54 protein-coding genes and 3 pseudogenes (2 of these 57 running past the window's edge) are annotated in these 57,671 nt (G+C 38.8%); 5 read left to right on the forward strand and 52 right to left on the reverse strand.

The genetic code is table 11. The features are described from left to right. From ACY8DX_RS11825 to ACY8DX_RS11855, 7 genes are all read right to left on the reverse strand, one after another. Nucleotides 1-617 carry the 5' portion of a tRNA dihydrouridine synthase gene (locus ACY8DX_RS11825; RefSeq protein ID WP_462405207.1) on the reverse strand. 349 nt of this gene lie to the left of the window's left edge, so 617 of the gene's 966 nt are visible here — the first part of the coding sequence; it begins with the start codon at nucleotides 615-617; its stop codon lies beyond the left edge, outside the window. Between the two features lie 368 nt (nucleotides 618-985). Beyond that, on the reverse strand, nucleotides 986-1,870 hold the full coding sequence (locus ACY8DX_RS11830; protein WP_049670739.1) for a DUF4300 family protein: 885 nt from the start codon (nucleotides 1,868-1,870) through the stop codon (nucleotides 986-988). Between the two features lie 433 nt (nucleotides 1,871-2,303). Continuing rightward, on the reverse strand, nucleotides 2,304-3,971 hold the full coding sequence (locus ACY8DX_RS11835) for a M14 family metallopeptidase (protein ID WP_462405208.1): 1,668 nt from the start codon (nucleotides 3,969-3,971) through the stop codon (nucleotides 2,304-2,306). A 489-nt stretch (nucleotides 3,972-4,460) separates the two neighbouring features. Next, nucleotides 4,461-5,732, reverse strand: coding sequence for an MFS transporter (locus ACY8DX_RS11840; protein WP_462405209.1), 1,272 nt, complete (start codon nucleotides 5,730-5,732; stop codon nucleotides 4,461-4,463). A gap of 1,010 nt (nucleotides 5,733-6,742) precedes the next feature. Continuing rightward, nucleotides 6,743-7,183, reverse strand: coding sequence for a hypothetical protein (locus tag ACY8DX_RS11845; RefSeq protein WP_462405210.1), 441 nt, complete (start codon nucleotides 7,181-7,183; stop codon nucleotides 6,743-6,745). A 1,539-nt stretch (nucleotides 7,184-8,722) separates the two neighbouring features. Then, nucleotides 8,723-9,160 carry a hypothetical protein gene (locus ACY8DX_RS11850; protein ID WP_462405211.1) on the reverse strand — a complete coding sequence of 146 codons (438 nt, stop codon included), beginning with the start codon at nucleotides 9,158-9,160 and terminating at the stop codon, nucleotides 8,723-8,725. A gap of 454 nt (nucleotides 9,161-9,614) precedes the next feature. Further along, a complete protein-coding gene (locus ACY8DX_RS11855; protein WP_462405212.1) occupies nucleotides 9,615-10,316 on the reverse strand; it encodes a DUF2711 family protein in 702 nt (233 codons plus the stop codon). Between the two features lie 299 nt (nucleotides 10,317-10,615). Between ACY8DX_RS11855 and ACY8DX_RS11860 the strand changes: the two genes are divergently transcribed. Next, a complete protein-coding gene (locus tag ACY8DX_RS11860) occupies nucleotides 10,616-11,851 on the forward strand; it encodes an IS110 family RNA-guided transposase (RefSeq protein WP_462405213.1) in 1,236 nt (411 codons plus the stop codon). 242 nt (nucleotides 11,852-12,093) lie between these two features. Here the strand turns inward: ACY8DX_RS11860 and ACY8DX_RS11865 are convergent, their stop codons facing one another. The 4 genes from ACY8DX_RS11865 to ACY8DX_RS11880 all read right to left on the reverse strand — a co-directional run bounded on the left by ACY8DX_RS11865 (nucleotide 12,094) and on the right by ACY8DX_RS11880 (nucleotide 15,240). Then, nucleotides 12,094-13,029 (reverse strand): IS30 family transposase, encoded by a 936-nt coding sequence (locus ACY8DX_RS11865; RefSeq protein WP_462405214.1) that lies wholly within the window; start codon nucleotides 13,027-13,029, stop codon nucleotides 12,094-12,096. Nucleotides 13,030-13,461: 432 nt separating this feature from the next. Beyond that, complete coding sequence (locus tag ACY8DX_RS11870; RefSeq protein WP_462405215.1) at nucleotides 13,462-13,866, reverse strand: SMI1/KNR4 family protein; 405 nt, start codon at nucleotides 13,864-13,866, stop codon at nucleotides 13,462-13,464. Between the two features lie 145 nt (nucleotides 13,867-14,011). After that, nucleotides 14,012-14,680, reverse strand: a complete 669-nt coding sequence (locus ACY8DX_RS11875) for a Type 1 glutamine amidotransferase-like domain-containing protein (protein WP_462405216.1) — start codon at nucleotides 14,678-14,680, stop codon at nucleotides 14,012-14,014. Between the two features lie 218 nt (nucleotides 14,681-14,898). Beyond that, nucleotides 14,899-15,240, reverse strand: a complete 342-nt coding sequence (locus tag ACY8DX_RS11880; RefSeq protein ID WP_462405217.1) for a winged helix-turn-helix transcriptional regulator — start codon at nucleotides 15,238-15,240, stop codon at nucleotides 14,899-14,901. 197 nt (nucleotides 15,241-15,437) lie between these two features. On the opposite strand from ACY8DX_RS11880, the gene ACY8DX_RS11885 reads away from it, so the two are divergent. Then, nucleotides 15,438-16,220 carry an SDR family NAD(P)-dependent oxidoreductase gene (locus ACY8DX_RS11885; RefSeq protein ID WP_462405218.1) on the forward strand — a complete coding sequence of 261 codons (783 nt, stop codon included), beginning with the start codon at nucleotides 15,438-15,440 and terminating at the stop codon, nucleotides 16,218-16,220. 365 nt (nucleotides 16,221-16,585) lie between these two features. After that, nucleotides 16,586-17,083 carry a hypothetical protein gene (locus tag ACY8DX_RS11890; protein ID WP_462405219.1) on the forward strand — a complete coding sequence of 166 codons (498 nt, stop codon included), beginning with the start codon at nucleotides 16,586-16,588 and terminating at the stop codon, nucleotides 17,081-17,083. 111 nt (nucleotides 17,084-17,194) lie between these two features. Here the strand turns inward: ACY8DX_RS11890 and ACY8DX_RS11895 are convergent, their stop codons facing one another. The 32 genes and pseudogenes from ACY8DX_RS11895 to ACY8DX_RS12050 all read right to left on the reverse strand — a co-directional run bounded on the left by ACY8DX_RS11895 (nucleotide 17,195) and on the right by ACY8DX_RS12050 (nucleotide 51,127). Beyond that, the gene (locus tag ACY8DX_RS11895; protein WP_462405220.1) at nucleotides 17,195-18,307 is read right to left on the reverse strand and encodes an ISL3 family transposase; all 1,113 of its coding nucleotides are present in this window, start codon (nucleotides 18,305-18,307) and stop codon (nucleotides 17,195-17,197) included. Further along, complete coding sequence (locus ACY8DX_RS11900; protein WP_462405221.1) at nucleotides 18,276-18,770, reverse strand: transposase family protein; 495 nt, start codon at nucleotides 18,768-18,770, stop codon at nucleotides 18,276-18,278. Before ACY8DX_RS11900 ends, ACY8DX_RS11895 begins: the two co-directional genes overlap by 32 nt. A 263-nt stretch (nucleotides 18,771-19,033) precedes the next feature. Beyond that, on the reverse strand, nucleotides 19,034-21,766 hold the full coding sequence (locus ACY8DX_RS11905) for a glycoside hydrolase family 2 protein (protein WP_462405222.1): 2,733 nt from the start codon (nucleotides 21,764-21,766) through the stop codon (nucleotides 19,034-19,036). Between the two features lie 14 nt (nucleotides 21,767-21,780). Further along, on the reverse strand, nucleotides 21,781-22,617 hold the full coding sequence (locus tag ACY8DX_RS11910; RefSeq protein ID WP_462405223.1) for a carbohydrate ABC transporter permease: 837 nt from the start codon (nucleotides 22,615-22,617) through the stop codon (nucleotides 21,781-21,783). Nucleotides 22,618-22,642: 25 nt separating this feature from the next. Beyond that, on the reverse strand, nucleotides 22,643-23,575 hold the full coding sequence (locus ACY8DX_RS11915) for a carbohydrate ABC transporter permease (protein ID WP_462405224.1): 933 nt from the start codon (nucleotides 23,573-23,575) through the stop codon (nucleotides 22,643-22,645). 104 nt (nucleotides 23,576-23,679) lie between these two features. Next, nucleotides 23,680-24,951, reverse strand: a complete 1,272-nt coding sequence (locus tag ACY8DX_RS11920) for an ABC transporter substrate-binding protein (RefSeq protein WP_462405225.1) — start codon at nucleotides 24,949-24,951, stop codon at nucleotides 23,680-23,682. 178 nt (nucleotides 24,952-25,129) lie between these two features. Continuing rightward, entirely contained in the window at nucleotides 25,130-26,041 is a 912-nt protein-coding gene (locus ACY8DX_RS11925; RefSeq protein WP_462405226.1) for an ArsR/SmtB family transcription factor, read from the reverse strand. Nucleotides 26,042-26,761: 720 nt separating this feature from the next. Next, entirely contained in the window at nucleotides 26,762-28,561 is a 1,800-nt protein-coding gene (locus tag ACY8DX_RS11930; protein WP_462405227.1) for a multicopper oxidase family protein, read from the reverse strand. Nucleotides 28,562-29,040: 479 nt separating this feature from the next. Beyond that, on the reverse strand, nucleotides 29,041-29,535 hold the full coding sequence (locus ACY8DX_RS11935; protein WP_462405228.1) for a DUF1572 family protein: 495 nt from the start codon (nucleotides 29,533-29,535) through the stop codon (nucleotides 29,041-29,043). A gap of 356 nt (nucleotides 29,536-29,891) precedes the next feature. Further along, nucleotides 29,892-30,368, reverse strand: a complete 477-nt coding sequence (locus tag ACY8DX_RS11940; protein WP_462405229.1) for a hypothetical protein — start codon at nucleotides 30,366-30,368, stop codon at nucleotides 29,892-29,894. 161 nt (nucleotides 30,369-30,529) lie between these two features. Then, complete coding sequence (gene ltrA / locus ACY8DX_RS11945) at nucleotides 30,530-31,858, reverse strand: group II intron reverse transcriptase/maturase (RefSeq protein ID WP_462405230.1); 1,329 nt, start codon at nucleotides 31,856-31,858, stop codon at nucleotides 30,530-30,532. A 993-nt stretch (nucleotides 31,859-32,851) separates the two neighbouring features. After that, nucleotides 32,852-33,853, reverse strand: coding sequence for an ABC transporter permease (locus tag ACY8DX_RS11950; protein ID WP_462405231.1), 1,002 nt, complete (start codon nucleotides 33,851-33,853; stop codon nucleotides 32,852-32,854). Continuing rightward, nucleotides 33,850-34,731 (reverse strand): ABC transporter permease subunit, encoded by an 882-nt coding sequence (locus ACY8DX_RS11955; protein WP_462405232.1) that lies wholly within the window; start codon nucleotides 34,729-34,731, stop codon nucleotides 33,850-33,852. The genes ACY8DX_RS11950 and ACY8DX_RS11955 overlap by 4 nt, the downstream gene beginning before the upstream one ends. Before the next feature lie 7 nt (nucleotides 34,732-34,738). Then, a complete protein-coding gene (locus tag ACY8DX_RS11960) occupies nucleotides 34,739-35,263 on the reverse strand; it encodes a hypothetical protein (protein ID WP_462405233.1) in 525 nt (174 codons plus the stop codon). Between the two features lie 381 nt (nucleotides 35,264-35,644). Next, nucleotides 35,645-36,277 carry a type 1 glutamine amidotransferase family protein gene (locus tag ACY8DX_RS11965; RefSeq protein ID WP_462405234.1) on the reverse strand — a complete coding sequence of 211 codons (633 nt, stop codon included), beginning with the start codon at nucleotides 36,275-36,277 and terminating at the stop codon, nucleotides 35,645-35,647. Nucleotides 36,278-36,491: 214 nt separating this feature from the next. Continuing rightward, nucleotides 36,492-36,944 (reverse strand): TIGR04104 family putative zinc finger protein, encoded by a 453-nt coding sequence (locus tag ACY8DX_RS11970; RefSeq protein ID WP_462405235.1) that lies wholly within the window; start codon nucleotides 36,942-36,944, stop codon nucleotides 36,492-36,494. A gap of 110 nt (nucleotides 36,945-37,054) precedes the next feature. Then, nucleotides 37,055-37,510 carry a hypothetical protein gene (locus ACY8DX_RS11975; RefSeq protein ID WP_462405236.1) on the reverse strand — a complete coding sequence of 152 codons (456 nt, stop codon included), beginning with the start codon at nucleotides 37,508-37,510 and terminating at the stop codon, nucleotides 37,055-37,057. A gap of 79 nt (nucleotides 37,511-37,589) precedes the next feature. Then, the gene (locus ACY8DX_RS11980; RefSeq protein ID WP_462405237.1) at nucleotides 37,590-37,970 is read right to left on the reverse strand and encodes a hypothetical protein; all 381 of its coding nucleotides are present in this window, start codon (nucleotides 37,968-37,970) and stop codon (nucleotides 37,590-37,592) included. A 489-nt stretch (nucleotides 37,971-38,459) separates the two neighbouring features. Next, nucleotides 38,460-39,396 (reverse strand): annotated as a pseudogene (locus ACY8DX_RS11985) (IS110 family transposase). 162 nt (nucleotides 39,397-39,558) lie between these two features. Continuing rightward, the gene (locus ACY8DX_RS11990; protein WP_462405238.1) at nucleotides 39,559-39,957 is read right to left on the reverse strand and encodes a hypothetical protein; all 399 of its coding nucleotides are present in this window, start codon (nucleotides 39,955-39,957) and stop codon (nucleotides 39,559-39,561) included. 440 nt (nucleotides 39,958-40,397) lie between these two features. Continuing rightward, nucleotides 40,398-40,853 (reverse strand): annotated as a pseudogene (locus ACY8DX_RS11995) (IS110 family transposase); the annotation flags it as partial. 390 nt (nucleotides 40,854-41,243) lie between these two features. Beyond that, nucleotides 41,244-42,518 (reverse strand): IS110 family RNA-guided transposase, encoded by a 1,275-nt coding sequence (locus tag ACY8DX_RS12000; RefSeq protein ID WP_462405239.1) that lies wholly within the window; start codon nucleotides 42,516-42,518, stop codon nucleotides 41,244-41,246. Nucleotides 42,519-42,850: 332 nt separating this feature from the next. Beyond that, nucleotides 42,851-43,096 (reverse strand): IS3 family transposase, encoded by a 246-nt coding sequence (locus ACY8DX_RS12005; protein WP_462405240.1) that lies wholly within the window; start codon nucleotides 43,094-43,096, stop codon nucleotides 42,851-42,853. Between the two features lie 43 nt (nucleotides 43,097-43,139). Continuing rightward, nucleotides 43,140-43,658: pseudogene (locus ACY8DX_RS12010) on the reverse strand (IS3 family transposase); the annotation flags it as partial. Next, entirely contained in the window at nucleotides 43,576-44,208 is a 633-nt protein-coding gene (locus ACY8DX_RS12015; RefSeq protein ID WP_462405241.1) for a transposase, read from the reverse strand. The pseudogene ACY8DX_RS12010 and the gene ACY8DX_RS12015, both read right to left, overlap by 83 nt. A gap of 71 nt (nucleotides 44,209-44,279) precedes the next feature. Next, nucleotides 44,280-45,185 carry an L-serine ammonia-lyase, iron-sulfur-dependent, subunit alpha gene (gene sdaAA / locus ACY8DX_RS12020; RefSeq protein ID WP_462405242.1) on the reverse strand — a complete coding sequence of 302 codons (906 nt, stop codon included), beginning with the start codon at nucleotides 45,183-45,185 and terminating at the stop codon, nucleotides 44,280-44,282. 27 nt (nucleotides 45,186-45,212) lie between these two features. Continuing rightward, entirely contained in the window at nucleotides 45,213-45,878 is a 666-nt protein-coding gene (gene sdaAB / locus ACY8DX_RS12025) for an L-serine ammonia-lyase, iron-sulfur-dependent subunit beta (protein ID WP_462405243.1), read from the reverse strand. Between the two features lie 24 nt (nucleotides 45,879-45,902). After that, nucleotides 45,903-46,964, reverse strand: coding sequence for a PTS sugar transporter subunit IIC (locus ACY8DX_RS12030; RefSeq protein ID WP_462405244.1), 1,062 nt, complete (start codon nucleotides 46,962-46,964; stop codon nucleotides 45,903-45,905). 54 nt (nucleotides 46,965-47,018) lie between these two features. After that, nucleotides 47,019-47,681 (reverse strand): helix-turn-helix transcriptional regulator, encoded by a 663-nt coding sequence (locus ACY8DX_RS12035; protein WP_462405245.1) that lies wholly within the window; start codon nucleotides 47,679-47,681, stop codon nucleotides 47,019-47,021. Between the two features lie 431 nt (nucleotides 47,682-48,112). Continuing rightward, nucleotides 48,113-48,265: a lmo0937 family membrane protein gene (locus ACY8DX_RS12040; protein ID WP_156185595.1), complete on the reverse strand. Its 153-nt coding sequence runs from the start codon at nucleotides 48,263-48,265 to the stop codon at nucleotides 48,113-48,115. Between the two features lie 86 nt (nucleotides 48,266-48,351). Further along, nucleotides 48,352-48,813: a dCTP deaminase/dUTPase family protein gene (locus ACY8DX_RS12045; protein ID WP_049672863.1), complete on the reverse strand. Its 462-nt coding sequence runs from the start codon at nucleotides 48,811-48,813 to the stop codon at nucleotides 48,352-48,354. Between the two features lie 16 nt (nucleotides 48,814-48,829). Then, on the reverse strand, nucleotides 48,830-51,127 hold the full coding sequence (locus tag ACY8DX_RS12050) for a helicase C-terminal domain-containing protein (protein WP_462405246.1): 2,298 nt from the start codon (nucleotides 51,125-51,127) through the stop codon (nucleotides 48,830-48,832). Between the two features lie 161 nt (nucleotides 51,128-51,288). Between ACY8DX_RS12050 and ACY8DX_RS12055 the strand changes: the two genes are divergently transcribed. Continuing rightward, on the forward strand, nucleotides 51,289-51,930 hold the full coding sequence (locus ACY8DX_RS12055; protein ID WP_462405247.1) for a hypothetical protein: 642 nt from the start codon (nucleotides 51,289-51,291) through the stop codon (nucleotides 51,928-51,930). A 210-nt stretch (nucleotides 51,931-52,140) separates the two neighbouring features. Here the strand turns inward: ACY8DX_RS12055 and ACY8DX_RS12060 are convergent, their stop codons facing one another. Together ACY8DX_RS12060 and ACY8DX_RS12065 are read right to left on the reverse strand one after the other, a co-directional pair. Next, complete coding sequence (locus ACY8DX_RS12060) at nucleotides 52,141-52,557, reverse strand: CBS domain-containing protein (protein WP_049670722.1); 417 nt, start codon at nucleotides 52,555-52,557, stop codon at nucleotides 52,141-52,143. An 85-nt stretch (nucleotides 52,558-52,642) separates the two neighbouring features. Next, the gene (locus ACY8DX_RS12065; RefSeq protein ID WP_049670721.1) at nucleotides 52,643-53,290 is read right to left on the reverse strand and encodes a GTP pyrophosphokinase; all 648 of its coding nucleotides are present in this window, start codon (nucleotides 53,288-53,290) and stop codon (nucleotides 52,643-52,645) included. A 169-nt stretch (nucleotides 53,291-53,459) separates the two neighbouring features. Between ACY8DX_RS12065 and ACY8DX_RS12070 the strand changes: the two genes are divergently transcribed. Next, nucleotides 53,460-53,903 carry a hypothetical protein gene (locus tag ACY8DX_RS12070; RefSeq protein WP_462405248.1) on the forward strand — a complete coding sequence of 148 codons (444 nt, stop codon included), beginning with the start codon at nucleotides 53,460-53,462 and terminating at the stop codon, nucleotides 53,901-53,903. 62 nt (nucleotides 53,904-53,965) lie between these two features. Here the strand turns inward: ACY8DX_RS12070 and ACY8DX_RS12075 are convergent, their stop codons facing one another. From ACY8DX_RS12075 to ACY8DX_RS12105, 7 genes are all read right to left on the reverse strand, one after another. Next, entirely contained in the window at nucleotides 53,966-54,178 is a 213-nt protein-coding gene (locus tag ACY8DX_RS12075; protein WP_462405249.1) for a hypothetical protein, read from the reverse strand. A 20-nt stretch (nucleotides 54,179-54,198) separates the two neighbouring features. Next, a complete protein-coding gene (locus ACY8DX_RS12080) occupies nucleotides 54,199-54,651 on the reverse strand; it encodes a hypothetical protein (RefSeq protein WP_462405250.1) in 453 nt (150 codons plus the stop codon). An 86-nt stretch (nucleotides 54,652-54,737) separates the two neighbouring features. Continuing rightward, entirely contained in the window at nucleotides 54,738-54,935 is a 198-nt protein-coding gene (locus ACY8DX_RS12085) for a cold-shock protein (protein WP_049670718.1), read from the reverse strand. 81 nt (nucleotides 54,936-55,016) lie between these two features. Continuing rightward, nucleotides 55,017-55,217, reverse strand: a complete 201-nt coding sequence (locus ACY8DX_RS12090) for a cold-shock protein (protein WP_049670717.1) — start codon at nucleotides 55,215-55,217, stop codon at nucleotides 55,017-55,019. 210 nt (nucleotides 55,218-55,427) lie between these two features. After that, nucleotides 55,428-55,991, reverse strand: a complete 564-nt coding sequence (locus tag ACY8DX_RS12095; protein ID WP_439802751.1) for a mismatch-specific DNA-glycosylase — start codon at nucleotides 55,989-55,991, stop codon at nucleotides 55,428-55,430. Between the two features lie 349 nt (nucleotides 55,992-56,340). Further along, the gene (locus tag ACY8DX_RS12100; protein WP_462405251.1) at nucleotides 56,341-57,426 is read right to left on the reverse strand and encodes a YecA family protein; all 1,086 of its coding nucleotides are present in this window, start codon (nucleotides 57,424-57,426) and stop codon (nucleotides 56,341-56,343) included. A 176-nt stretch (nucleotides 57,427-57,602) separates the two neighbouring features. Beyond that, nucleotides 57,603-57,671: the end of a 3D domain-containing protein gene (locus tag ACY8DX_RS12105; protein WP_462405252.1), read on the reverse strand. Its footprint extends 834 nt past the window's final position; only the last 69 of its 903 coding nucleotides appear in the window; its start codon lies off the right edge, out of view — the gene reads right to left on this strand; the stop codon is at nucleotides 57,603-57,605.

The raw sequence follows: 57,671 nt of genomic DNA on the forward strand, positions 1-57,671 counted from the left end.
GTTAAAAGCGTTTGAGGAGCCACCTCATCACGAAGCTTCTTAATCTCCGGTATGAGCTCCCAATGGGCATCAACCTTGCTCATTTCCTCCCTAGTCCGAAGATGGATGGACAGATTGGCAATGTCCTGCTTCAGGATATGGGTGAGCCAGCCTCGCCATTCATCGATCTCGGTGAAACCAAGTCTTGTTTTCACACTTACCGGCAGACCGCCTGCTTTAGCAGCCTCGATTAATTCTGCCGCCAATTCAGGACGGCAGATCAAGCCGCTCCCCTTCCCGTTATCCGCCACATTAGGGACTGGGCAGCCCATATTGAGGTCAATCCCCTTGAACCCCTGCTCCGCCATCCCGATACTCATTTGCCGGAAGAATTCAGGCTTATCTCCCCAAATATGAGCCACAATCGGCTGTTCATCTTCCGTAAAGGTCAAGCGCCCTCGAACACTGCGATTCCCCTCAGGATGACAATAGCTCTCGGAATTAGCGAACTCCGTAAAGAATACATCTGGTTTGGCAGCCTCACTTACAACATGACGAAAGACCACATCCGTCACATCCTCCATTGGTGCCAATATAAAAAATGGCCGTGGTAATTCAAGCCAAAAATTCTCTTTCATCTTTCCGTTCAAATCCTCTCATTAAAGCGATATCAGGCCTGCTTAAAAACAATTAAGGCCTTCTTTCTTATCTCCTTCTATTATGATTGACCAATTTTTATTAAACTTTCATCCGTCTTTTTGACTTTATTTATTTTAACGATTCCTGAAGAAAAGTGCAAAGAGAACATGCAATAGATGTTGCTGGATTAATTTCTTCAATGAATAGCAGGACCGTATGGACTTTTCTATAAGCATTATGGAAAATCGAAAACAAAAAGGCGAATGACCTGATCGACCACTCACCTTTTTTCTACCTTTATGTTGAGAACAGCTACCTCGAATACAACCAAAGCATGTGATGCTCCAATTGCTTTTGGACGGTTTCTTTAACGGTTAAGCAGTTTGTCATTCTCCATAATAATAGGCTTTGAAGCAATCTTCGCATAATCCCCTGTGTTGATATCGTAGCGTTGCATTAGAACATGGTATAGTTCTTCCTTAGTCTTGAACTTTGATACCTGGAAAGGCATTGATTGAGCCAGTTTTTCGATGAATAGATATCCATCCCCTTCTTCCAATAAAACCCCGCTATGTCCGATGAAGAGATTCTCTGTTTCAGGATAGTGCAAGAATACATTCACCCAAGAAATGGAATCATTATCGAAGGAAATGTCCCTCTTCGCCCATTCCTTGACAATGCTCTTAGCGTGCTCTTTCACATCCGTCGTTTCAGAAGCTGATATTGGATAAAAGATGTTTTCAAACTTCTGCTGATCCGCTTTACTCATCTTTGCATTTGGGTTATTCTCGATTGCATTCAAATCAAAGATCAACTCAGGGCTTTCCTCTGTTATGGTACCGCCAGAATCCACCAGATCTTTTATCAGCATAAATGAGGTGATACGACAGTTAAGGTCTATATAAGGAAGCTGCAACTCTTCCCACCTAGTAAAAAGCTGATTTTCATCGTACGGTGCATTCGCGGTATTTATCGAAACAAAGCCATGTGGGGCGATATCCTCCATCCCTTGTTTGCTATTGTAATCTTCGACCGTTTTCATAAACCAATCAATAGTTCCACCATCAAATCCTCTTGTTTTCATTAAATCAAGAACTCGATTCTGCGCGCTTCCATCTACGAGATTGGAATATTCATAAGAAAGCGCAGCTTCTTGGACAACACTTTCGTTTTCTTTTTCCATTGTCGAATTTGAACACCCTGTAAAGAGCAGCGTTGATGTAAGTAGTACGGGAAGTAATAGATTCTTCATGGTGATTCTCTCCTTAATATTTGATTAGTATTCTTAGATACATTTAATAGACGGACAAATCCGCCTAAAAGTTTTCCTCTCTTTTCATTTTTGTCAAGAAGAGATGAGGGACGACACAAACCTTCTTTTAGAATAATGAGGATTAGACAACTTAGAGAACAACTTATCGTTTATGTTGTTCTTTATTGTATAGATTTGATGTTCCTTGTGGAAAATCTCTTAATGACTTAGTTCATCTATCTAGATTCTCCAATCGCAGTCCGGAGAAAAGGATTTAAGAGAGTCAAGCTATATTTAGACCACAAAAATCTGTAAGGACATGAAAAAGGTACTTGCGTGAGAAGCCGGCATACACCTAGAATGAAACGTATGTTAAATAAAAAAGGAAGCTCCTTGTAAAAGAAGCTCCCTCATAATTAGTGATGGCATCGTTCTATTTCGTTTTTAATCCGCCCTCTTTCATGTACCGAAAAACAGGGATTTCATCCCCTTTTTCAACTGGAATGAAATTAAAGGTTACATAGCTGTCAACCCCTTCAGGCTCAAGTGCCAAGGCGATATAATTGGCATTCTGCTGGTCCATCTTGAACACATAGCTGCCGGCCGGGAAGGTTTTCTTCTTCGTAGTGACTTCTGTCGTCACCTTATTGGTGTAGTGTCCGCTTTCTTGCTGATTCGACACTTTATTGTCCGTTACTTTATAGCTCTCGACCGATAAGGAGGACGATTTCTTCAATTTCTCAACCTTCACACCAAGCACCTTTAGCTTATCGGCAATATGGTGATAAGCAGGAGGAAGGATATAAGCGGTCGGCCTTTCCCTCTCCAAGGTAGCGTAGGCATTAGTGGAGCTTTTCCAATCGATTGGGATATCGACCTTTGCTGCTTTAGCGAGATCTACGACAGTCAGCTCTTGGTCAGGAACAAGCTTATTTTCGCTTGTGATCACAATCTGATCATCATCATTCGCTTTCTTCCCTTTTGTCACGATCGTTTTGCGGGCCTCTTCAACTGTCCGTTTTACCTTGTCTGCATTTTTGACAGTCGACTTGATAAAGTTCGCTTGGGCGGTTACCTGAGCAAATACCCTTCGTTCAAAGTCCGCACGTCCGATATTGATCCCTCTTGTTTCAATCAGGTAGGTGAAGGTATTCTTCAACCCAAGCGCATTACGGCCTATGCGTGCCTCCGTGCTTCCCTCTTCTGCGACAAGCTTGCCGGATTGCGAAGAGGATAAGGTGTAATAATCATGGAACGATAGCTTTTCCTTCTTCAATGCCTTTTGAACATCCGGCAGCAGAAGCTTATCAGAAGTCTTCCGAAGCTTCTCCGGAATATTCAAGTTCTTCGCCGATGAAATTAAGACATCATAAGAGGCAATGGAGCCTTTGTCCCCGTATTTGTTTAAAAGCGAAGAATTCACCGTATATTCATGTGTATCCAGAACAACATCTGGCTGATATTCATTAATGGCCTTATAAACCGTACGAACCTCCGGATACTCCACCTTCATATAATCCCTGTTCGCATCCATATCCGTTGCAATGAAGCGTTTAAAATAATACGAACCATCAGGATTGATTCTCGGCACGATAATGATATTGGCCTTATCTAGGACATTGCCAAGCTTTCCTTCCGCTATCATTTGCGCTAGGACCAGATTCGATTCTCCGGCAGCGGGTTCATTGCCGTGAATTTGACCCTGCACCCAGATAAGCGGCTTTTTCTTGTCTTTCTTGATGTTATCTGGATTCTTGCTGAATATGATCATCGGAATCTCCCGTCCTTCAAGCGACTTGCCGATGATTTTATAGCTCATATGCTTATTCTTTTTGCTAAGTTTCTTTAGGAATGCGGTCATTTCTTCCTGGCTGGTGAAGGCCGTTTTGCCTTTAGCAAAGGCGGGTGTTTGAAAATCTATTTGGGGTTTAGGGAATAAATGTGAGATATTATCTGGCTGAATATAGCTTGGCCCCTTTCCATAGTAAGGTATGAAGTCATCAGCCTCCGCAGCAGACGTCGGCAGGCCTGGCAATAGCAAAGTACTTCCGATAGCAAGGGCAATGGCAGCATGAGCAGTTTTCTTCGTCAATTTATTCATATGTTCCTCCTCATATCCTCTTTACTGCCATTATTCGCCGAAATTCTTCCAAATTCCTTTTTATTTCCAGAAAACAGGAGAATAGAAAGCTAAACGATTTCAGGCAACCTAGAAAACAGGTACGAAGCCTCAGTGAAAACCTTCCTACTTCAAGCAAACTTGCCTCTTCTGCACATGAATAACCATTCTGATTATAGCCTGCCCATTTTGCATTATAGTTTAAACAGAACAAGCGCTAACCCTAATGGATTAACGCTTTCATAGAAAAACAAACCCCGACTAGCCTTCACTAATCAGGATTAAGATACTTGGTCTTCAACAAACGCCCCTGATTGTTTAAGTACGTTTCTTCACAAACTTTAAGTACAAATCAAGAATCTAAGGTATTGCAGATATTATATGGGTTGTATTATAAAATCAAAAAGTAGCTAAAAGAGTAACAGCTTTATTTATATGAAAATACACCCCCCGATATATACTGGGGAATTGCTAAATTAGTTCCTTTGTATGACTTTTCTCTCTTTTATTATATAAGTAAACTGCTGGTAACATTAATGCAACCAATCCCGTTAAGGTTTCTACAATTCCAGCAGTAATAAACAACGTATTTGGTCCTGTTGTATCTAGGAACCACCCTCCTGCTGCCTGTGCTAATGGCACCGCTCCTTGAGCAACAATCATATTAATACTTGATACACGCCCCATCACTTCTTCTGGGATAGTTTTCTGAAATATACTAGGGCCAATAGTGCTTACTACTGCTGTTGCTATACCAATGAAGCCCATAGCTGCAATTGCTTGCCAATAATTTGTCGTTAATCCCAACAGTAATAACCCTAACCCTTGGAAAGATATGGCTAACATATTAGCCTTTGGGCTTGGATTTTTAATCATAATAATAAAAGTTAAAATGAAAGAAACGACTAATCCCCCTGCTCCAAGAGCTGACTGCATCAATCCAAATTCCTTCTCATTTGCTTTTAATGATTCAGCTAAAAAAGGCAGTCCAACTTCCAGCATCCTAAAACTCATATTAGCAAAAAGCATAGTGATAATTAAGGTGAAAACCAAATGATTTTGTAGTACATATTTTACACCAAAAGCTAATTCCTCTTTGATAGAGTTTTTTTGTTCACGACTTTCTTTTTCCTTCATAATCGGCTTTAATTTTACAAAGTAAAGCGTTAATGCTGATGCAATAAATGCAATCCCTATAACAAACACACATATGATTCCCTTGTCTATATGGTATAGAAATGCTCCCGTTAAAGGTCCAATTAATGCAGTAATTTGCCACGTAGCCGCTAATAAGCTATTAGATCGCACATAATATTCTTTCGATACTACTCTCTGACGGATTGCAGTAACTGCGGGCCAATAAAAGGCATCTAGGACACCGAACACAAATCCTAATGCGAAAATAAAAAATATGTTCATACTATTTGTTACCATCAAGATAAATATGCCGAGCATTACCATAGCCCTTGATATATCTGAGATGAACATAATTTTTCTTCCATCGAAACGGTCGACAACTACTCCACCAAATAACATCAATATAATTCTTGGCACTCCAACTACTAATAAAAACATCCCCATCATAACTCCAGAACCAGTTATCTCTTTAATCATCCAAGGAATAACAAAAAAATATATAGCATCGCCTAAAGCTGAAAAAACGTAACTTAACCAATACATAAGAAAGTTTTTATTTTTGAATAGGCTTGCACTCTTATAATTTATAGTTTCCCCCAACTTCATAACTCCCCCTTAGTTACCACAATACCAATTACAATATACAAATTTTCTTCTTGAGCTAAACGTAGCAATAGGTAAGCGTTTGAAGTTATCTCCGGCTTTTCCCCTGCTCCACACGGAACGTGCCAGTTTCCAAGCATTCCGCGTTCCATCTGGCGATGGTTTTGATTATAAGTTTCAAGTTACTCTTGTAGAGCTTGCACTGTGGCATCATTCCTTTGTGAAGTGATGTTCCCACGTTCTTACCCGACCGGTGCAATGCACGTTTGAAAAATAATCGTTGCCAATCACTAGACTTGGGGCTATTCCTCCACTTCCATTACAGAAGATTCATCAGTCGTGCCCCTACCCTCATAAGGACAAATGCATTTCGTTCATCACTTATAGCAACCGTTTCGGGTGACAGCCCTTGAATCAACGTTCCTTACTTTCCAAGTCCCTTATAACCTAGCTATCTATTCTAAACGTAGGTGCTTCCTGTAAGCCTGTGAGCTGGATACCGCCATTGTTCGGTATAACGTGTTTCAGAGGGGCAATTTTTACTCCACATCACTCACACCACCGTAAGGGTGGTACAATAGTTTCCTATTGTTCGAAACTCTAGACCCGTACATTCGGAAGTTCGTCCGTTCTTTGTGTAAGAAAATTCTCACCTTATTTAGTTTTTCAGCCATCCGGCATATCCATTGGCATACCTTTATCCTGAAAGGAACGGCTTTAGCCTTTGTTCTGCCGACTTCACCTGAGCTTCACACCCCATAATCTGTCTATTATGACGCATGCAGGAGTATCAATGGGATAGTTTCAAAATACGTGGTTTTGTCATTCCTATCCTCGGTTATAAAGTTAGAAATTCTGTAGAAATTCCTCGTCCTTCGCACTATAGTGCTTATAACGAAACTTGTCGCACTGCCCCGTTTCTTCCATAAGTAGTTCAACATAAAAAGGCATTAATCCTGCTTGGATCAATGCCCCTGTAGTTTAAGTAAATTTTTCACAAGCTATTAATTTCACTATGATTGATTAATCCAAATTTTCCACTCTTCAATTCCTTCTATTTCAATAATATTTAAATCGCTAGTAACGGGAACATTATTCTCTATGTAGCCTACTTCATATCCAAAGTCTTCATTAGGAATTATTGTTTGAGTGTCGCCATTTCCTTCAAATGGTCCGTTCATTTGAGTTATTTCTTTAACTTTCCATTGACCCTCAGTTTTTCGAATGTCAGCAACCCAAATATCCTTATCATTCATTATCCCTCTAAAGACATATAACGCTAACTCTTCATTCACTTTATGGGTACCATATACAATTATTTCTCTCTCTTTGTTTCCATCTTCTATCGTTTTTAAAGCATCTTCTGGATAGTTAGCTGCATCTTTACTAATTTCATCACAACCAACCAGTAAAAAGGCCAATGATAAAATAACTAGGATTAAGTTTGACTTCATTTTTGTACCTCCTAATTTATTGTATATATGTTCGGATAAAGATAAATAAGTCAAACTATTGTACTACCCGTAGCAATAGGTAAGCGTTTGAAGTTATCTCCGGCTTTTCCCCTGCTCCACACGGAACGTGCCAGTTTCCAAGCATTCCGCGTTCCATCTGGCGATGGTTTTGATTATAAGTTTCAAGTTACTCTTGTAGAGCTTGCACTGTGGCATCATTCCTTTGTGAAGTGATGTTCCCACGTTCTTACCCGACCGGTGCAATGCACGTTTGAAAAATAATCGTTGCCAATCACTAGACTTGGGGCTATTCCTCCACTTCCATTACAGAAGATTCATCAGTCGTGCCCCTACCCTCATAAGGACAAATGCATTTCGTTCATCACTTATAGCAACCGTTTCGGGTGACAGCCCTTGAATCAACGTTCCTTACTTTCCAAGTCCCTTATAACCTAGCTATCTATTCTAAACGTAGGTGCTTCCTGTAAGCCTGTGAGCTGGATACCGCCATTGTTCGGTATAACGTGTTTCAGAGGGGCAATTTTTACTCCACATCACTCACACCACCGTAAGGGTGGTACAATAGTTTCCTATTGTTCGAAACTCTAGACCCGTACATTCGGAAGTTCGTCCGTTCTTTGTGTAAGAAAATTCTCACCTTATTTAGTTTTTCAGCCATCCGGCATATCCATTGGCATACCTTTATCCTGAAAGGAACGGCTTTAGCCTTTGTTCTGCCGACTTCACCTGAGCTTCACACCCCATAATCTGTCTATTATGACGCATGCAGGAGTATCAATGGGATAGTTTCAAAATACGTGGTTTTGTCATTCCTATCCTCGGTTATAAAGTTAGAAATTCTGTAGAAATTCCTCGTCCTTCGCACTATAGTGCTTATAACGAAACTTGTCGCACTGCCCCGTTTCTTCCATAAGTAGTTCAACATAAAAAGGCATTTATCCTGCTTGGATCAATGCCCCTGTAAATTTAAGTGCATTTTCTCACAATCTTACCTCTGACTTTTCGGATGCTACCCCTCTATCCTTTTTAAGAATAAAAACGATATATTATTACAATTTTTAGAAAATTAAGTTATCATATAATCTATAATCACCAATAAAATTTAGGAGGAATGAATTTGCTCTCAAATGAATCTTTTAGTTACATTAATTATATTTTTATCTTCTTTATCATTATTCAGGTAGGTTTGCTTACTTCAATACCCTTAATGAAAAGAAACGAAAAATTGATTAACTGGTTTACTGTTATTAGTGCATCTTGCATTTCTATTGTTGTTTCAGGCTTACTTCTAATCTTTTTAGGTTATGCTGCTGACGAGATAGATTTAGATGTAAATAACTATACTTATATGACCATTGCCATTATTGTATTATCAATGATCAATTCATTGAACTTATACAAAAGCAAGTAAGATATTACTAAAGAAGATTCTGATCTGAGACGGGATAAATCACTTTCTTTTTAATCCTCTTTGTTCAACTAACCTGTCCCCTCATTCAAGTATAATTAATCACATTCTTATTGTAGTTCTTTTAAATCTGCTTCTTCTATCGAATCACCAGTAATTTCAAAGAATATTTCCTTATTACTTTCTAATTCAATTGGAATTTTACTTCCTATTGGCATTCTAACCCCATTATTCTCAAAATTATTATCTCTTAATATAAAAACTTGCATTTCAACTTCACCATCTAACGCCATATCTGTTATTGAGATTTCAAACCCTAATACTTCTCCTTTTTCAATTTCAGAACCGTCAGCATACTCAAGTCCTTCAGCATACTCAAGTCCTGCTGAGTATTTCGCTATTTTCGCTTCAATTCCATAAAAATCAAAATTAGCATTGTTTTTTATGTTGATTATCATACTATCTTTATTTACAGGATAAACTGTGCTGCTAACTGACAATAAAGTAAATAACAAAAATGTCATTGGTAATAGTAATATTTTCTTCATTATTTCACCTCCTTTTTTATAATTCTCTACCTTTGAAACGTTTTTATCGGCTTAAGTTCATAAGATTTTTTTATTCTATCTCCGTATCTAAGCCTCCATCCATATACTTTTACTCACTATTCACTTTCACAGATAGAGAAAAAAACACCTGTAATTACAAATTTCATTAAATGTATATTTTTTACCATATATACAATATAATCCATCACCTATCTTGATATCAATAAGATTATAATTTTCATTTCCTGAAACAGACTTTCCTTTAATAAGAAAAGACCGTCCTTATAACAGTCTTGAAATAGCTCTATTGCCCCTATACTAAAAGAATGAGTTCTAGTATTCACCTTATACTAATTAGAAATCCTATGGTTTTTCTCCATCTCTAAGTAATTCGTTTCTACAATAAGGACCTCAACAAAAAAGGGCAATAAACCTCTTTGGATCAACACCTCATTTACTTTAACAAAACATAATCATCGCTTCCCTCCCATACTAGAGGAGTTTTTTCACCAAAAATAATACCCTCCAACCCATTTCTGACCAGTACCTCTCTGTAATCTTCTTTTGCAAAAAAAAGAGCTTGAACTTCATCAAAATAGCAAGTGAATACAAGTTCTTCGTTTTCATCACTAATCGTTATAATATCGTCGCAAAACAAATTGATGGTTTCTAAATTAAGATCCTTTATCTCGTGTGTGCCTTGTTCGCCATATAATGTTGCATATTTAATGCTCTTTGCACCTTTCGAAGCTAGAACAGACAGAATACGGTGTATTAAAAATACTGAAATTTGGTCCATCATAGGATATAAAATATTCTCGGTTAAACTTTCGTTCAACTTTTTAGCCAAATCAGGTCTTTGATATATCTTTCTACCAAAATATCCATCCGCCAAAACGGCTGCTGCTGTAACGGCTATTGACATTTCTGAGATATTATTTAATCCACTATCTTTCCTTATTTCCTCCCAAGATAAAGGCTTTCCGAATCTAAGTAAATCTTCATTGGTAGGATAGGTATCATCTTCTGATTTCCAATCATTTTGCATTTTGACGAAGGGATAGAAAATACAGGCTGCAAACTTGTATCCATTCGGTAACCCGTTTAAGAATGGGTCATTTTCAGGGTTTTCTCCAATCGGGTAAAAGAATTCCAATTGCTTTTTCCTCCTTAATTTAAATCATTTTCTTCAACTAAACTGCCCATTCGTATTATAAGGTTGACCAAGTTAATTGGTTGACCTTTTTCTTTGAGGTCTAGAATACTAGAGGTAGCTGGGGTAGAACGCACCTGCCCCTGGGGTTTAACCCCGTCAGTTAAACCGTTCGCCCCCTACTTATAGAAACATGATTGAAGCTGGTTGGGACGTTGATCCCGTATAACAAGCGAAGCTATGACACTATAAGGAGCCATATAGGGGTTACCAGCTAATTCAATGATAAGGAGGAGATAAACATGAATCCAGTCATTGGTCTGGATGTAGCGAAAGGAGAAAGTCAAGTTCAAGCCTTCTTGGAGAAAAAGAAACCATACAAAAAGAGCTTTAAAGTCGCCCATACACTGGATGGATTACAGGATCTTTATGCCTTTATCAAAGAAGTCGAAGAAGTTTCTGGGTCAAAGCCGCCTCTTGTTTTGGAATCCACAGGGCATTATCATACACCAGTTGTACAGTATTTCGAGAAAAGAGGATATCTGTTAATCGTTGTGAATCCACTCATTTCTTATAAGGCAAAAAGTTCAAATTTACGTAAAGTCAAAACAGACGTCATTGATGCCCACCATCTCTGCGAGTTGTATTATAAAGAGGATTTAGAGCCTTATAAAAAGCGTGGTATCCAGCTTTTGAACTTACGTAATCTGACGAGACAACATGAAAATTTGACAGGTATGTTCGTACAGGCGAAGTTACAGTTTCAATCCGTACTGGATCAAGTGTTTCCAGCGTATGTAGGGGTGTTTGGAGAATTATATTCAGATGTTTCTTTACGTACATTGTCGGCTTTCCCTACCTCTGAAGAGGTCTTAGAAGCTGGTGAAGAGATTTTATCTAAGAAGATTCATGAATTGTGTAAGAGCCGATCCCAACAATGGGCCTGTAATCAAGCGAATAAGCTGGTGAAAGCAGCTAGCCAGAACCCCTTTCAACAGACTCTGTACCAAAGTCATCTGATTAGTTTAGAGATGCTTATTAACATTCTTCTAGAATATAAAAAGCATCTATCCAAACTTGAGGAAGAGATAGATGCCCTAGCAAAAAACATAGAAGAATATAAGATTATCCAATCCATTCCCGGTATCGGTGGAAAAATCGCTGCCACGATTATTTCTGAAATTGGAGAAATAGATCGGTTTAATCACCCTAAGAAGTTGGTAGCCTTTGCGGGAATCGATCCCAGTGTATTCGAGTCTGGCACCTTCAAAGGTACCAAGAATCATATCACAAAAAGGGGTTCCAGCAGGCTAAGGCATGCCTTATTCACAGCTGTCCGTTGTGCCATACGAGACTCACGTAAGACGCGAAAGACTAAGGAACTAATCCCACGAAATAAGAGACTACGTGAGTTTTATGACAAAAAGCGTGAAGAAGGAAAGCCTTATCGAGTAGCCGTTATTGCCTGTGCTAATAAGCTTTTACATTGGATTTACGCTCTTTTGAAAAGCAAATCAGCCTTCCAAGATGTCGCTTAAAATAGATTTTCACACATCTTCAATAAACTTCCATAATCATTAAAGGAAGTTTATTTGTCATGCCTTATTTTTAGTATAACATGCCTAAATTATATGGTTGAGTGAAATGTTTGACAAACTATTAGCTGGTTTAGCTGCATAACCAAAAAAGAGCTGATCACAACTCTTGATATTGGAGTAATGCCCCTTTTTGTTTAAGTGAAGACACTCACACACCAGCATCATTATTATCTGATAGTTTGTCAAATTAAGTGCACCAGTTCTTCCTCAAACGCCTCGTATGCAGTTTTCCAGCCAAGGCATTTCCTTGGTCGATTGTTGATAAGTTGAAGAGCCTGTTTCATCTCCTCAGGTTTCACTTGATCAAAATTCGTTTGTTTGGGGAAGAACTCTCGCAGTAAGCCATTACTATTTTCATTACTCCCACGCTGCCATGAGGAATAAGCATCTGCAAAATAGACTTGAACGTTTAATTCCTTTTCAAGCACATTGTAGCAACTAAATTCTTTCCCACGATCGGTTGTAGCCGTTTGAATCGCACCTTCTGGTAATTGTCGATGTAATTGTTTGACAGCTGTTTCCATCGATGACGCAGAACGATCAGGGATTAGAATCCCCATATACCAACGTGTTTTACGCTCAATGAATGTGGCAACACAGCCTTTTGCCTGCCCGCGACCTGAAACAACGGTATCTAGTTCCCAATGCCCAAATGTTTCTCTTTTACGGACCTCTTTCGGTCGTTTCGAAATAGGAGTACCGATATTGAACCGTCCTCTTGTTTCACGAGGTTTCTGACGTTTTCCTTTTTGACGGAGGACCGTTAAAGGCACTTCTAACAAACCACTATAAATCCAACGATAGATGCTTTTATAGCTCAGTTTCCCTTGATATAAACGTCCTATAATCTGTTCTGGTGACCAGGTATCATTCAGCTTTTCTTGAACCATTTGTTTTAACTCTGGTGTTAATTTCGTCTTCGCACCACAGTTCGATTTATTCGCCTGATAACGGACATGCGCTTCCTCCACCGAGCAATTAGCATGGCGACGTAGTTCTCTTGAGATGGTTGATGGACTCCGGTTTAGGCGTACGGCAATCTCCCTAATGGTACAGCCTAAATCAACATACGTTTCTATTTTTGCCCGTTCAGTTATGGTAAGATGGGTATAGCTCATGACGATTCCTCCTCTGAATGTTTGTGTGGTAACTAACATTTTACACGAGGTCGTCATGGGCTTCTTTTATTTTGACTGAGAGGTGTTGCACTTAATATTACAATTCATCATCTTAAATCAATCTGATAAATTACCTAAGGGCTTCTTACTTTAATTTCACTATTTAAATATTTTTACTCTTCTTCACCTCTATATTATTCATCTTCATATGGGACTACTTCATAATCATCATCATCAAAAATTTGCTCCTCTTTTGCTTCTTCCATTTCTTTAATAAATTCGGTTATCAGAGTCGCATAATGGGCAACTTTAGGGTGTTTATTTAACTCATCTATTATCTTATTTACAATAGGAAGATCATATTTAATCCTTTGGAAGCTTATGTATTGGAATAAAGATGATCCTATCTTATCTTGAACCTTCTCATCGATTTCATTTAATAAATTTAGGACAGTTTTCTGTAATACTATTTTTGGGGTAATAGAATAAATTATCCAGTGCTTTTTTGATTTTAGTAAATTGCCCTGATTGCAATAAAGAAATTAATTCATCTTCTGGCATCGCATCTAATTTGTAATCCTCATCTTCGTCAGGATTAAAGCGGTAAAGACCCTCTTCCTCGATGTATAAATCCTTGATAAATTCGTCAAAATTATCAGCCAAAACAAAATCCAAATCTCCATCTGTATCAATGTATGAAACAGCAGGCTCAACTCTATTATTCCTATAGTCCAAAGCAAACCAAGTGTGACCATCTCCGTTTAATATGACAAGTTCTTCAGGTAAATTCCATTCTTTTAATAAAAGTGCCTGGCACTCCCCGAATTTTGTCGACATGTACAAGAAAAGGGAAGTTACAGGCGTTTTTTGTTTGTACTTATTTTGTAGACAATTCACTCAAGCTTTGCCACACAATCACATTGATAGAATGCGGCAACACATAAATCACTTGGGATTTCCAGCAGTTAGCAGCATACCAAAATTACTTCTCAAACAGTTTCCAATTCCCTTCACTAACAACTTCTACCTCTCCGTCAATCACTTTGATGGCGGTTTGGTCATCAATGGCATACGCCGGGCCTTGCATACCTGCAGCCCAACTCTCTGCAGCAGCCCTGGTATTTCCCGGTAGCATTTCATGTTCCAGATGCGGAAAAATAGCAAAATCAACCATCCCGAGCGCTTCATCAGTACCATTAGGTGGCTCCCATCCAACGAAGTCATCCCCTATATTAGATCCCATCACCATGCTGCCGGCACTCATTCCCACATAAACTGCTTGTAGTGACGGCAAGAGGTCGGCCAGCCCAGATTGCTGCATCCAGTAATGAAGATAAAGGGCATCGCCTCCTGATACCAGTAAGACGTCAGTCTCCCGTACGAGTGGCACCCAGCGATCTTCTCTAATACTCGGCAACGCTGTAAGCTCCAGTATGCCGACGGACTTCCAGCCCAGGTCGACCATAGGGTTATTTTCCTTGCCGCTGATGAATTCCCAAGCTTTGACGCCAGGGCCAACCCAGGGGTGTCCATACATCGCCGTAGGAATGCATAGAGCATTAGAGTCGGCAATCGGCTTGTTCAGCATGTCAACCAACGCGTGTTGTATACTTTTGTTCGTTATGCCACCAGATGTAAGCAAAAGTTTCATAACTCCCCTCCTTTTTCATTTTATAGACTCTCCTAAACCGTGTATATAAGTGGGCAAACGGTGCTACTACTTTTCCAGCCTAACTTTACTTATCTAAATTGTATTAAAAAGAGCTATCCAAAAACCAGTGAAAGATGACTTCCATGGATGACCCTTTTTTATATACTTTTAAAATAAAAGATGTAGATGAACTCGATATTTAATTAATAGCTAGTTAATCATCTTGCAATTCCCTTGCAATTCTGTATATATTCGCTTCCCCAATCTGTCAGCATATCAAGCGTAGGGTGTAGCTTTTTCCCTAAATCAGTTAAAGAATATTCCACTTTTGGCGGTACTTGATGATAAACCTCACGATGAATAATTTGAAAGCTTTCCAGTTGCTTTAGTTGTTTAGTCAGTGATGAATGAGTCAAACCTTCAAATTTCCGTAGCAATTCATTAAATCGTACTGGTCCGTCCTTTAGATGAAAAATAATCATCAGAGACCATTTACCTGACAATACTTTTTGAGCTGTCGTGAACGGGCAAGTTAAATCGGCACTGTTTAATTGAATCATGGTAATTCACCTCTCCCACTGTTCTAAATTCTTTTAATCTTAATCAGTATGCAAAAAAGCCTGCGTTTGAGCTGTTGGACTTCCTCATAAGTACACCATTAGATCGTAACGACACAAAAATATCGTACTATTCAGACTTATCATAATCTAATAATATGGATTATGCATTAAGTTTATTATAAAAGGAGCAGGATATCATGCCGACGAATAAAGGGAAATTCAATGGTAAGGTTGCATTGGTTACAGGGGCAAGTCGCGTGATAGGGGCTGAAATCGCCAAAAAATTAGCGGCTGGCGGAGCGGAATTTATAGGTGTTCATTTCGCCAGCAATAAGGATGCTGCGTTAAATGTTGTGGATGATATTAAGAAATTAGGCTCAAAGGCTGTTGCTTTGGAAGCAGATTTAACAACCGGCATTTCCGGTGTAAATAAGCTTTGGGCAGCATTTGAAGAGGCAGTCCGTTCGGAAATAGGAACTGTTCACCTGGATATCTTAATCAATAATGTAGGTATTGGACCTCCCGTTTCTTTTGAAGAAACATCAATTGAAATGTATGAGGATGTCATGAACGTTAATCTTAAAGCTCCGTTCTTTCTTACTCAAGCAGCCAGCCCATATATACGGAATGGCGGAAGAATCATTAACACTTCCACTGGCTTTACCCGTGTTGCCGCTCCAATGCAAAGCATTTATGCAGCTTCAAAGGGAGCCCTTGAGACACTGACTTTGGCCTTAGCCCCACATTTCGCATCAAAAAACGTTACCATTAATGCAGTAAGGCCAGGCATTACGGCGACTGATATGAACAAGGAAATGCGCTCCACCCCAGAAGGTCTCGCGCAAGCAGCTGCATTATCTGCCTTTAACAGAGTGGGTACAACGGAAGATGTTGCTGATATCGTTGCATTTCTAGCATCTGAGGAAGCGCGATGGATCACGGGGCATTTTATTGATGCCACTGGAGGAAGCAGGCTTTGAAATAAAACGACAGAGATTCTAAGGGAGGCTAGTAACGAAAAACAATCGAAAATATATAACTATTCCTATTAATCACTTTAATTAGAGATGAAGAGAAAATTATCGTATGGCTTGCTCTTCATCTCTGTTTTTTATTTAGGAAAACAGCTTTTGACGAAGCATTTATAAACAGAATTAGTACATAAGAAATAAATTTAGGGAAAAGCCAGCTCTTTTCTGCCAATTCAAAGAATACAATAGTGATGGTCTGCCAGCTCTAAAGGTTGTTTACACAAAAACATTGAAGCCGGCGACATAATCACTCTCCTATTTAAGTAACAATATTAAGTCACTCTTCATATAAAAAGTAAGAAGGAGTTGATTTTTTGGACGGTATAACACTTTATGATGCCATGTTATTTTATTCATTACTATTTTCACCGCTTTTAGCCATGATCTTAATATCATTCTGGATGTCTGCGAATAGTAAAAATAAAGCTAAGGTTCAATTACTCGGTATTGTCATTTTAGTCGTACTTGGTTTTTTTGCCATTAACTCACCATTCATTATTATCATTGAATTAACGGCGATTTTTTTATTTCTCGCTTGGATTTACACTCATAGAGAATTTTTCCTCGAAGAACGATTATCTGTCTTTTTATCCATTGTTTCATTACAGCTTGCCTATTACTCACTGTTCATCTTTCTCATGAGTCTAGATAATCTAGCAATCGCTCTACTATGCATCTTTCCGATTCTTTCGCTGGTCCTATTATATTCTTGGACATTTGGCCGTAAGAAAGCATCAAGGGGTCGGGTATATATCATTATGGTTTTCATTGTTCAAGTGATTCTGTTAATTTTAACGATTATCCTTTTGTAAACGATAAACTAGACTCAACAGTTTTCCACAAATAAGGCCGGTTCTTACGCCTTTTTGGTGAAATACACTAAGTACCCCTTCTCAATCATGCCGTTTACTTTTTTAGTATATCTAGTTTTTATATAGAAACCTCTTTTTAAGTAAATCAAAGTTTGCGCGACCATACATCAATCGTTTTATGTTCTTTAACCTGTTTACTTGTCCTTCCGTTACCCCATTACTCCATGGCTCTTGTACACCGTTCAGCACAGCAGCCAAATCCTCCTTCAACCCTGCAATAAAAGACTGAAAGAAAGAAAACTTGTTTGTTTGATATTTTTCCATCCACTCCAAGAGCTGAGAGGATTCCTTGTTTTTAAAAATCATTCGGAAGGAAGAGACCATCTGATCCAGTGATAGAATATCCGGAAAGACGTTGAGGAAATCAGGATGAATCTGTTCAAATTGGCTTTTATGGTCTTTCTTTTGAAAATCCCATATGATCTTTAAGATTCTTTGATGGAGAAATATCGGTCGTTCTCTCTTTTGATTTCTGCGTGCATGCGCAATCAGGGTATTCAAGGTAGAAACGGATCCTTTATACCCCTTTTCTCGACAAGACGCTTCTATTTTCTTGAAAGACTGTCCATCTTTGACTAAATTCAGTATAAGAGCTTGATACGCTTGATACTTGGATTCTCGTACATGAGAGGGTTTTTGGGTTGTCTTTAGGTCCTTATAGACCGTTTGGCGAGTAATGCCCACTTTTCTTGAGATAGCTGCTATTGAAAATCCTTCGGATTTTAATTGATGGACAAGTTTGATACGGTTCCAATGTTTCTCCTCGTTTTGAATCCTGGTATGATCCGATTTCCTCGGGGAGATTTTTATCGGCTCCGCATTTAATTCATCCTTTTGAGGAGGTACCCATTTTTTAGGGAGGAAGGTTCTGATTGTCTGTTTGACGGTTTCAAATAATTGTTTAAGGATATGCCAGCGATCCCCGACCTGCTTTATATCTGGGGATGCATCTTTTATAGCTTTTGCATAAGATTTAGATCCATCACGGCTCACCACCTTGATGTCAGGGTATCTCTTAAGCCAGGCTGTGACATCCGATGACTCCCTTGTGGGGAGGATATCCAATGGTTGATGGGTCAATAAATCGATGATGATTGTGCCATAAGTAAATCTTTTCTTAAAGGCGAAGTCATCAATCCCCACGAAAGGGAGAGCACCTTTCATCTGTGGGTTCCATCTTTCTGATTAGACGGAGCAGGGTATCATGGCTGACGGGATAAGAAAGGGTTCGGCAGAGCTTCTCTGCATTCAGGCAGCTCGTGGAGAGCGCTATTTCGGTTAAGACCTTGTCCATGCGATCCGTTCTTCGTCTGTAAGGTTTAAGCCAAGAAAGACGTTCGGTGAAAATCTTTCTAGGACAGTCGGGAGCATCACAAAACCATTTGTGCATAAAAACCTTCATGGTGACATTACGTCCCCCTTGGGGCATATCCTTTATCTCTCGGCTATATCGACTGTGTGACCTGGTTGAAAGAATATCGCATGAGGGGCATTTTGCAGAAGAGGAATGTACTTCAATAATATAAAATAGATTCTTCTCATCTAGTTGTTCACATAGAATTTCGATTGTGTCATCACCCGGGAAAAGCAGTGTAGTTTCAACCATAGCTTGACACCTCATTTCCATTCATTTCAATTGTGTTATACCCGAAAAAGAATGTACATAAGCCATCACCAACATGGCGTAAGAACCGTCCTATTTTTTGAAAACTGTTTAATTCTACTTGACGGTTACACCTTTCGTTCACGGCGTCTCAATAATAAACGGACGATTCATAAACAAACAGAAAAAGCAGGTAGTTTAGAGGTTCAATACAGTACCTCTAAATCGTCTGCTTTTTTAGTAAATATGATAGTTTATTTTTAAAACATGCGGAAGCCATTATCCGTTTAAAACGTTTTAAAAGCCCCTATAGTTTTACTAATCAAATAGTTCACAATTTGAGTTGCGATTGGATGGTCTCCATAGTTTTCTATCAACTTCCATGTTGTTAATGTCAGACTACCTTCAGCACTCTTTTGTACAATCATGCTTCCCCCTGCTTGTCCACCCCACCCCTGGAAGTAGCCAGATATAATCTCACTGTTATCAGGTATGCTATCATTACCAAACATATAGACTATGCGTCCGATTGTTCCGCCTAATTTATGATAATTGCTGAATGGGATAACATAGTCAGGGTATAATCCATCCATTTCCCATCCCATTTCTTTGTTTAAGGGAAGATTTTCAAAATAGTCGGTATCTACATAGTTAAACGAAGATGTACGGTTCCAGCTTTCTCCTCGATCTAACTCCCGAAAGGTGAATTGGCCTTTCTCCTCTACCTTGTCTCCATTCTCTGCTAAGAATAAAACATGGCCACCATCACGATAATAGTTAAGCACTTCCGAATTTAACGTACACGTAACAACTATTTCAGCTGTATCAAATGCATTAACAATTTTCAAGCCATTGTCAGTTAAGTTCCTAACAAAGGTATCATTCATATCGTATGGGAAGACTGTAACTGGGGAAATTGTTTTCCTCGGCGATATCGTTATCTCAACTTCATTCCACGCAATTATTTCCCCTTCTCTTTGGATGCGAAGCACTAGTTTATAAAAGTCCGCCTTCTCTACAGCAGGGACGGTAAACTGTATAACTTGAGGAAGCTTAACAAATAGGCTATCCCCCTCATCCAGTTTCATATTGCCCTGTATTTCTGTATTGGAAATTTCCCATTCTAGTGTCCCATAAAGTTCTTCCTGATTATGATTTGAGATGATAATATCCCATGTTTCTTTATCTCCAGACCATATATTTCGAGTTACTCCATCAGCCATTACCACTAGAGGGCCATTGAAAATCGCTGCCTTCTCAAAGCCTGCTTTCATATCTCTTGTATAATCAAGCCAACCATTAGTTTCCCATTCTATGTCGGAGAATTCCGTTACGACATACCCGTTAATTTTTGGCCGCTTTCTCATCTCTTCAATTAGCGATTGGCAAGCGCGAAACATTCGATGCTGAGAATGAAGCGCTAGGTTTTCTTTATCTCCAAAAATCCGATTTAATTGATAGCGTTCGAAATTTTCAAAGATCGTTAATGGTTTTTTAAAATCCTCACCATGCGTGTCATCTCCGAGATTCGCAAACCAAGATGGTGTCCCACCATAATAATCAACTAATTTTTTGATACTCGGCAGCCCCCATACACCGAACTCAGAGACAATGATTGGCTCTCCATTTGGCGAATAGCCATCTACATAGTTTTTTTCAGGGGTATTAATTATGTAATCATCCAGCTCTTGCTTCCATTCACCAAATTGCTCGGGTAAAGAAAAATAACTATGATAGTCATTTATATCCGTCTTAACATGAGTCCAGCCAGAGTTATCACAAATCAATCGTGTAGAGTCAAGCTCTCTTATATTTTCATACATCTCAATGATATATTTTTGTTTTTCAACATCATTGGCTAAATCCCATTCCAATCCCCATTCTTCATTATATAAAGACCAAATAATGATGGATGGATGATTATAATCCCGTTTAATCATGCCTACTAATTCATTATAAAAGCGGCGATTGCTCTGACTGGACCATTTCACAACATTTGGAGGTTCAGCCCATATAAGCATTCCCATTCGATCAGCCCAATACAGATAACGAGGGATTTCAACTTTTATATGTTTACGCAGCATATTAAAGCCCATACTTTTGGCTAATTTAATTTCATTCTGAATCCATTCATCGTTCGGGGCTGTATAAATGGTATCCGGATAAAAGGCTTGATCCAATGCGCCACGAATGTATAGCGGTTTTCCATTCAATAAAATTTGATCATGACTGTATTCAACTTTTCTCATTCCAAAATACGTTTCATACGAATCAACTACGACATCATCTTTTTTTAGGTTCACTTTAATATCGTATAAATATGGATTTTCAGGTGTCCATAATTGAACATCCTTAATTGGCAGATTGTATGGATTGGTTTTATCTGTATTTAATGAACCAAAATAATTAGCAAACACCCTATTATTATTTTGATGTTCCGACACAATAATTTCAGCTTCTAAATCAATTAGATCGCCTGCAACAGATATTGTGACATCTGCCTTTCCATCGTCCACATCAGGGATTACATGTACATAATCTATGAAGCTGTCCGAACGGAATTCCAGGTATACTTCCTGCCAGATACCACTGACTCTTGTGTACCAAGACCCTTGCTTACCAATAGGAATTTCCGCGTTATCACTTGGATCATACACTCGTACCGATAAGATATTTTCATCGCGATTTAACTTCTCAGTAACTTCTAATTCAAAAGGAGTAAACCCACCTTCATGTTCTCCAATATATTCACCGTTCAGCCAAACCCTTGCATGAAAATCAACTGCTCCAAAATATAGGAAGGCTCTATTATTCGAAGGGATTTCTTCCAGAGAAAATTGTTTTTCATACCAAGCTGCCCCACAATATTCAACATAATCTTCTTCTCTCTGCCAAATATGCGGAACTTCTATCTGTATGGAATCTGCTAACCTACTTTCATACCAGGCATTCTTTTCACCGACATCTTTTTTATCAATCTGAAAATCCCACATTCCATTTAAATCCTGTCTCTGTCTCATTATCTATCCTCCTACTACTTAATACCGGTCATGGAGATACCCTTAATAATATGTTTTTGGAACAAAAGGAATACAATTAGCGCTGGAATACTCGCTATAACATTAGAGGCCATCGGCACTGCCAAGTCTGTTGCAAAATTGCTCTGAAAGGTTGGGATTCCAACTGGCAAGGTCATCATACTTGTTTCCTGAGCGACTAATAATGGCCATAAGAGATTATTCCATGACTGAATGAAGATAAAAATACTAACTGCTGCCATGGAACTTCTAGATAGCGGAAATACGATTTTCCACCAGATTTGAAAATGTCCAGCACCATCAATTCTGGCAGCTTCTAATAATTCTGATGGAAGCTGGTCGATAAATTGCTTTAAAATCAGGAATGCTAATGGAAGCATCATTCCCGGCCAAATCAAGGCATGGTACGTATTTGTCCAATTGAGTTCAACAATCATTTCAAATAATGGAACTACGATTGATTCCATCGGAACCATCAATCCCGCTAATATCAAAGCGAAAATAATCGTTTTCCCCTTGAAATCTATTCGAGATACAGCATATGCTGCCCAGGAACTAAACAACACAGTAACAACCGTTTGCACACCCCCAACTACTACACTATTAAATGTCCAGCGCCACATCATTGCTGTACCATCTGGTTCTAACACTTCTTTAAAGCTATCTAAAGTATACGGAGGACGCATCAATTCAGTTATAACCGTAACCGTTGACCCAGGTGCCTTGAAAGCAGAAATAATCATCCAAAGCAAGGGAATAATCATGACAAATGCCATACAAAACGCGGCAATGTAAATCAAATATGTACGCATAGAATTTTTATTATTACTCATTATCATTCCACCTCCAACTGGCTTTTCAATGTTTCTCTTTCTTCATAAGTACCTTATATTGAATCAGGGAAATGAATGACACGGCTAAAAATAGTACAAATGAAACGGCAGAGGCATATCCCATATCCCATTGCCTAAAAGCTATTTGATAAATATAGTGAACGAGTGGAGTGGTGGATGTACCTGGCCCACCGTTTGTAATAAGAAATGTTTGTCCGAAAAGTTTAAATGAAGCAATCGTTTGGAGCAGAAGAACTATAGCTGTTACTCCTCTTAAAGAGGGAAATGTAATATAGCGGAATTTCTCCCAGCTGCTAGCCCCGTCAATATCAGCAGCTTCATATAATTCATCCGGAATTTCTTGAAGTCCTGCTAAGAATAAAATCATATTAAACCCAACTGTCCACCAGAGCGTTGCGAGCAAGATGGAAAGCCACCCCATCCCCCAACTGCCGAACCAGGAAACACTCATGTTTATCCCAATTAACTCTAACGTTTCTGCTAGAAGCCCTGTATTCGATTGCAAAATAAACACCCAAATACTCCCGACAACAGAAATAGATAACATATAGGGCATAAAGAAAGCACTTCTTAAAAACGTCGTACCTTTTAATTTCATGTTCACGAGGAGCGCTATAAGCAAACCAATAATGACAATCGAAGGTGTGGAGATTAATACAAAGTACAGTGTGTTACCGAATGACGACCAAAACTTATCATCTGACAGCATATATTTGTAATTGTCTAGACCAGCAAAGGTTTCACTAACCCCAAAAGCGCCAGTGGTCAAGCTCGTTAAAAATCCTTTAATAATTGGATAAATCCAAAACCATAAATATAAAACCATAAAAGGAGCTAGGAATAGAAATGCTGCTAAATAGCTATTTACCTTATTTCTTAAAGGTTTTCTTCTTTTCTTCGCTGGTTTACTCGTATGATCAATAGTAGAATCTCTCATTTTGTCAATCACTCCTTCGTAGAAAAAACTATTAGAATTCAATAGCCCTTATAGATAAACCATAATGCGGAATGCAAAACACTCCACATTATGGTTTGTGATTTTTACTTGCCAACAAGTTCTTCTACTTTTTGTTGAGCTTCCTTCAACCCTTTGTCCACGGAAATTTGTCCATAATTAACTTTCACAAGTGATTCTAAAATAGCATCGTTGATAGCCGTTAGCTGATTATTTTCCGGCATATAGTTGACATCATCCATTACCTTCGCATAATCAGAACGATACGGCATTTCCTTGTATTCTTCTGATTCAATAACGGATGGCTTAACTGGTACATGTCCTGCCTTTGCCCACATTTGTCCGTTTTCAGCTAACCAATCAGCAAACTTAACAGCTGCTACTTGTTTTTCTTTATCATCTTGTTTAGGTACGACAATAGTATGAGAATCACCCCAAGCACCTGGCTGGTCAAATAGTTGCGGGAATGGAACGGCTGCAAAATCCAATGATTCTTCAGTTTCAAAATTACCTGTTGCCCATACTCCAGAGAATGTTACAGCCGCATCCTGTGTTTTAAAAATATCGTAGCTATTATCACCGATATCAGCCTGTATCAGACCTTCATCCAACCAAGTTTTCAATAGATTCATTGCCTCTTTACCTTCAGGGGTATCAATTGTGACTTTTCCATCTTGTATATATGTAGATCCTTGTTGACTAATGAGTGCATGCCAAATCCAGAAGGAAAACACATTATTACTACCGATTACCATTGGAGATACACCTTTAGGGAGTTCGTCTTTTAAAGTTCTTAACATCTCAGTAAAGCCCTCAGCACCCTGCTCCATTTTAATAGTTCCATCTTCATTTAAAAGCCCAGCATCTTTTAATAGCGTTTTATTGTAAAACATAATGACAGCATGTGTATCAAGTGGTACAGCAACATGATTACCTTCTCGTGTCACTGCATCTAATTGATTCTCACCGAAGGTTGACCAGTCCAAATCAGCTTCTTTAGCTAAATCATCTAAAGATTCAAGTTTTCCGGTTGGAAGAAGTTCTCCTAATCTGGATACATGCGCAACAGCTACGTCTGGTGCAGTATTGGAAACGAGAGAGGTTTTGAATTTTGTATAATAATCCTCCCAATTGTTATTCATAAACTCAACTTCAATCTCATCTTGTGAGCTATTAAACTTCTTAACCATATCTTGCATAAATTCACCGTCTGAACCGCTAAAAGGTACCCAATAGCTAAGTTTAGTTACACCACCATTCGAACCTGATGTACTGTCAGATTCTCCAGGAGAACAACCAGCTAATATTAAAATTAAACCTAAAACAATAAATGAAAGCCTTTTCAAAGAACCGACCATTTATACCCACCTCCGATAATATTTTACATAATTAATCGTACAACAATTCATTTTTTATTTCAATAATTATTAAAATAATATATATAAGTTTGTAATAATGATAACGGTAGTGTATATCCACGAAAACAAAAAAAGGATTATGGCTCTTAAAAAGAGATAATCCCTGAAAATTATACCTTTATAAATAACGCAAATTCATAACAATACCTTGACTATAATTGCCGAAATTGGTGCCGAATAAATTAATTCCGCCTATATTGGTCGCTTCTTCTTTTATTCCAATTTTTAAAGAAATATATGGATTGTTATTGATTTGAAGATCTACAATTCTAATATCGGAAATTTTATTTCCATCTAAAAAAGTCCCTGCTTCAGTAACTTTCCAATTCTTTAATAATCCATATTGAGTAAAGTGAAGACTCCACCATTTTGGTGTATTGAAGCCTCTTTCCCCTCCAAAGTCACCAGGTGATGTCCACGTCCCAACCTCTATTCCATTAATCCACATCGTGATATCGGATGGCCAATCATTTTTGTGATAAGGAGCCTCTGAACACATCTCCAGAGTGAATTCCAGCTCCGAAACACTAGAACCATATGGTGTTCGATTTGGATAACGGTACTCCACATAACCCGCTTTAAAATAAAGAAGCTCAGCCTCTCTCCGATTCGTTTCATAAAAAGACCGTGGGTCGTCTTGCATCCCGATATAATCATTATCACCAACCAAACCACAGCTAGGTTCTGCTTTACAATCGACATATTCTCCAATCGGCATATCAATGGATATTAAGTTTTTCTCCAACTCAACCTCACTAGGTGATAAATCAATGATAATTCTATCAAAATTTTTGGAATTCACCTTTTGCGTCCCTCTACCCGGGACCAGCTCACTAATAATCAAATTCATATCCTCTAATTTCTTGACATTAACCGCCGTAGTCGAAAATGGAATACCGAGCTTTTCTGATAGCTCATTAACATTATGAGGACCTGTGCTTAAAATCTTCAATATATTCATTCTGTGTTCGTGTGATAAGGCCTTACATACCTCAAGAGCATTATCCACAGTTAAATGTAAATCCTTCATACTGACCTCCCCAGAAGCTGCTTTATTACAACTTTTCCTGTAATATAAATATATCAGACATATATTAATTAGAAAAGAACGGAGATTTATTAGTATTTCACTTGCATTATTTGTCATGTTCTATCAACCGTTATATCTTTTTACATAAAACGGTATTACAATAAAGGATCTATCTCTAGGTGCTAGAGGAAGTTCCTCCATGAATGGATATCGTACTCAGGTAGTAATCAGAGCGCCAAAATAAAAATCCTCCAAACAATCAGTTTAAGGAAAAATAAAACACACTAATTTCCAATAATCTCATAGTAGGAAAAAAGTTTGAACAAGCGTAAATTATTCTATCGATTATTTTAATTTTCCGGGCGAATCTTCTTACCAATATGTGCCGTTTCATTAAATAGATTGGGTATAACAACATCCTTTGCGATAATCTAGCAACCAAGCATATGTATAAACTCACATTTTTTCTCAGAAAAACTGTAAACCCATTGAAACATAGAACATCCTTGCTATTGTTAAAGATAACCGTTAATTAATTGTCCCTTGCATTCTGTGAACGCATAAATCCAATATATTGGTCTATATGACAAATAGGGCTATCTATAAGTCATTCAGTAATGACTTACAAGGATAGCCCACATTTTTTATATCCAATTTCATAATCTTATCTGCATCAATGCCTCATAAGGCCTTCGCCGTTCTGAATCAATTTATACATCTTTATTTACGCCATAGCCATTTCCATAGTTTTCTCCATATATTCATAAATGGTGTAGACCTCACTTTATAAGGTCTCATCATCTCATTATCCTCATGCTCCAAAATATGACAATGCCAAACATACCCTGGACCTTTGCTCGGATTAAATGAGAATGGTGTACCGTCTTGAGAAGCAAAACGGACTAAAATTCTAGTTACTTGTCCCGGATTCATTCTAATCGTATCCTTCCACCCAGCTTCATTTGGAGGAGGTTGGATAGGTGCCGCTTGTAAATATGGCTCCACATCCAATGTCTTAGGTTCCGTCATATAAGGCGGCGGTCCGCCGTTTAATGACTCCCAATCTACCAAATATTGCTCCGAGTTTATATCCTGTCGATTCTTGAGCAAAAATTGTATTAAGTGTAAATGAATTGGATGGGTGTCACCGGTTAGATTGATAATCTCCCATTCTTCTGTTGTACCTGCTTTTGGAAGCTCCGTTATGGCGCTATTATAAGGTTGGCCATTCAACAAAAGCTGAACCGGACCATCAGGACCATTAAGTTCGACTAAAGTTAAGGTTCTTGTTTTTTTAGGTTTTAAATCAGGTAACTTATTTAATTTTTGAGGGATTGGCTTTTTGGAAGAAGGTTTATCAGAAACAACGGTAAACATCATGACCTGCCCTGTAGTTTCAGGGTCCGGCGCGTCACCATTAGGAAACGGTGCATTGGCATCATTTCTCAAGATAAGCTTAGTGCCGCGTGCCAGCTTTGAGAAATCGATGATGACATCTGCTCGTTCTCCAGGCGCAAGGAGAAGTGATGTTAACTCAGCAGGATTCGGCAAATATCCCCCGTCACTTCCAATCTGTGTGAATGACTGGTTATTTGACAACGACAAATGATAGAAACGAGCGTTTGATCCATTGAGCATTCTGAACCGATATTTCCTAGGCTTCACATTGAGGTTAGGCCAAACCTTCCCATTAACCACAATAGTATCGCCAAAAAATTCTGGCACCCAGTAAGGATGAATATCAGGATTCACTCCCACCTGGTCATAGAAAAATGAACCATCAGTATTAAAGCTTCGATCTTGAATAGCCAGCGGAATCTCAAATTCACCACTCGGCAGATGTTTTGCCATTTTGTCTTTCGGGTCCCTTAGTAAATAAAAACCGGCCAATCCTGCCATCACATTTAATCTCGTTATCCCTAACGCATGATCGTGATACCAAAGAGTCGTCGGCTCCTGTTTATTTGGATACGTATAATGCTGCGTGACAAATTTCGGACCTTTTATTCCATTTGCCGTAAACCAAGCTTCGGGATGACCGTCAAAGGCTGAAGGGTTCTCCCCTCCATGCAAGTGCGTCACAATGGGAACTGGAAACTGTGCCTCAGGATATCCAGGTGGAAAGGGAATAAAGGGTGGACTTGGCGGCGGGAATCGATTAGGATTTGCCCAATCGATGGTTGGATCTACAGGAAATAGATGTGGCCCTTTTAGGTTATTAATCCATTCTACATTGACAGGGATTCCCCTAACCGCTTCAAATGTCGGACCAGGGTAATGCTGGAAGAAGACTTTTTCCCCTGTTTTCTTGTCCTTCACCTTTCCTCCATAGCCCCAGACGGTTGTTTGAGGAAATTCATCTGGAAGGACCTGCTGCTTGAATTCATTGACCTCCACCTTATATTTATGCGCTTTTACTTTCCCTTTGTGCTGATGTTTCACTATTTCTGGGCTAAAGGCAGGTGGGATAGGCAACTCATTAACATACTTCGGTATTGAAGCTGCATTAATTTTATCCATTTTTTCCTCCTTTCATTACTACATTAAATGCGACAGGTTGTCCAATTGATATATGGCATCTGTTTCATTTGTTGAAATTTAGGATATTTTCTCATGTAATAAAATAAACCATTTAAATGACTATCTAGAGCAACTATAGTTCTACGGAGACCCTATTAATGAACATATTTTCACTTTGACATATATTCCTTTCTACATTTATATTTCCAATACCGATCTCCGGACAAAATTGAAAAGAAGCAGGATATCCTTTTTTAGGAACCTGCTTCATTTTTAAATAATTCCGAGACGCACTCAACGGGTGGAATGTATTTGGCAACACACGGGATGTTGGTGGGTTTATCAACTTTTTTAACTGCTATCGTAAGGATTGCTCCGTTTGCCTAATTTATTCGAGATATGAAAACAGGTACCTTCAGAAAGAAAGTGCGTATACTTGCTCTTCAACAAATACCCTTGTTTGTTCAATAATTAATTGTTCATTTTTTTCGAGGAATAGTTAATGTCTTCCAATCACTTGATTTTAAAATTTTTGCGACATAAATGATTTGCCCAATATGATAAGAATAGTGGTACAGTTGACGTTCAATAGCTTCAATAACTGAATGGGGTTCATTTCGAATGTAAATTGTTTCTAAGAGTTGTTCTTCTTCAATACTTTTCAATGTGTTAAAAAAGGTATTCCACCCAAATTGCCACAGTTCCATCATCTGTTCTTTGGTTTGAATATCTCTCACAAATTCATCATCACGATTTCGGTATGGTTTTTCTCCATCTGTTGTAAGGAAATCAGTCCACCGAGATACCATATTACCACTCATATGCTTTACAATAATGGCGACACTATTAGATTCTTCATTCGGAGTCCAAAATAATTCTCTTTCACTTAATTGTTCTAAAGCTTTTTCGGCGGTTATTTTTGCATTCGATAAACGTTGAATAACTGTTTTTAAATATTCACTACCTATGTTCATACATTCACCTCACCGCAATATATTCTTTTGAAATTGCAGTAAACATCCCCGTCATTGTAATAGACTTCATACAGACTTTTTCGTTTCGTCCTATTTTATGCACAATGCTTCACACCCCATAATCTGTCTATTATGACGCATGCAGGAGTATCAATGGGATAGTTTCAAAATACGTGGTTTTGTCATTCCTATCCTCGGTTATAAAGTTAGAAATTCTGTAGAAATTCCTCGTCCTTCGCACTATAGTGCTTATAACGAAACTTGTCGCACTGCCCTGTTTCTACAATAAGGAATTCAACAAAAAAGAGCATTAATCCTCCTTTGGATCAATGCCCTGTAGTTCAATAAGTAATTTCTTACCTTTCCCATTCATCTGGTACAAAAATCCATAATGCTGGAACTAAGCATTCACTATATTTATCGTTTTTCTGAAATTCTTTAATTGAATTAACAACTTTAGCGTTTATTAACTCAATCTTCTCGCAGGTGCTATTTTCATTTATTTCTTTTAAGTCATTAGATGAAATTTCTAACATTGGAATATCTGTTTCGCTAAACCAACCATCAAAAAATTCACTTTCTGGACCACCTAATCCGTGTGGACAGCCTAATTTTCGTTGTGAATCTTCTGTGCAGTGACACCACCAAGATACACCTTCCACGACAAGACTATTTTTTGTTAATTCCTCTATAAAACCATCGACAAATTCATTTTGAATTATCAGATCAATATACCCATTTCCAACAGGTTGAACTTTATATTTAATAAAAAGTAAATCAAGAACATTTTTAATAGGTTTGTACTTTGCATTTAAACCCTCTATATAATTCATTTTCTTCTCCAATCTCAGACAAGTTATTGGAATGATTATATCGCTTCTTGTTAACTAGTCGAGTAGAAGAGAGCCTTTTTACCTTACGGTAAATTGTGCTTCTCCCCCCTCTCAGAACCGTGCTTGCGCTATTAACGCACACGGCTCCTCCTAGTTATCATTTACAGAATATAGCTAATTTCTTTCCTTAATTCATAAATATTGACCCTAATTCTTGGTTTGGGAAGTGGGAACATTTGAAGGAATAGCCTGAATTTATCCCATGTAAAGGACTTTCTTTGGCTCCTTCTATTCAGCCATTTAAATAGTAAAATTTCGATTTTCTCTTTAAAGTCATTAACCGTTCGAGAATTATCTGTAATGCAGTAATAGTTGTAGTATCCTACTAGAGAACGTCTAAATCTCTCCATAATTAAATGGATATTTTTATTTCTATTAGACTTCAACCATTCCTTAGATTCTTTAAGCTTGCCTTGGACTTTCTTTCTGCTCGATTTCCGTTTTACACGAAATTTTCCTTGTTTACTTTTTCCACAATAATGAGTAAATCCAAGGAAATCGAAGGTTGCAGGTTTACCATTCCCTGTTCGTTTCGCGTTATTTTCTGCAAATCTCCCGAAGGGAATAACCTTGGTCTTATCCTCAGCTATTTCCAAGTTAAATTTCTTCAATCTCAGTTTTAATGACTCGTAGAATTGTATAGCTTCCCTTTTGTGTTGAAAACAACAAACAAAATCATCCGCATATCTTACCATGTATGCCTGTCCTTCACATTGTTTCCTAACCACTTTCTCAAACCATAAGTCGAGTACATAATGAAGGTACACATTAGCCAAGATAGGAGATATTACTCCACCTTGCGGTGTCCCCTTATCTGTTTTGTATCTCCTGCTTTCCTCCATGTAACCACCTTTGAGGAACCTACTGATTATTCTCAGGAGGTTAGGATCCGTTATTCTATGTTTCAAGAACTCCATCATCCATTTGTGGTCAACATTATCGAAGAAGCCTTTGATATCTACATCTACTACATAGCTTACTAATCTCTTTTCTATATAAAAGTTTAGTATCTTTAACGCATCATGACAGTTTCTGTTTGGCCGGAACCCAAAAGAGCAGTCTAGAAAGTCATTCTCATAAATGGCATTTAGCACTTTCGCAATACCTTTTTGTACAATTTTATCCTCATGTTCCGGTATTCCTAATGGCCTCCTCTTATTAGAGTTAAGCTTTGGAATATACATTCTTCTAACTGGAATCGGACGATAACTTTTACTTCTAAGTCTGCTTGTTAAATCCATTATGTTTTCTTCGAGACTTTCGGCGTACTGCTCTTTCGTTGTACCGTTTACACCAGTTGCCTTATTGTTTGGCAGCTCATGATGACATTGAATGAGTGATTGCACATTTAATAAATGTGCAAGAGATGTAAATTTCATCTTAGGGTCAGATTTAGCTAATTCTGCTATCCTTAGTAGTTTTGTTTCCATTTATTATCCCTACCTCTGTGTGTAGTAAATGTGTCCCTAATAAGGGCAATAACTGGTAGCTAGCCTTTCCTCCATCGGCATTACCCAACTTCATTGGTACTACGCTGCTATCCGACTCCCTACCCGGCATTTGGTTTCCTTACTTGTTATCGCTTGTACACCATACTCTTCTAATAAACAGAAGAGACCGGTAGGGTCTCCCGAGTTGCCGTATCATATCTATGTATGACGTGCCAAGGTCTCTGACTCCAGAGAGGTTTTATCTTTCTCGCCTATAACAAAAGATAAAATATTGCTTTCTACACGCAGTTAAGGCATCAGCCCTCTCGGTTTACAAACGTTTATGGAGCTCAATCCCTTCAACCATTTGGCTTTCGGCCCGCCACCTAACTGTCTACGCTTAAAGACCAAAGTTACCTTTGCCCCTCCAAGACTCGCTACGAGCGAATGGCTAGTTCTTACTCGGCGGGAATCCCACCCGCTATATGATACGACCTAGGCTCGGCCGCACAACTGCCCGTTTCTATAATAAGGAATTCAGCATAATTCCTCTTGGGTCAGAGCCCCAAGAATAAATAGAACAGAATAAGTAACGCTAATCCGAGACAAATTATCGCTGCGGTTTTTGACTGTTTTGTAATACGTTTATCATCCATATGAAGGTTTTCAATAAATGAAAGAGTGAAGTAAAAACATAAAATAGTGAGTACAATTGAAAAAATACCTAACCAACTATATATATCCAATTCCTAAATACCCCCTTGGAATCTTGCTCAACTAACTCTGTTCCTTTTGTGGAATAAGAAAAAAGAGCTGATCATACAGCCCTTGATATTGAGTAATGCCCCTGTTAGTTCATTAATGAATCCAACAGAAAAGGACATTAGTCCTTCCTGGAACGATGCCCTCGATAGTTCAATATATAAAATATTATCTCATTAGTTTCAACACTAAAGTTTTAATTAACCTAATAAAATAAAGCTTAGACCATTTCTAGCGTGCTCTTTTATCTTTAATTAGTTCAAAATCTTCATTATTTCTAATGATATTCTGTGTCGCCTCGTTATTCTTTTTTTCGTATACCGGTCGTTCTTCAAATACTTTCTGAAGACCATAGATAATCATATTAAAAGAAAGAATAGTTAAGACAAATCCGATACACGGTCCAACCACTATCCAGGGGTCTATCTGTAACTCCCTATAGGAAAGTCCAATCATTCCCGTCCACTCGTTGGATAAAGATGAAGCTACTTCCCTAGATTGCTCTCCAACTTGTGCTAAATCAATAAATTTCACTCCTCCAATCACAAAATTTAAAACGCCTAGATGGATGAGAAGCAATAAAGCTTGGTTTATTTGTTGAATAATTAAGACATACATTCTTGGCCGAAGATAGAGTAATATATGCTTTTTAAGCATCCAATACTTCGAACCGCCCAAAGTCTCAGAGGCTTTAATGAATTCATATTTTAAATAATGATTCACTTCCGCCCCTATCACAGAGGTAATTGGCAAAAAAGCAATGAACGTTAAAATCAAACACTGCTTTACTAATGCCATTGGACCTGTTTCCCCAAGGAAAGGTTGTAAGAACAGGATAGCAATCAAAACTGCCGGTACAAAACGAAAGGCCCGTGTTAGCGGCTCCACAACCCAAGCTAACCATCTATAATAAAGTCCATAAATAATTCCCCCAATCATCCCAAAGAAGATTCTAAGGACTCCAACACCCACTGCAATCAGGATGGTATATTTAGCCCCATCTATAACCATCCAGAATACATCATCGCCGAATCGATCTACACCAAAGAAATGAGAAAAGCTTGGCGAATAGGGAGGAACATCCACTAATTTCCCATCTTCATATAGCATCTTTGGAGGTTGATTTAAGTATGGTTCAATAAAGATTGGATAAGCAAAACTCACAGAAAATAAAAGGAATATAAATATTAAACCAGTCATAAACCATTTATTTTTTGAAAGGTCTTTAATCATAGTGTGTCCCCGTTCATTTTCTTAACGACTACTTTTCCCAGAACATCCAATAGGTAGAATGGAAGGAAAAGACAAGTTAGAGTGACAGCAAAAGTACCTGGTTCAAAGATAATTTCACGGACCAGTTTCATAAATCCATTCACGTTGAACAAAATCTCCAATAACAACAGATTTGATATCATTAACCAAAATAGTAATTGTAAATTTGCAAAAAGAGTCAGGACCGTATTTCGTAAAATGTGAACAAAAAAGATATATTTCTTAGAGAAACCTTTAGCATAAGCATAATTTACGTACAATTGATTTTCTTCTTCACTGACAGACAAATCAATCATCTGAAAAAGCATTACAACTGGAAGAATCGATAATGTAAGGATTGGCATTAAATAAACGTTATCAAACCCGGCAATTGGGTCTATGACTAATACACCCGTTTGTTTATAAATCCATATAGCAAATAGCTGCAAAGAAAAGATCAAGATAACATCCGGTATAGATTGGATTACAAATGCTGTCCCTCTCATTACCTTCTTCAATAAAGGCGGCAAAAAATAATGAATAAATTCAAAGCTCAGTGCAGCAATAAAAGTAAGACTTAGTCCTCCAGCTAAAATAGTTAGAGAATAAAGAAGAGGTCCGCTGATAATCTCCAATAGCGTTAGACTACCAAAACCGGAAGTCTCCACATTGATATAATCCATAAACAAGAAAGCATACCCAATGTCTTTCAATACATCCCAAAGGGCAGTCCAAAAACCAGGTTGAAAAAACAAAGTATATACTTGAGAAAAAGCAACAATAAGAATAATAGCAGTCAATGTCAGTATGAAGTCGAAGATAATGGAGAGAAAGATGCGGAGCTTCTCATTGAATATCATTTCTGCCTTACTCCATTTCAATTACTTCAAACGAAGAATTTAATTCAGAATTCTGTCCAAGTTGTCTTGTTTCCCCCTTTGTAACCATCTTAAAGATTTGGTCATATTTCACAATCCCTGAGACATCTGTGTCCTCCATATTTTCGACAAACCCTTCACTATCATCTTTGATATATTGACCTTTATCTCCAAATGTCTCTTTAATCTGTTCTTCTTGATCTTCTGGATTAAAACTTACTTGTAGCTTGTATTCCTGTTCGAGTTCAGGACGCTTCATTTCAATTGTAAAATTACCGTCTTTATCTGTGCTTACCTTTTTTTCCTCGTAAACCTTTTCCCCCTCAAGCTCAATTAGCTGTCCTTTTACAACTGCATTTTCCGGAAGACTACTCTTCCCGTATACAAATATTCCACCACTAGTTAATGTTTTCACTGCTCCGTCTAAATTCACTGTTTGTCTAGCTGGCCCACGGCTACAAGCAATTAAGCTAAGTATACACAAGACCATAATAACCGTTCTGAATCTTTTCATCTCTTCTTCCCCTTTACCAATCCAAATTTCTGATTATTCAGTATGAAATAATTATAGAACAAGTGTAAAAATATAACAATAATGGGAATATAGAGGCCTGGAGTGTTCGGCATTAAAATACCGGCTCAAAGGATTCGGATACCACTTGAATAATGAATTCATACAGTGTTTTTATTGAACTAAGCTGCCCCGTTATTTCCATAAGGAATTCAACATAAAAAGGCATTAATCCTTCTTGGATCAACACCCTGATAGTTTACAATTATTAACAACCTCTGTTAACTTATCTAAAGACTTTGATTATGTATAAAAATCATACTTTGACATCGCACAAAGTACGGAGATTATTTCGAAAAATAAATTGCCATTTGATATTATTACTCATTTATTCATAGAGTTCATTAACTGGAAGAAGTATTCAGGTTTATGAGTCTTATTTAGGCTATACCAAGAATTTAATGTTTCTTGTGCAAATACATCTAATTTTTTCAGTACCTCCATCGCAAATTCCAGTGGAGCTATTCCTGATGCAGTAACTAAATTTGCATCAGATACCACAGATGCCACCTCATAGAACTTTTCTCCTTTATAGTTAGGACATACCATTTTAGTGTATTCTAAATTATTACTTGTATGCTTTCTAGTATCTAAGTATCCCATATTCGCAAGTGCCTCAATTGCACCACAAATTGCAGCAACAATAGTGCCAATCTTTAAAGCTTGGCCAATCCTTTCCAAGATAGGTTGATGAATTTCTTCATTCCATGTAGTCCCTCCTGGTAAAATTAAAAGATCTTTACTCTCAAGAGTACATTCATCAAGGGAAATATCTGGTTTTATGCTCAGTCCTCCCATAGTAGTAATCATTTCTTTATTAGCTCCTACTGTAATTACTTTTAAAGGTAATAAATCTTTTTTAAAATATCTTCCTGAGTTTAGTTCAGCAATTAAATATCCATATTCCCAGTCCGACATTGTATTAAATACATATAGAAAAACATTTTTTGTTTGCACTAATAACACTCCAATCTTAAATTTTTTTGCACAACAAAAACAACACCTTCAAAAGAACATACGTTCCCTTAAAATGATTTTATACCATATTTAACCAAGAGTCTATTTCTTATTTCACTAGAATAGCCAAAAGAATAACTCGATATCGGTCTTGTATCTAAGATATAGCCCTCTGTTGCTTACATACACTATTCACATAGCAGAATATATTTTATTAAAACTCTTCCTTATTTGATAGTTCCACCCAAAAAGGATAAAGGATAACTGACAATGGAACGAAACTTGTCGAGATAAATATAAAAGCAAATGAAGAGCCAAAAAAGAGACTCCAAAACGTTATTACGCTCATTGCTATAAATGTAATCAAAAAGTTTTTTTCTCTTGTACTCTTAGTGGTATATTGTTTGTTCTCGCAATATGGGCAAATCATACCTGTATCCAGAGTGAAAGATATTCTTAGCGTTTGATTCCAACCCCATTTTTGATCACAATTTTGACAAGTTGGCATTTTATCAATCCCCTCTTTACTTTTGCTCATCATAAATAATAAGTTCAACATAAAGAGACATAATCCTTTTTTCGCTAAACTGCCCGTTTCTACAAAAAGGAGTTCTACTGAAAAGGCCCTTAATCCTTCTGGATCAATAAACTTATTAGCTGAATGCACATTTCTGTCTCAACTCTATAACTACTACTATACTGACTCTTCAAGTTAGTTATTCTTTACTTGTTTCCTATTATCCTTCTTAAGCTAACCTGCCCTTTGTTGAAGAAGAATCACCTGTTAACCCAATTTTTCTTTAGACGTTTATAAATGAAAAAAACAACTAAAATGCCTACTAACAGAGATATAAAAACTTTAAGATTTTCTTGTGGTTCTTCAAAGAACGTTCCTTCGTATTCATATTTCTTTTTTCTTTCGGCTTTCACATAGTTTCCATTAACTTCTTCTATGGCGATGGCAACCTCTGTATCAACCCCTTTAATGGCATAGTATCTAGTGCCTTTTTCGTAAGCATTAGAGAAATTCCCTGAATACTGTTCCATATCGGAATACTTGGTGACTTGACCAATTTCACCCCCAATGTCGGTTACACGCTCTTCTGTGACTGCATAGATGTACCCGTCCCACACGACAAAGGCATATGACCAAGATGTTGCTGTTACCATTGTTGGTAAAAAGGAGAGGTATGCCAATGCAAGTGCAATCAAGAGATAATGTTGATTTTTCAATTTAATTCCCCCTTTTACAGAATGGGCTCAATTATTTGTATAAGTTATATACTTCTTCCCTATATTCTCGGACTATACGTTACCCTTCTTCTGTCTCTACTTTGATAATTTCATCTGGATTTTCGTCCAAATACTTAACCAATTCATCTACTGAAGGGATAGTATCCCCACTGCGTAAATGTTCCTCTGATAAAAATTTAATTATTGAAGAAATCATTGAATACTCTAATTCCACTTTAATTCTTCCATCATCATCACATTCAAAACTAGTCAAGACCTGACAAAATTGTGGTTCAATGTTTCCGATACTACAGTCATCATCAATGAAATCTTCTGTAGCATAGGCAGTACCTTCACCATTCACTCTGCAAATATACATTTTCCCTTCTTTTTTTCTGTACCATTTTCTTAATTCTGCTTTATCTGTATTAATCACCTTTATTACAAAGAATTGTTCCATTTTACCCTCCTATTACCGCACCGTATTAATCTACTATGTATTAAGAATGATGACTTAATTCTACAACTAAACTCCCTCAATAAACATAGTGGAATCTCTCGATTTCTCCTGTTTTCTTAGATTTTCATCATCGTTTGATATCAATAGACTATCTTCCTATATGGTTGAAGCTATCTCATAAGGGGATTTTTGGACATCTTGAGGAAAAAGACTCATAACCACCTAACCAACCCTATACAGAAATTGGATAATGATTGTTTTATGATCGCACTTAAGGATGTCCACATGTCTCATGGAGGTCAACCCTCCCATGTCTCAAAGTCTTCGCTCTCAAATTCCTTCTTCCAACCTTTCCATGAGGTGGATGTCAGTTATGCTGCCCCACAGGGTCCATGCCCGAAGTTTAGTTGCGTGACTGACTAATCCGTGCTTCAATTGTCCAACAGCCTTAGATATCATCACGACTCTTCTATCCTATCTAAACAAGAGTTAGGCGACTGCCTCAGTTTTATGATAGCCCGCCATATGAGGGATATCCCTTAACATCTTTTCTTCCTGAAATTCAAATGGTTTTTGCCGATGGCAAATAAAATCCGAATAAGTTTATTACACAAAGCAATGATGGCATGCATTTTTTCAAAGGATTGTCAGATCACTGCGTATAATAAGTATGAAGTGCCTTGAAGGCCGAATTCTTCGCAACGAGTATCATACAAACCCTAAATAATAAAGCTCTCAGTTTCTTTCTTCCACGCTTCGTTATCCTCGTTTGTCCCTTGTGTTTGCCAGATGTATTTTCTTTTAAACTTAGACCAGCGAGTTTCATGATTTGCCTAGGATGGGAGTACTCATTTAGATCCCCGACTTCCGCAAAGAAACCTGCGACAGTATCTCTACCAATCACTTTAATGGCTATCATTTGTGGTACACCTGGTATCTGGTCAATCAGGCCATCCATTCTGGCATCTAATTCTTCGAGTTTAGATTGAAGAAACTCATATTTTTCAATTAATGTGGCCAGCTCTAATTTCGCCATATCTGACCTTGGCTCTCTCGCATCTTTCATGTGATTCTTTGTTGGTGAGTTATCATCTAATTCTTTAGTTTTCTTTACGTACAGTGGATTAACGGCCAAAAATTTAATGCCTTTTTCCTTTAGAATATGAGCTAAGTTAAACCAATAATGCCCTGTCGGTTCCATCCCGACAATGACTTGATGCATCTCATGTTTCTGTTTAAGTTGATAGATCCAATCTAGAAAATATTGAAATTTTTCTTTTGTATTTTCAAAATAACAAGGTGATCCAAACTCAATTCCTCTAAAGTTTTGAGCTCTGGCAACGTGTTTGAATTTTGCGATATCTACACCGATAATAAGTGTTTCAGGCGTGATTTGAGCAATCTTCCTATTTTGGTTATAATTCATGATGGACCTCCTGATTTTGATTGTTTTGTCCCTTAAGCTGGCCAGCATTTAGGACACTTTCATCGTATCAAGAGGTCTTTTTATGCTCAAATCTCATTTTCATTCATTACAGGAATGCTGCCTCGTTTCTACAATAAAGAATTCAACATAAAAGAGCATTTATCATTTTGAAATAATGAGAATGCTCATTTTTTGTTTGATTAGTAATATGAGATGACTCATCCCTCTTATAAATCCTCTTATAATTAACTGTCCTAAGATATAAACAACCGAAACGAATATAATGGCAAAGTCTCTTGTAACAGGTTTAAACCAAGATACATCATTAACGATAAAAAAATAGCCAAGCAGCAGGGAAATAACTGTTATTATAAAATTAACTCCAAAAAACAAAGGTAATTTTATGTTTCTCGATGTTACGCCTACTACAATTATGAATATTATAAATACTGGAAATAACAAAGCGGAATCATATCCCTTAAGATGACAGTAGTTATATTCGTAAAAATGGAATAAGAATGGAACTGGAATTAGTGATAAAATGATTTTAATAAATTTCATCTTATATATGCCCCCATATTTTTAAGTATTACTACTTTTTCAACTCCCTCAGTTTAATATGATTTTCTCACGAATGCTCGCTAATTCGCAGGATTTCAATCCCATTGAATTTAGTTTCATGACTTGGTGGAGTGAACTAAGGACGTTTTGGCTACGTGAAGGCATAGTTAAATAAAGGAGCGGATTCTCTTCTCCATATTCTACCATATAATGTACATCTCCACGCCGCCCCTGGAGGCTTTCCCTCCCATGTCTCAACGGGTCATTTGCCCTATCATTCCTTCGTCATGCCTATCCAAGGGGTGGAGGCCAGTTATGCTAACCTGATGGGTCAGTGCCCTTTTGTTGAAGAAACCTGGTACTCCGTACATATTTGAAATCCTGCGAATAAGCCAACACTCGCTCTTAGAGTCTCTTAGAGAATGGTGTAAAAAGTATATCTACGCTGCCAACACCGTTAAGGGTTGAACTTTCTTGGCACAATACTGTTCGTTTTTACGTGCTATTCCTACGAATATTCTTGCTAACTTTCCAATTAACTTCATAATCGATTTCATCTTTTTCATCTTTTTGACTTTGACGTTATTGGCATGGATGGCTTGAAATTCAGGGTTGTTCATCACCAGACTCATTGTTGCCAAGTAAAGAAAACGCCTAAGTCTTGATCGCCCACGCTTGGAAATGATAATTTGCCCTTTCCACTTACCGGAACTAGCTTCAGCTAGATGCAGTCCTGCGTGCCTAAGTAGTGAATTACCGTGTGAAAACCCGCTTAAATCCCCTGCTTCCCCCAAAATGCCCGCTAACGAAATTTCACTAATTCCCTTGATCATAAGCAGTTTTCTTGCGAATGGGATTTTAGCAAGTTCAGCCTTGACGGCCAGCTCAACTCCCTCAGTTTAATATGATTTTCTCACGAATGCTCGCTAATTCGCAGGATTTCAATCCCATTGAATTTAGTTTCATGACTTGGTGGAGTGAACTAAGGACGTTTTGGCTACGTGAAGGCATAGTTAAATAAAGGAGCGGATTCTCTTCTCCATATTCTACCATATAATGTACATCTCCACGCCGCCCCTGGAGGCTTTCCCTCCCATGTCTCAACGGGTCATTTGCCCTATCATTCCTTCGTCATGCCTATCCAAGGGGTGGAGGCCAGTTATGCTAACCTGATGGGTCAGTGCCCTTTTGTTGAAGAAACCTGGTACTCCGTACATATTTGAAATCCTGCGAATAAGCCAACACTCGCTCTTAGAGTCTCTTAGAGAATGGTGTAAAAAGTATATCTACGCTGCCAACACCGTTAAGGGTTGAACTTTCTTGGCACAATACTGTTCGTTTTTACGTGCTATTCCTACGAATATTCTTGCTAACTTTCCAATTAACTTCATAATCGATTTCATCTTTTTCATCTTTTTGACTTTGACGTTATTGGCATGGATGGCTTGAAATTCAGGGTTGTTCATCACCAGACTCATTGTTGCCAAGTAAAGAAAACGCCTAAGTCTTGATCGCCCACGCTTGGAAATGATAATTTGCCCTTTCCACTTACCGGAACTAGCTTCAGCTAGATGCAGTCCTGCGTGCCTAAGTAGTGAATTACCGTGTGAAAACCCGCTTAAATCCCCTGCTTCCCCCAAAATGCCCGCTAACGAAATTTCACTAATTCCCTTGATCATAAGCAGTTTTCTTGCGAATGGGATTTTAGCAAGTTCAGCCTTGACGGCCAGCTCAACTCTTTCTAATTGTTGAACCGCAAGGTCATACTCTTCGAGTAATTGCTCTAAATGAAATTTGTATGCCTCCATTGCTTGTCTCGTACCAACCGACTTTCTGGCTACTTGGAGAAGTAAATAAGCCTTCTTTAACCCAGGCTGCCTCTTCATGACTGACCTCCAACCAGTTACTACTTCTTCTGGCACCATGGAACCCAGTTCCATTGGAGAAGGGAATAGCCTTAGTGTAGCGATTGCCCCTTTAGCAGTGATGTCTTTAAACACTTGCCTTAGTTCTGGAAAAACAATGTCCACCCAACGATTTAATTGATTAATAGAACTTACAAGTCTTTTAACAATTACATCCCGGTTAGACATGAGGACCCTAAGTTTCTCAAACGACTCAGAAGTGTTCCTGACAAATGAATAGTAACCGTTCTTCACCATATCAGCTATTACCAGGGCGTCTTTTTTATCACTTTTTGATTGAGTATTATCGCGGTTTTCTTTGTTTCTTTTAACTAAGTGCGGATTTACTGTTACTACCTCAATATCTTGTTTTATCAGCCATTTTGAAAGGTTCATCCAGTAATGTCCCGTAGGTTCCATTCCCACTATGGATACCTCAAGTTTATGTATTCTTTTAAGCTTGATTATCCAGTTTAATAGATTTAGAAATCCATCTTCATTATTTTCAAATATAAGAGGATCTCCTACAACTATTCCCCGAAAATTAACAGCTCTTGCGACATGTAACTGTTGGGCGATATCCACACCAACAACTAAATGTTTATCAGAAATTCTTTCAATCAATTGATTTTGTTTGTCCTGCATTTTAAACTTCATAGTAAGGGTTCCTCCTAAAGGTTGAGTTAGAGTCGTGTCTTACTCATATCTTACTGAGGAGCCCTATTTTTATCAAAGCTCAAATTTAGTGATCTACAGGAATGCTAACCTGCTCTTTACTTCAATAAGAAGTTCAACATAAAAAGGCATTAATCCTTCTTAGATTAATGCCCTTACTTGTATCAGAAAAATTTTTTATATAACTCACGTCGTAGTGCCCCACCAATAAGCGTAAATTTTAGTCATTTCGCTCTTCTCGTGGACTTTTTTTTGCAAAATCTTTCTTCCACTTCCAGAATTAATGATGTAACCCTCAAAAGTTAGAGTTATGATTAAGCTGCTAGTTGAATGGTATGAAGACAGAATTCAAACGGACTCATGCCAGCCAATTTTTGCTTTATGGGTTTGGTATTGTAGTAGGTAATGTAGATTCCAATCTTATTTTTCAATTCCTCATAAGTGTATAGAGTTTCCCCATAATACATTTCCTCTTTCAGTAGGCCGAAGAAGTTTTCCATCGGTGAATTGTCTAGGCAGTCCCCCTTACGGGACATGCTCTGGAACACGTTGTTTTCCATAAGTGTTTTAACCCAATTATTATGCTGATAATGCCATCCTTGATCAGAGTAAATGTGTACGGTTAGGTGTATCCTTCACAATTTTCAGGGTTTCTTGAATCACCAGATTTAGAGTTGGGCGTGTATGGATTCCATATGAAATGATTTCACCATTATACAAATCCATGATGGGACTCAAATATAATTTGGTACCATTCAAACACTTGAAATCGGTGATATCGGTGGTCAATTTCCGATGACACCTATCCGTATAGAAACGACGTCGAACCAGGTTCTTCGCAATCGTCCAGATATATCCTTTATAAGTGCTGTATCGACGCGACTTTCGCATGAATTTACTTCCCTTGATTCCAAGTTTCCTCATGATGCGCTGGACCTTCTTGTGATTCACGAGAATCCCTTGGTTCTTCAACTCTAGCTGGATTCGACGATAGCCATAGTTTCCGTCGTGTACATTAAAAATCGATTGAATAGTTCCCTCAAGTTCCACATCGCGATGAGCTCCCTTTAGTTTGTTTACATGATAGTGATAGGAGGATTCGGGAATGCCTACTACCTGTAGAACATCTTTTAATTGGAATCTTTCTTTGAGTTCGAATGATAAGGCTGCTTGTGCTTTTCGAGATAGCCTTCCGGATCCATCTGAAAACGCGTAACTTTTTTAGGCACTCTACCTCTAGTCGGAGAAGTTCGTTTTCCCGTTCCAGTTCCTGTTCCCGTGTGGGCTCGCTATTCGGTTTCCGCGGTTTGCTCTTCTTATTTTTCGCTTTATCAGACATAGATGGACGACCTTTCGGTCTTTCCAGGGCTTCAGTGCCAAAAGTGATGATGGGTGGATTTGTCAATCCGAACTCTAAGGCGGTTTCCGTCACTGAGGCGCCTGTCCTTTTCATAAAGCTTAGTACATCCAGCTTGAATTGATCAGAATAAACTTCCTTGTTTTTCTTTGGAGATAGGCCTTCCAAACCAAATTTCTTGAATGCGGCCACCCAATGTTGAAGCTGTGTTTTAGATTTAATCCCATATTTATGTGCCAGTAATGCGTATTCTAATGTTCCAGAAAGATACTCCTGCACAATCATGTACTTAAAGGCCTCACTGTATTTAGCCATAATAAAACACCCCAAAAGTTAGATTTTGACACTAACTTTTGGGGTCACTTAATTATGCAGACAGCCGTTTTTTATTTTGCCAATAAATAATCGACTAACTTCGTTTTGGGTTTACCAAATATCTCTTCTTCCAGTCTCCTGCCTGTTGGTGTAGCAGCAAGTCCGCCTTCCGCAGTTTCACGTAAAGCAGATGGCATCGTTTTACCGATTTCATACATGGCACTGATTACCTCATCACATGGAATACGGCTTGTCACACCTGCCAATGCCATGTCAGCAGCTGTGATGGCATTGGAAGCTCCCATGGCATTCCGTTTGACACAAGGAACTTCGACCAACCCTGCAACGGGATCGCACACCAATCCAAGCATATTTTTCATGGTAATAGCGAATGCCTCTGAGGATTGTTGAGGTGATCCCCCTGCCATCTCAACGATGGCAGCTGCAGCCATCGCACTGGCAGAACCCACCTCTGCCTGACATCCCCCTGCAGCGCCTGAGATGGAAGCATTATTCGCTACTACATTTCCGAATGCCGCTGTTGTGAATAGGAATTCAATCATCTCCATTCGAGTGGGATTAAGTTTTTCTTTTACAGCAAATAAAGTTCCTGGAACAACACCAGCCGAACCTGCTGTAGGTGTCGCACAGATGACCCCCATCGCTGCATTTACTTCATTCGTTGCCACAGCTTTACTGACGGCATCTAATAACAGATTTCCGGATAATGATTTTCCTGATTGTATATATTGTTGTATTAATACAGCATCTCCCCCGGTTAATCCTGAATGAGATTTAACCCCATTAAGACCTCTCTCCACCGCTTGTTCCATAACGGTCAGATTTCGATCCATTTGAGCGATAATCTCTTCTCTTGATCGTTCAGTCACCTTTATTTCCTGCCGAATCATAATCTCGGCAATCTTAACCTTATTGGATTGTGCCAGCTCGACAAGCTCGGCCACATTTCGAAACATATCTGCAATTCCTCCTATTGTCTCTATTTAATTCTCCATACGGATGACTTGATTTACATCAGGTAGGGCGCTGATTTCTTCCATAACATCATGTTCGAGTTTTTGATCCATTTCAATCACCATTATCGCGGTGTCTCCACGCTCTTTACGAGAAACTTCCATATGGCTGATGTTAATCTTATATTTTGCTAATACGCTTGTAACGGAGGAAATCATCCCAAATAGGTCCCTATGAATAACCAGGATAGCCGGCTGTCCACCCGTAAGTTTTAATTTAAATGAGTTAATTTCCGTAATTTCAATGGTTCCGCCACCAATAGAGATGCCGACTATTTCCAACCTTTTATCTCCATCATCAAACAGATTGATTTTCACCGTATTGGGATGATCAACTACAGCTTCTTCAACCAAAAATTCTACTTCCATCTCGGCCAGTTTCGCCCATTTATAAACATCAGGGATACGTTCATCAAAGGTATCAAAGTCTAGCAGACCAGCAATTAACGCTAAGTCAGTTCCGTGGCCCTTGTATGTTTTAGCGAAAGAACCATACAGTGAAATAACTGCTCTCTTCGGTTGTTTGCCAAAAATAGTCCTGGCAGTTCGTCCAATCTTTGCGGCACCTGCTGTATGTGAACTCGATGGTCCTATCATAACCGGGCCAATTATATCAAATGCTGAGCGATACTTCATTGTTTTATACTCCTCTACAACTTTTTAGATTGCTAGCTGTCCTTCTGTCTCATTCAGTTTTTCTTTATTATCTTCCTGATTTATTTGGTCGACCGTTTTAATCTTGAAGTTTCTAAATAATAAAGATCCAATATAACCGCTCACTAAACCTGCGGCCGCGCATCCGAGTGCAACAAAAGTTACTTTTAACGGATCATTGAAACCATACATAACAGCCAGTCCGGCTATTGGAGTAGCTGTCCCCGTTGCATTATTAATTAATCCTGATAAGGCAACGATGACACCGGCACTTGCTCCTCCTATAAAATTGGTGATATAAATAGGAATTGGATTAGCTGAAATGATATGTGCCTGTGTTAACGGCTCGATCGCCACTGCAATTGTCGTCTTACGATCTCCAAACTTCATTCGTTTAAATAAAATGAAATTCATAAAAGATGAACCGAATACGGCCAAAGCTCCAATCGCCATTGGCACACCAGTCAGTCCGAGCATTGCTGTTAATGCCATAGAGCTAAGTGGTGCTGTTGCTACAGTAGTGATGACTCCACCAAGGATGATTCCCATAAGAATTGGACTGCTGTTGGCTGTTTCGGTGATGATACCGCCAATATTTAACAAGGTTGCATCCACTACAGGCTGCATCCACTCAGCAACCAATCGAACTAGCGGAGCGGCCACAATGATTGTCACGATTAAATCCAATCCACCTGGTATTTTTCTCTCAATCCATTTCACTAGAAAAGCAACCAAATAACCTGCAATGAAACCAGGCAACAAACCAAGACCTGCCACAGATATACCCATCATTATTGCGTAAACAGGTGAAACACCCATCGCCAAGGAAACTAGGGCTGCTGCTGCCACACCTCCCATACTTCCCGCTGCATCTCCTACTTCACCAAGAAATTCTATTTTCAGCAGATCTCCTCCGACAAATCGCTGAAAGGCTTCAACCAGAAAAGCGGCTACAGCCGCACTTGCAAGTGCCCCCATCACCTTCATCCCTCTAGGTGCTTTATAGCTAAATAAAGAAAATAGTCCTAAAACAATCAGTAATAATAAAGTCCCTTTGATAATTTCCATGATGCTTTCTCCCTCTTTGCGTATATTTTATATGTATTAATTACTTCATTTCATTTAATATTCTAGTTCGTACTCCATTTGTGTTCGTATTTTTTGCAGATAATTATAGATTGTAAATTTCGATACACCTAAAACTGATGCTAAATATTCAGTTGACCCTTTGATTAAAAATGCACCCTTATTCTGTAATTGGCGAACACATTCTATCTTCTCTTCTAAAGTCAGGGTTGAAGGTGCTTTCTTAAAATTTGATAAAACTTGCTCGACCATGTCTTGAATCACTTCTTGTACGGTAGAATAAAAGGCCTCTGATTTTTCAACTGTCCCATTAAAGGCAAGGAATTCCTTCACTTCAGACTCGTAGTGCATCATCATAGATATATCATAGTTAATGCAAAGGGCTCCAACTACCTGATTCTCTTCACCCCTCAAAAAAATAGTGGAAGACTTCATTGTAATTCCGTTTGGTAATCTCGTTTTATAATTCGGAATATCCTCTATATCAGATACAGGTTTTGTTAATTTATTTAAAACTAAATCAGTACTTGGGCTGCCCATTTCTCTTCCCGTAACATTACCAGCTAAATAGACCAGAGACTTTTGTAAATCTGAAAAATCATGTACCGCCACCTCACATCTTGATCCAAACATTTTAACGAGCATATCTGCTGTGCGCATAGCCAAATTAAAAACAGGTGCAGTAGAGTCCTCCCTCATATTTCCTCTCCTTTTTTGTAAACGATTTCATTTTACTCAAAAATAAAAACCCATTAAACTGAGTAGGGAATTTTTGGAAACAAAAATCATCATATCATAAATTTGGTAGAATTCAAATAAATTTGTAACTACTACAAAAATATTGTTATAGAAAGTAACTAGTTTATTGCACTCTATTAGATGGTTTGCTAGTATTTTTGGTACTTTCAATGATTATGACGAATGAAAGCCAAATGCCAAATAACCCCATTATCTTTCGAGCTTCCTTAATAACTTCTTTTTGGGTTTATCATCTTCTATTAACCGCTCCCCTTCACTATGCAGCCTCATAGTAGATACTTTTTGATCATTATTTTTTGGCCCACATATAAAAAAAGCTGCCCAACAGCCCCAACCCTGGGACTATCAGGCAACTCTTTTTCTCAATTTATTCAAACTCTCGATGATCCTCTACCTTTAATAAGATTGATTACCAGCATAATCGCGGCAACCGCCAATAGGATATGAATCAAGTTCCCTGCTATATCGAACAGGAAGCCAAGTAGCCATACAGCGATGATTATTCCAATAATTGTCCAAAGCATCTAATTCACTCACTTTCATTGTTTATTTGATAACTGACTTATTGAATTAGTACCCTTATTAAGACAATTTGAAACAATTGGGTTATTTAGCGATTGCTGGAACCAAATCCACCTTCACGTTGTTGATGAAGAACTTGATCATCATCGGCGATTAAGTATTTTTTGAAGATGCCTTGGGCAATTCTTTCTTCCTTCTCAATGACGACCGGCTCACTCCCCCAGTTGACGAGGCAAATGCCGATATTGCCGTCATTGCCTGGATTGCCATAATAGGAGGAGTCGATGATTCCTGTTCCGTTAGCCATGGCAAGTAAGTATTTCACCCCAAGACTGCTTCTTATGTATACTTCGAGAACTTCATCCTCCAGCATATAGGCTTTGACATCTGTCCAGAAGAGATGCTTGGCACTCGGCTCTATCGTTACCGTTTCATTGGAGAAGAAATCATATCCGGCAGACCCGGCATCTCCTCTGATTGGCAGTTGAATACTTGCGTCTTCATGCTTTCTGAATTCATTTCCTACTACTTCAAATCCTCTTGTTTTCATCATTCATTCTTTCCTCTCACTGTTCACTTCTTTTCAAGCATTTTGTCCATAAGGCTGGAAATAATGCTTGATACTTCTTCGTTAGAAAACGGTCATCTATCAAGATGAGCTTACCCCTGTCCTGTTCAGTGCGGATTAATCTTCCCCCGGCCTGCATGACCTTATTCATCCCTGGGTAGACATAGGCATAATCAAATCCATTTACACCGAGTGATTGGTAATAATCCTTGATCAGATTACGGTCCTCATTGACCTGGGGCATGCCTGTTCCAATGATAATGACCCCGCATAGCGCCTCTCCAATCAGGTCAATGCCCTCGGAGAAGACACCGCCCATCACGGCAAAACCAATGACTGATTTTTCACTCTCTTGCTCGAATGCGGCAAGAAAGGCTGAACGCTCCTCCTCATTCATCCCTTGTGACTGAACGAGCACCTTATGGGTTTCGCCTAAATCCTCTAAATAGGCCGTGACCATCATCAAATATTGATAGGACGGGAAGAAAACAAGATAATTGTCCTTATTGGCAGCATGTGTCCGTATGACCGCTGCCACTGCCTCCGCCGTCCTTTCCCGCTCCCTGTATTTCGTCGACAGACCGAGAATCTGTACTTCCAGCTGATCAATTGAAAACGGAGATGGGACGGAAAGTGTATAATCCTCCTGACTCCCACCAAGTGCATCAATATAGTATTTGGCAGGTGTTAAGGTCGCTGAGAAAAAGATTTTTGCTGCAAACCCTTTTGACATGGAGGCCAGGTTGTTGGACGGGTCAAGGCAATAGATTTTAAGCCCCATGTCTCGCTGTTCAAAGAATAGCTTTGTCACATACGCCTCACTATAGTACTTCGCAATTCGTAGAAAGCTTTGCACGCTGAAATAAACATCCAGCAAGAACGCCGTGCTTTCCCCGCCCCTTGCCAGCTCCCCTTCCATGACTGGCACAAGCTGTTCAAGCATTTGAATGAAGTCCTCAGGCTTGTCCTTATCCACTTGAATCCTTGCTTGACCCATTGCTTTCTTCGCCTCAATGAAATATCGATTGACGGTTTTGGCTGCTTCCGAGAGTGGCGGGTTTATTGTTTTATAATGGCGCTGCATCTCAAGGAAATCCTTTTTCCATAGGGTTTTCGAGAACATCTCTCTACCCCGCTCGACAAGATTATGCGCCTCATCAATTAAGAGCACCGTTCCCTTACGCTCCTCCTCAAACAGCCTTTTCAAGGAAACCCCCGGGTCAAAGAGATAATTATAATCGCATATGAGCACATCCGATAAATACGCTAATTCAATGGAATACTCAAAGGGGCATACTCGGTGCTTACGGGAATACGCTTGAATGGTTTCCTTATCCATAATGTCTTCATGGGTAAGAATATCGAGAATGGCTTCATTGATCCGATCAAAATGACCTTCCTCATACTGGCATTGTACCCGCCCATGTTCATCCACTGGTCCTTCACACATCTTTTCCTTCGCGGTTAAGGAGACGACCTTTACCTTCAAGCCATCCCTGACAAGGAGATTCATTGTACTTTCAGCGACCTTTTTCGTTGTTGTCTTGCCGGTCAAATAAATGACCTTCCTGACCTGTTCACCTGCTTCATGTCCCATTTGCTTGATGGAAGGGTAGAGAAAGGAGATGGTTTTACCGGTTCCAGTCGGTGCGAGCGCAAATAGATTCTTTCGTTCACTGATTGTTTTCCAGGCCGCCCCCATCAGCTTGCGCTGGCCTTCCCTGTAATCAGAAAAGGGGAATGGTACGGAATCTGCGGTGGATTGTTTCTCCTCCATCCGCTTTATTTGAAGCCTTGCAAATGGCAAATAGGCGAGAATGACTTCATGGACGAAGGATTCCAGCTCATCGACTGTCCAGCTTTGCAAATATGAAGCGGTCTTTTTCGTTTGTTTTTCCACATACAGCAATTCTACATTCATCTTTTGTAAATCATTCTGGACGGCATATATGTACGCATAGCATTTCGCCTGTGCCCAATGAACAGGATAGGCATTTTCGGCTAGCTCTCTAATATCCTGGGAGGTGGATTTAATCTCTTGAATCATCACTTCTCCCTCACGGCGGAGAAGACCGTCACATCGACCCTCAAGCACGAATCCGATGCCTTCCTGCACAATACGATGACGGAGGAAAACCTCCTTCTCATCCTCCGGTCCATACGCAGACTGAATTTCCTGGTGTATCTTCGTCCCTTCTGACATGGATGTCGCCACCCTGAAACGATTATCCAGATCCCCGCTCCGATAGACATACTCGACTAAATGGCGAATCGATATTCTGTACTCCTTCTCCATACCCTTTAACCACCCTTGTCCGTTCATATCCCTTCTATCTTACCATATATCGTACAGACGTTCTGATATAGACAACATCATTCTTGCTTAGATTTAAATGGTACGTTTAAGACCTTAAATGTCATTTTGATGTATATGAGCATATGGAGCCGAAACATTATTTGGAAATCGTTTTTTTAAGACATATCGGTAAGACTATTATCAAATGCGTTAAAGCAATTGTAGGCAAACCATTTATTGATGAAAAGAAGGTCATTTTAATGAACACCTCTGAAGAACATCTAAAAGAAACCATCCAAAAAGCGTTAGAAAAAATTGATTGGGAAGAAAAAGAAAAAGTGGAGTTAAAGCAAATCATTTTTCACAATCTTCGTTCCAGTGTGGGTTCCTCTTATTTGACAGCAACCTTTCTATACGAAAACCCGAGAACCGTTCAAACATACGATATTCAAGTAGTTAAGAATGATGGAAGAGAATACCCTGATTACTTCGCCTATAGCCAAATAACGAACACAAAGAGCGGTAAACAAGTCTCTCATACACAAAACACAACACGAGTAGCTGATAAACTATTGTATATAATCTGTACCCAATTAGAGAAGGAAACCGGAGTAACGGTCACTCCTGATTTCAAGGAAATTAAACGTTTTATCAGAGAATTTGGCCAATATCATCAATGCATTCAATATTCTACTTCCTATTTGACTAAGCTAGCCTCCCGTATTCGTATATATGAGGTAAACAAAAAGCAAAGAGAAGACTTTGATATCAAATCCTTTATCAATTCGCTAATCAAAAGGTAAACATGTGTACTGCCCGCCCTAATGGAACTAAAGGCATCCATTCCATCTGGATGTCTTCTTATGTTCAGCCACAGAAAAGGTGCTGCATTTTGTTCGACAAAGGGATTGCATAGGCCATTTAGGATACGTAGTTGACTACTAAGCTGGTTGGAAAGGATGAAGCAGCCCAAAAAAAGAGAGCATGATTCTGCTCCCCCTTTTCATCATCTATTAGTGATCTTTCGAGATATCCTCGAGGGCCTCACCAGCATCATCGCTGGACCCATATGTAACGGCCAGGTCGCCAAGTGAGACAATCCCGACAAGTTTGCCGTTCTCAAGCACAGGCAGTCTCCTAATCTGATGCTGTGCCATCAAGGAAGCGGCCTCCTCATCTGTTGTATCCGGATTGGCTGTGACAACATCAGCATGCATGACATCGGTTACCTTCGTTGATCCAGGATGTTTCTCGGCTATCCCATCCACCACAAGGTCGCGGTCTGTAATTACACCAAGCAAGGTCCCATTGTCACATACAGGGATAATGCCGACATTATCCTCTTTCATTTTCACGGCGACTTCATATACATTATCAAGCGGTGTGACATAGTCTACATTTGTGGTCATAATATCGCGTAAATAAGGCATTTTCTATCATCCCATCCTTTTATTGTAATGTGTCTCTATTATTCCCCTATTAGGTTCAAATGACACATCAAGAATGGAAACCTTATTATTGATTGATGCTTTCTGCCTGACTTTTCAAGATGTTCACTTCTTCATTGATGCTTTCCATCTTCTTATCAAGCTCAGCAATCATATCAGCTGATTGCTTGATGTCATGCAGAATATGTCCTGGTACCTCTCCATCAAACTTATAGTATATTTTATGCTCTAAGCTTGCCCAGAAATCCATTGCGACAGTTCGAATCTGGATCTCAACCTTCATCCATCTCTTATGGTTAGAAAAGAAGACTGGGATTTCCGTGATGATATGCAGGCTTCGATACCCATTAGGCTTTGGATTTTGGATATAGTCCTTTACCTCAAGAATTCGTATATCATCCTGCTGCTTCAGAGCGTCCACGATTGCATAGATATCCTTGGTAAAGGAGCAGGTAATTCTAATTCCTGCTATATCTCGAATATTTGCTTCCACATTCTCCTGAGTGATTACTAGTCCTTTATGATTCATCTTCCTGATGATGCTATCAGGACTTTTCATGCGAGATTTGATATGCTCAATCGGATTGTAGTGGTGAATCATTTCAAATTCTTCATTTAAGATTGTCAGCTTTGTGTTCATCTCATTTAAGGCAAATCGATAGCCGATGAGAAAATTCTTCCACTCTTTCATTTCTTCCTTGCTAAATCTGTTCATGTCAGGTGAACCCTCATTTCGAAATAGTTACGCTATTATATACGAAAACGAGGATAAAATCGTTTCACATTTTTTCAAAATAATATATATGAGCAAAAAGTTATCCTATGTAACTTTTTTCAATTATGATAATGTATTGTAACTCATTTAAATGGATAAGGAGAACATCATGAGAAAATTATTATTATTCATTTCATCACTTGCCATCATCCTTGTATTAGCTGCATGCAATAGTACCAGTGATAGCAGTGAAAAAGACAAAAATGAACCACCAAAGCAGATAGACCTTGAAGGAGATTGGGTACAGATTAATTCAAATTCCGAAGACTCCTGGCAGGAAGCTGTGATAAAGGGTGATACAATAGAAATCAATTGGAACAATAATGATGGTGATACAAAATCACTCTACTGGGCAGGTACCTTCATCAAGCCAACTGAAGGAACAGAAAGCTATTCATGGATTTCAGATAATGATACCTCAAAAACTGACAGTGCGCTCTTAGCATCATCTGCAGAAACGAAAGAATTCACCTATGAAGATGGAATCTTAAGCTATGAAGCCGCTGCATTAGGGACGACAACGGTCATTAAACTTGAGAAGAAATCAGAATAAGATAACCGGGGAGCAAACCCGGTTATTTTTATGTAATGATAAACTTGCCCTTAAGATTCTATCTATTGATCTTTTTTTACAGACTTCTCATCCGCTTTCTTCTGCGCTTGCCAGGTGTTTATCAATCCCGGAACCCCAGCCATCATGCCTGCTATGAAACTCCACATTATGTAACGCCAATCACCTGTATACAATGATATCCCCATAAAAATCAACAGCTGACCAATAAGAGCGAACCAGACAGCTGCCCAGGCAAATTTCAAGTTTTCTTTCATCCATCTTCCTCCCTAGCAGACTATTTTACGTCAATCACAAACGCATACACCGCATCCCCTTCATCCCAGTTAGCAGATACACCATATATGTAGGTCCCTTTTTCCTTTGGCAGAACGAACTCATTTCCTTTTACCATCACATCTACCTCATTCTCATCATCAATCCATCTGGTGAGACTGAAGGAATCTTCTATTGGCTCCCGGTCGAATTCAATTGTCAAGATAGATTCAGGTGAGGCATCTGCTGGTTCTGTGCCATAATAGGCAATCAATTCAGGCGGGGTGGCGAAGGTGTCCTCACAAACTCCTTTCAGCTCTGAACTCCAGCAATAGGTTCCCCGTACAACCTCTACCCTCTCCTCACTAATCATAATGATTGGCTCAGGCGGCATGGACGTGTATTCCTTCCAAACCCAATAGCCGCCCATGATCATCAGGATAACCAACGCAAATGTTATGATGGATCCCTTCATCCTCTCCCCCCTTTTGCTTAGTATCCAAAAAAAGAGACCCGAATCAAGTCAGGTCTCTTGTTGTCCAATATGAAAGCTATTCCGGCTTAATCGATCCGTCTCGGATTATTAATCGCTTGAAGCATTTTAGTTCCTTCCGTCATATCACTGCTGCATAAAGGACAGGAAGGGGTTTCTGTACTTTTGAAATTGTCTCGAACCCAGGCATTGCAATCATCAGATGTACACTCCCACACTTTTGTTTCCTCAGGGATTACTTCCTCAACATTTTTTCGATTGTACATTACCGGCACACCTTTCGTATTAAGTCATTATATGTAACAAAAGGCTATCCGCTTTCAGTGGATAGCCTTTATAAACAATTCTTAAAGTTTAATTACGTTTTCAGCTTGAGGACCGCGTGCGCCTTCAGTTACGTCGAATTGTACGCTTTGTCCTTCTTCTAAAGTTTTGAAGCCTTCGCCTTGGATAGCGGAGAAGTGTACGAATACATCGTTTTCGCCTTCAACTTCGATGAATCCGAAACCTTTTTCTGCATTAAACCATTTTACTTTACCGTTTTTCATTTTGTTACCTCCAAAAATGTGTTAATAAACAAAATTCACCTATCATAAAATGTACCGCTCTGTAAAAAGGATAACACTTTATAATAAGTGAAACATTCAATTTACGGGTAATTTTATATAGATAAATAATATAGACTATTTTAACAATCATCCAGCGAAATGTCAATATCTTCGGTATCCACTATTATTAATACGCCAATATCATCCATCTTATTCATGGTTATTTAAGATTTCATTCTTGCACTCATTCAGCTGTCTGAAATACTCAATTCTTTCTTCACGGCTAAAGCCTGCATTAAGACCGCTTGTAGAGGGAGCAACAAAAACCCGGCACCCTTCCCATTTTTCCGTTGTATAGAAGAAGCCCTCCTGCAATCCTGGAACGACCTTCTCCTTATGGATTTGAAATGCATGCCTGAAGGCTGTGATTCCGACAAAACAAAGTATCTTTGGCCGGTACTCAATGATAGTGTCCTGCAGCCTCACAGCCCCTTCCTCCATATCCTTCTTCGTAAGCTTTGAAGCCGTTCTCGTCGGTCTTGCCACGATATCCGTTATCCCATATCCATAATCCAATAACTTTGGTGTTTCATCCGGCCGAAACTGATAGGGGGTCAAACCGCCTAAATGGAGCGCCTTCCAGAACAAATTGCCTGGATTAGCGAAGTAATGACCGGCTAGTGCGGAAACTCGCCCTGGATTAATACCGCAAAACAAAATATCTAAATCATGCCTAATATAGACCGGCAGTCTTAAGTGTTCAAAGTCTTCCATTCATTGATCCCTTCCTTCTATCGTTGAAGCTACTTTACCATATTTTCAAATCCATATCCTGCCCTTCACACTTTTAAACACACAAAAGGGCAGCCTGCTTTCACAGATTGCCCTCTTTTCGGTTCAAATGACAAATATCAGCTGTTACCTTGGTAAACATCAGCTTAAGCATCGTCTGACTTCGGTACTTTCGTATTCTTACCTTCCCAGATAGTCCCACCAGTCGAAGCCAAGGGTAACAGATACAATGGCAAGACGGAATTTGAATCATGAATGCTCAGTCTATATAACTCATTATTTTACATAAAAAGATGCCCTATCAACATGGATAGGGCATCTTCCATCATCATTATTTCATGCAGCAACGCTTGTACTTTTTGCCGGATCCGCATGGACATGGCGCATTACGAGGAATTTTATTGTTCGTTACAGGCTCTTTCTTTTCACTCACTTCTTGAGCAGGCGCCAATTCTAATGGCGTGAACCCTTTCAAGATCCAGAGACGTGTATGGTTTACGACCTTGGCAATATGCTCAACAATCGCGTTGACATCTTTCTCGTTCTGAAGCTCAATATTCTCGCCAAACCATTTAACTACTTCTTGTAAGCCATGGCCAAATTGGACTTTATAGAGGAATTGCTCGATTAATTCATTCGCTTGAGCTGCCTCTAAAGAATACGTATCTTGCAGGAACTGACTGAATGCAGCCATTTCAGCTGTTTTCTCAAAGCTTTCATAGCGATTAAGATTCATCATGCTTTCCGCTGGGATTGGATAATAGTTCAATTCCTCTCTCGTCTTAAGGACTTGCTTGAAGCTATCAAGCTCGCGAATTGTTTGGTGAATCAAGTAGCCGTCCTTCGCATAGAAAATGCCGTAATAATCAGCTAAGTAGCTGATATAGTTTGTAAGCCATGCTTCTTCAACCTCTTCTTCGAGGTAAGCCTCCACCATTTTTTTGACCGTTTCTAAGTCTGCAAAACCGTAATAACGCACGATCCCAAAGAGAATATTAGAAACCTTTTGGTTACGGTTCACATCAGCCATGATTTCTTTTGGATCAAGACTGAAGAACTGCTTCATCACTTGTGAAGGCATTACAACAATCGGCTGGTCATCCTGCTCTGCCGGATGGATATAGCCGATACTGGATAAGTAGAACACATCCTCAAGGGCGATTTGATCAAGCGGCATCACTCCGCTCTTAGTCATAAGGGCAACAATAGATGTATATTGCTGCAAGTCCATCATCTTTGTTCTTTCAGGCACGGATGCAGGAATATGCTCCACCAATGCCTGAACGAGCTCCTTCTTCCTTAATGAACTCATATTTTTCAAGTTTAGGTTACGTCGAATATTTTTAAGAGCATCCATCTTCAAGGCATCTAGCAATGTCTCTAATTGGTACTCATCAACATGTGTAGCTGTTGTCATTCCATTTCCTCCATCATATCGTAAAACTTATTTTAAAATAGCACTCCGTCAAAGAACTTGATTTTACTACAAAATCCACAAAAAATAAACTGTTCCTCAATTGTGAATATTTATAATCATCAATCCAACAAAAAAAGGAAGCGATTCACCCACTAGCAAACCACTTCCCTTCACTATCACTGTTTAATTGTAACATTGACTGTCTTAATACCCCAAGCTTCTGCCTCTGCCTGACTTGGAATGAA

It is taken from the genome of Gracilibacillus sp. Marseille-QA3620 (assembly GCF_054950035.1).

What these genes read in the sequence shown, in the direction of transcription:
- ACY8DX_RS11830 (WP_049670739.1), bottom strand. Translation starts at nt 1,870, where the DNA reads ATGAAGAATCTATTACTTCCCGTACTACTTACATCAACGCTGCTCTTT.
- ACY8DX_RS11835 (WP_462405208.1), bottom strand. Translation starts at nt 3,971, where the DNA reads ATGAATAAATTGACGAAGAAAACTGCTCATGCTGCCATTGCCCTTGCT.
- ACY8DX_RS11840 (WP_462405209.1), bottom strand. Translation starts at nt 5,732, where the DNA reads ATGAAGTTGGGGGAAACTATAAATTATAAGAGTGCAAGCCTATTCAAA.
- ACY8DX_RS11845 (WP_462405210.1), bottom strand. Translation starts at nt 7,183, where the DNA reads ATGAAGTCAAACTTAATCCTAGTTATTTTATCATTGGCCTTTTTACTG.
- ACY8DX_RS11850 (WP_462405211.1), bottom strand. Translation starts at nt 9,160, where the DNA reads ATGAAGAAAATATTACTATTACCAATGACATTTTTGTTATTTACTTTA.
- ACY8DX_RS11860 (WP_462405213.1), top strand. Translation starts at nt 10,616, where the DNA reads ATGAATCCAGTCATTGGTCTGGATGTAGCGAAAGGAGAAAGTCAAGTT.
- ACY8DX_RS11865 (WP_462405214.1), bottom strand. Translation starts at nt 13,029, where the DNA reads ATGAGCTATACCCATCTTACCATAACTGAACGGGCAAAAATAGAAACG.
- ACY8DX_RS11870 (WP_462405215.1), bottom strand. Translation starts at nt 13,866, where the DNA reads ATGTCGACAAAATTCGGGGAGTGCCAGGCACTTTTATTAAAAGAATGG.
- ACY8DX_RS11875 (WP_462405216.1), bottom strand. Translation starts at nt 14,680, where the DNA reads ATGAAACTTTTGCTTACATCTGGTGGCATAACGAACAAAAGTATACAA.
- ACY8DX_RS11880 (WP_462405217.1), bottom strand. Translation starts at nt 15,240, where the DNA reads ATGATTCAATTAAACAGTGCCGATTTAACTTGCCCGTTCACGACAGCT.
- ACY8DX_RS11885 (WP_462405218.1), top strand. Translation starts at nt 15,438, where the DNA reads ATGCCGACGAATAAAGGGAAATTCAATGGTAAGGTTGCATTGGTTACA.
- ACY8DX_RS11895 (WP_462405220.1), bottom strand. Translation starts at nt 18,307, where the DNA reads ATGAAAGGTGCTCTCCCTTTCGTGGGGATTGATGACTTCGCCTTTAAG.
- ACY8DX_RS11900 (WP_462405221.1), bottom strand. Translation starts at nt 18,770, where the DNA reads ATGGAAATGAGGTGTCAAGCTATGGTTGAAACTACACTGCTTTTCCCG.
- ACY8DX_RS11905 (WP_462405222.1), bottom strand. Translation starts at nt 21,766, where the DNA reads ATGAGACAGAGACAGGATTTAAATGGAATGTGGGATTTTCAGATTGAT.
- ACY8DX_RS11910 (WP_462405223.1), bottom strand. Translation starts at nt 22,617, where the DNA reads ATGAGTAATAATAAAAATTCTATGCGTACATATTTGATTTACATTGCC.
- ACY8DX_RS11915 (WP_462405224.1), bottom strand. Translation starts at nt 23,575, where the DNA reads ATGAGAGATTCTACTATTGATCATACGAGTAAACCAGCGAAGAAAAGA.
- ACY8DX_RS11920 (WP_462405225.1), bottom strand. Translation starts at nt 24,951, where the DNA reads ATGGTCGGTTCTTTGAAAAGGCTTTCATTTATTGTTTTAGGTTTAATT.
- ACY8DX_RS11925 (WP_462405226.1), bottom strand. Translation starts at nt 26,041, where the DNA reads ATGAAGGATTTACATTTAACTGTGGATAATGCTCTTGAGGTATGTAAG.
- ACY8DX_RS11930 (WP_462405227.1), bottom strand. Translation starts at nt 28,561, where the DNA reads ATGGATAAAATTAATGCAGCTTCAATACCGAAGTATGTTAATGAGTTG.
- ACY8DX_RS11935 (WP_462405228.1), bottom strand. Translation starts at nt 29,535, where the DNA reads ATGAACATAGGTAGTGAATATTTAAAAACAGTTATTCAACGTTTATCG.
- ACY8DX_RS11940 (WP_462405229.1), bottom strand. Translation starts at nt 30,368, where the DNA reads ATGAATTATATAGAGGGTTTAAATGCAAAGTACAAACCTATTAAAAAT.
- ltrA (WP_462405230.1), bottom strand. Translation starts at nt 31,858, where the DNA reads ATGGAAACAAAACTACTAAGGATAGCAGAATTAGCTAAATCTGACCCT.
- ACY8DX_RS11950 (WP_462405231.1), bottom strand. Translation starts at nt 33,853, where the DNA reads ATGATTAAAGACCTTTCAAAAAATAAATGGTTTATGACTGGTTTAATA.
- ACY8DX_RS11955 (WP_462405232.1), bottom strand. Translation starts at nt 34,731, where the DNA reads ATGATATTCAATGAGAAGCTCCGCATCTTTCTCTCCATTATCTTCGAC.
- ACY8DX_RS11960 (WP_462405233.1), bottom strand. Translation starts at nt 35,263, where the DNA reads ATGAAAAGATTCAGAACGGTTATTATGGTCTTGTGTATACTTAGCTTA.
- ACY8DX_RS11980 (WP_462405237.1), bottom strand. Translation starts at nt 37,970, where the DNA reads ATGGAACAATTCTTTGTAATAAAGGTGATTAATACAGATAAAGCAGAA.
- ACY8DX_RS11990 (WP_462405238.1), bottom strand. Translation starts at nt 39,957, where the DNA reads ATGAAATTTATTAAAATCATTTTATCACTAATTCCAGTTCCATTCTTA.
- ACY8DX_RS12000 (WP_462405239.1), bottom strand. Translation starts at nt 42,518, where the DNA reads ATGAAGTTTAAAATGCAGGACAAACAAAATCAATTGATTGAAAGAATT.
- ACY8DX_RS12005 (WP_462405240.1), bottom strand. Translation starts at nt 43,096, where the DNA reads ATGGAAAACAACGTGTTCCAGAGCATGTCCCGTAAGGGGGACTGCCTA.
- ACY8DX_RS12015 (WP_462405241.1), bottom strand. Translation starts at nt 44,208, where the DNA reads ATGGCTAAATACAGTGAGGCCTTTAAGTACATGATTGTGCAGGAGTAT.
- sdaAA (WP_462405242.1), bottom strand. Translation starts at nt 45,185, where the DNA reads ATGTTTCGAAATGTGGCCGAGCTTGTCGAGCTGGCACAATCCAATAAG.
- sdaAB (WP_462405243.1), bottom strand. Translation starts at nt 45,878, where the DNA reads ATGAAGTATCGCTCAGCATTTGATATAATTGGCCCGGTTATGATAGGA.
- ACY8DX_RS12030 (WP_462405244.1), bottom strand. Translation starts at nt 46,964, where the DNA reads ATGGAAATTATCAAAGGGACTTTATTATTACTGATTGTTTTAGGACTA.
- ACY8DX_RS12035 (WP_462405245.1), bottom strand. Translation starts at nt 47,681, where the DNA reads ATGAGGGAGGACTCTACTGCACCTGTTTTTAATTTGGCTATGCGCACA.
- ACY8DX_RS12040 (WP_156185595.1), bottom strand. Translation starts at nt 48,265, where the DNA reads ATGCTTTGGACAATTATTGGAATAATCATCGCTGTATGGCTACTTGGC.
- ACY8DX_RS12045 (WP_049672863.1), bottom strand. Translation starts at nt 48,813, where the DNA reads ATGAAAACAAGAGGATTTGAAGTAGTAGGAAATGAATTCAGAAAGCAT.
- ACY8DX_RS12050 (WP_462405246.1), bottom strand. Translation starts at nt 51,127, where the DNA reads ATGGAGAAGGAGTACAGAATATCGATTCGCCATTTAGTCGAGTATGTC.
- ACY8DX_RS12060 (WP_049670722.1), bottom strand. Translation starts at nt 52,557, where the DNA reads ATGCCTTATTTACGCGATATTATGACCACAAATGTAGACTATGTCACA.
- ACY8DX_RS12065 (WP_049670721.1), bottom strand. Translation starts at nt 53,290, where the DNA reads ATGAACAGATTTAGCAAGGAAGAAATGAAAGAGTGGAAGAATTTTCTC.
- ACY8DX_RS12070 (WP_462405248.1), top strand. Translation starts at nt 53,460, where the DNA reads ATGAGAAAATTATTATTATTCATTTCATCACTTGCCATCATCCTTGTA.
- ACY8DX_RS12075 (WP_462405249.1), bottom strand. Translation starts at nt 54,178, where the DNA reads ATGAAAGAAAACTTGAAATTTGCCTGGGCAGCTGTCTGGTTCGCTCTT.
- ACY8DX_RS12080 (WP_462405250.1), bottom strand. Translation starts at nt 54,651, where the DNA reads ATGAAGGGATCCATCATAACATTTGCGTTGGTTATCCTGATGATCATG.
- ACY8DX_RS12085 (WP_049670718.1), bottom strand. Translation starts at nt 54,935, where the DNA reads ATGTACAATCGAAAAAATGTTGAGGAAGTAATCCCTGAGGAAACAAAA.
- ACY8DX_RS12090 (WP_049670717.1), bottom strand. Translation starts at nt 55,217, where the DNA reads ATGAAAAACGGTAAAGTAAAATGGTTTAATGCAGAAAAAGGTTTCGGA.
- ACY8DX_RS12095 (WP_439802751.1), bottom strand. Translation starts at nt 55,991, where the DNA reads ATGGAAGACTTTGAACACTTAAGACTGCCGGTCTATATTAGGCATGAT.
- ACY8DX_RS12100 (WP_462405251.1), bottom strand. Translation starts at nt 57,426, where the DNA reads ATGACAACAGCTACACATGTTGATGAGTACCAATTAGAGACATTGCTA.